Genomic DNA, 48,348 nt, shown 5'->3' with positions numbered 1-48,348 from the left:
CCCGCCCCCCCCCGTGCAGGAGGCACCGTTACGTTTCATCCTGCACGACCCCCATCCGACCCGTCGGCTGCGCCGCCGGGCCACCTTCCCCCAAGGGGGAAGGACAAGGGCGCATCGTCGAGAAAAGCGGCACCGGGGCGGCAAGAGCCCGGGGCCGCGAGGCCCGTCACTCGGCGGGTTGGGCCGCCGGGACGGGGCGGGCGGGGATGGAGCCCGCGCCCTTGGTGGCCGGCTGGCCGACTTGCGCGACGACCGGCTTCTTGGTGCGCACGATCTGGTAGCCGCGCCGACCGAGATACCAGACGGGGGCGGACCAGATGTGGACGAGACGGGTGAAGGGGAAGACGAGGAAGATCGTGAGCCCGAGGAACAGGTGCAGCTTGAAGATCGGGTGCACGTTGGCGACATAGGCCGAGGCGCCCGGCTGCAGCGTCAGGATGCCCTGCGCCCAGCTCATGAAGAGCACCATCTTCGAGCCGTCCATGTGCCCGAGCGAGAGCGGGATCGTGGCGAGCCCGAGCAGGAGCTGCACGAACAGGATCACGAGGATCGCGGTGTCGGCGAAGGACGAGGTCGCGCGGATGCGCGGGTCGTAGAGCCGCCGATGCAGCAGGAGCACCATGCCGACGAGCGTCACGAGGCCCGCGGTGCCGCCGACGACGATCGCCATGCCCTGCTTGAAGCCCTTCGAGATCCCCACCGCCTCGAAGAGGAAGGCGGGGGTGAGGAGACCGGCGACGTGGCCGAAGAAGATCACCAGGATGCCGACATGTAAGAGCACCGAGCCGAGCACCAATTGCTTGCGGCGCAGGAGCTGGCTCGAATTCGCCTTCCAGGTGTACTGCTCGCGATCGAAGCGCAGGAGGGAGCCCACCAGGAACACGGTGAGCGCGAAATAGGGGTACCATCCGAAGAGGATGTGGTTGAGCGTCGATTCCATGGCCTCGTCTCCTCAGGCCTCTTGCGCGGATGCGGAATGGGTGAAGACGGTGCGCGGGCGCGCGTTCGTCTGCGGCTCGAGGCCGGGCGCCGGGCGCTTGGCCTGGCGCAGCTTCGCGGCGAGCGCGTCGACGCCGCAATCGGCGGTCGCGGCACCCGCACCGAAGCGGATCTCCTCCTCCTCCCAGACGCGATCGAGCGCGGCGAGATCGTCGGGCGCGGCGTCGTCGACCTCGACGAGCGCCTCGAAGGCGGCGGCCTCGGGCTTCGTCGCGGCGAGCGCGACGAGCGCCTCGAACACGGCCGCATAGACGCTCTCGCGCCGGCGCAGCCGCTCGGCGAGCGCGGTGAAGACGTGGGCGGGCTCGGCGAGGAGAGCGCGCGCTTCGACTTCGGGCTGGAGCGAGCAATATTCGAGGAAGAGCGGGATGAAGTCCGGCAACTCGGTCGTGTCGAGCGCGAGGCCGCCCTCCTCGTAGAGCCGCTTCAATTCGACCATCGCCTGGCCGCGGTCGCGGCTCTCGCCGTGGACGTGCTCGAAGATGTTGAGCGAGAGCGAGCGCGAGCGATCGAACAGGAGAACGTAGGCCTCCTCGAGCTCGTAGAGATCGGTCGTCTCGAGCCGCATCAGCAGCGGCTCGAGATCGGCCCGCACGAGGCCGTCTTGCGCGACGATCGCGCGGATCGCGGGCACCGCCTCGACGAGGCCGCGGGTCGGGTAGGTGAGGAGCGCGGAGAGCGCCTTTAGAATCTGCATGATCGCGTCCTTCCTCAGGCGACTTCCATGGGGGTCTTGGCGCTCTTCGCCTTCTTGCCTCCGAACAGGCCCGTCCCGGTCGAGCCGCCGGAGCAGCCGTTGCCGAAGGAGAAGCCGCAGGAGCCGCGCAGGTCGTAGGCGTCTTCGAGGCCCATCTCGCGATGGGAGGTCGGGATGACGAAGCGATCCTCGTAATTGGCGATCGCCATGATCTTGTACATGTCCTCGATCTGCGCGCCCGAGAGGCCGACGCGCTTGGCGATGTTCTCGTCGATCACGCCGTCGATCGTCTTGGCGCGCATGTAGGCGCGCATGGCGAGCATCCGCTCGAGGCCGGTGACGACCGGCGCCTCGTTGCCGGCGGTGAGGAGGTTGGCGAGGTAACGCACCGGGATGCGCAGGCTCTTGACGTCGGGCATCTCGCCGTCGACGCCGATCTTGCCCGCTTCAGCGGCCGACTGGATCGGCGAGAGCGGCGGCACGTACCAGACCATCGGCATGGTGCGGTATTCGGGGTGGAGCGGGAAGGCGATCTTCCACTCCATGGCCATCTTGTAGACGGGCGACACCTTGGCGGCCTCGAGCCAGGCTTCCGGGATGCCCTCCTCGCGCGCCTTGGCGATCACGCGCGGATCGTTCGGATCGAGGAAGACGCGCAATTGCGCATCGTAGAGGTCGCGCTCGTCCTTGGTCGCCGCCGCCGCCTCGATGCGGTCGGCGTCGTAGAGGACGACACCGAGATAGCGGATGCGCCCGACGCAGGTCTCCGAGCACACGGTCGGCTGGCCGGCCTCGAGACGCGGATAGCAGAGCGTGCATTTCTCCGACTTGCCGCTCTCCCAATTGTAGTAGATCTTCTTGTAGGGGCAGCCCGAGACGCACATGCGCCAGCCGCGGCACTTGTCCTGATCGATCAGGACGACGCCGTCCTCGTCGCGCTTGTAGATCGCGCCCGACGGGCAGGCGGCGACGCAGGTCGGGTTGAGGCAGTGCTCGCACAGCCTCGGCAGATACATCATGAAGGTGTTCTCGAACTGGCCGTAGATCTCCTTCTCGACGCCCTCGAAATTGGCGTCCTTGGAGCGGCCGGCGAACTCGCCGCCGAGGATCTCCTCCCAGTTCGGACCCCACTCGATCTTCTCCATCCGCTCGCCGGTGATCTTGGAGCGCGGCCGGGCGGTGGGGAAGGCGCGGCTCTCGGGCGCGCGCTGCAGGTTCTCGTAGTCGAAATCGAACGGCTCGTAATAATCGTCGATCTCGGGCATGTTCGGATTGGCGAAGATATTCGCGAGCACGCGCCACTTGGCGCCGATCCGCGGCTCGATCTTGCCGTCCTCGCGGCGGCGCCAGCCGCCCTTCCACTTGGCCTGGTTCTCCCAGTCTTTCGGATAGCCGATGCCGGGCTTGCTCTCGACGTTGTTGAACCAGGCGTATTCCATGCCTTCCCGGTTCGTCCAGACGTTCTTGCACGTCACCGAGCAGGTGTGGCAGCCGATGCACTTGTCGAGGTTGAGAACCATCGCGATCTGGGCGCGGATCTTCATCGTCGTAATCCCCTCGCGCGACGGGCCGGATGCGGCTCGCGAAGCGCCTGTTCGTCGTTGAATGGGGTAGCCTGGAGCGGGTCCAGGGCATATTCAGATCATGCCCCTAAGGGCTGCCCCGGAGGACGCGCGAGGGCGCCCTCCGAGGGGTCGCGACGCCTTATTCCGCGGCCTGCGCGGGGGCTGCGAGCGGCTCCTCGAGCCAGTCGACCTTCGCCAGCTTGCGCACCACGACGAACTCGTCGCGATTGGCGCCGACGGTGCCGTAATAATTGAAGCCCCAGGACAATTGGGCGTAGCCGCCGATCATGTGGGTGGGCTTCAGGACGGCGCGGGTGACCGAGTTGTGGATGCCGCCGCGTTGGCCCGTGAGCGACGAGCCGGGCGTGTTCACGATCTTCTCCTGGGCATGGTACATCATGCACATGCCGTCCTTGACGCGCTGGGAGACGACCGCGCGCGCCGAGATCGCGCCGTTGACGTTGTAGACCTCGATCCAGTCGTTGTCGACGATGCCGGCCTTGGCCGCATCCGTCTCCGAGATCCAGACGACCGGTCCGCCTCTGTTGAGCGTGAGCATCATCAGATTGTCGGAATAGGTCGAGTGGATGCCCCATTTCTGGTGCGGGGTGATGAAGTTGAGCACCACTTCCGGAGCGCCGTCCGCCCCGCGACCCTGGACCTGCTTGATCGTCTTCATGTCGACGGGCGGCTTGTAGACGCAGAAGCCCTCGCCGAAGGCGCGCATCCACAGATGGTCCTGGTAGAGCTGCTGGCGGCCGGTCAGCGTGCGCCAGGGGATCAGCTCGTGGACGTTCGTGTAGCCGGCATTGTAGCAGACCTTCTCCGATTCCAGACCCGACCAGATCGGCGAAGAGATGATCTTGCGCGGCTGCGCGACGACGTCGCGGAAGCGGATCTTCTCGTCCTCCTTCGGCAGCGCGAGATGAGCGTGCTCGCGGCCGGTCGCCTTGGAGAGCGATTCCCAGGCCTTGACCGCGACCTCGCCGTTCGTCTCTGGCGCGAGCATGAGCAGCGTCTCGCAGGCGTCGATGGCGGTCTCGATCTTCGCGAGGCCTTCAGTCTGGCCCTTCTCGGTCACGGTGCCGTTGAGCGCCTTGAGGAGCTCGACCTCGTGCTTCGTGTCCCAGGCCATCCCCTTGCCGCCGTTGCCGAGCTTGTCCATGAGCGGACCGAGCGACGTGAAGCGCTTGTAGAGATTGGGGTAATCGCGCTCGACCACCGTCACCTGCGGCATCGTCTTGCCCGGGATCGGATCGATCTCGCCCGTCTTCCAGTCCTTCACGTCGAAGGGTTGCGCGAGCTCGGCCGGGGTGTCGTGCATGATCGGGGTGAGCACGACGTCCTTCTCGACGCCGAGCACTTCCGGCGCGACCTCGGAGAAGGCCTTGGCGATGCCCTTGTAGATGTTCCAATCGGTGCGCGATTCCCAGACCGGATCCACCGCCGCCGTCAGCGGATGGATGAAGGGATGCATGTCGGACGTATTGAGATCGTCTTTCTCGTACCAGGAGGCGGTCGGCAACACGATGTCCGAGTAGACGCAAGTCGTCGACATGCGGAAATCGAGCGTGACGAGCAGTTCGAGCTTGCCCTCAGGCGCCTCCTCGCGCCACACCACCTCCTTCGCGCGTCTTTTGCCCTCGGCGCCGAGATCCTTGCCGAGGAGGCCGTGCTTGGTGCCGAGCAGGTGCTTGAGGAAGTATTCGTGGCCCTTGCCGGACGAGCCGAGCAGGTTCGAGCGCCACACGAACATGTTGCGCGGCCAGTTCTTCGGATTGTCCGGGTCCTCGCAGGACATCTTCAGCGCGCCGGACTTGAGGCTCTGCGCCACGTAGTCCTTCGGCTCGAGCCCGGCTGCCTCCGCCTTCTTGGCGATGGTCAGCGGGTTGTCCTGGAGCTGCGGGGCGGAGGGCAGCCAGCCCATGCGCTCGGCGCGGATGTTGTAGTCGATGATGGCGCCGTCCCAGGGGCCGGCGGGCGCGGTCGGCGAGAGGATCTCGGACATCTCCAGCTGCTCGTAGCGCCACTGGTCGGTGTGCGCGTAGAAGCACGAGGTCGAGTTCTGCTGGCGCGCCGGGCGGCCCCAGTCGAGCGCGAAGGCGAGCGGCGCCCAGCCGCTCTGCGGCCTGAGCTTCTCCTGGCCCACGTAATGCGACCAGCCGCCCCCGGATTGGCCCACGCAACCGCACATGACCAGCATGTTGATCGCGGAGCGATAGTTCATGTCCATGTGGTACCAATGGTTCATCGCCGCGCCGATGATGATCATCGAGCGCCCATTGGTCTTCTCGGCGTTGCGGGCGAATTCGCGCGCGGTGGTGATGATCTGGTCGCGCGGCACGCCCGAGATCGCCTCGGCCCAGGCCGGCGAATAGGGCGTGTCGTCGTCGTGGGACTTCGCGACATTGGCGCCGCCGAAGCCGCGATCGATGCCGTAATTGGCGAGGAACAGGTCGTAGACGGTGGCGACGAGAACCTCGCCGTCCGTCGTCGCGAGCGTCTTCACCGGAATGCGGCGCTCGAGCACGCTCGCATGCGTGTCGCTCTTGAAGTGCTCGTGCTCGATATTGCCGAAATAGGGAAAGGCGACGTCCTCGAAGCGGTCTTCCGCGCCCGCGAGCGAGAGCCGCAGGTCGACCTCGGCGCCGTCGGAGCGCTTGGCCTCGAGGTTCCACTTGCCCTTCTCGCCCCAGCGGAAGCCGACCGAGCCGAGCGGCGCGACGAGCTCGCCGGTGGTCTCGTCGAAGGCGAGCGTCTTCCACTCGGGATTGTTGTCCTCACCCAGCGCCCCGTCGAGATCGGAGGCGCGCAGGAAGCGCTCCGGCACGAGCTTGCCGTCCTGACGAACCAGGCGAACGAGCATCGGCATGTCGGTGTAGCGCTTGGCGTAATCGACGAAATACGGCACCTGCCGGTCGACGTGGAATTCCTTCAGGATGACGTGGCCCATGGCCATGCCGAGCGCGGCGTCCGTGCCCTGCTTCACCGAGATCCAGAGATCGGCGAATTTCGAGGCCTCGGAATAATCGGGGCAGATCACCACCGACTTCGCGCCGCGATAGCGCACCTCGGTGTAGAAATGCGCGTCGGGCGTGCGGGTCTGGGGCACGTTCGAGCCCCACAGGATCAGGAAGCCGGCATTGTACCAGTCCGCGCTCTCGGGCACGTCCGTCTGCTCGCCCCAGGTCTGCGGCGAGGCGGGCGGCAGGTCGCAATACCAGTCGTAGAACGACATGGAGACGCCGCCCAAGAGCGACATGTAGCGCGAGCCGGCCGCGTAGCTCACCATCGACATCGCCGGGATCGGCGAGAAGCCGAGGATGCGATCGGGGCCCCAGGTCTTGACCGTGTAGGCGTTCGCCGCCGCGATCATCTCGTTGACCTCGTCCCAGGTCGCGCGCACGAAGCCGCCGTGACCGCGGATCGAGGTGTAGGAGCGCCGCTTGTTCGGGTCGTCCTGGATCGAGGCCCAGGCGGCGACCGGGGTGCGCGTCGCGCGCGCCTCGCGCCACAGCCGCAGGAGCCGCCCGCGCACGAGCGGATGCTTCACGCGGTTCGCCGAATAGAGATACCAGGAATAGGACGCGCCGCGGGCGCAGCCGCGGGGCTCGTGATTGGGGAGATCCGGGCGCGTGCGCGGGTAGTCCGTCTGCTGCGTCTCCCAGGTGACGATCCCGCCCTTCACGTAGACCTTCCACGAGCAGGAGCCGGTGCAGTTCACGCCATGCGTCGAGCGCACGACCTTGTCGTGCTGCCAGCGCTTGCGATAGCCGTCCTCCCAGGCGCGATCCTCGTTTGTGGTGATGCCGTGCCCGTCCGAGAACGAGCCGACCGTGCGGTTGAAGAAGGTCAGCCTGTCGAGGAAGTGGCTCATGGAAGTGTCCTCTGCGGTGATGTCGTGCGAGACATGGGCCGAGCATTCGGCGAGGCTCGTCTCGAATGGTTCTTGGGTAACCGGGCGGGGGGCAGCGAGAAATTCAGATCTCGCCCCTAAGGGGAGCCCCTGAGCGGGGTTCTGCGCCTCTCCTTCCCCTGAGGGAAAGGAAAGCGGCGGCGGGTCGGCCGCGATCGTCGCCCTTGGCGTCGTTCGCAGGCTGTCATCCCGGGCCGCGAAGCGGACCCGGGACCCATAGCCGCGACGCTGCAGTCGCAGCCTGTAGGCTGCGCGTCGCCGACCATCGATGCTGCTTGGTCGGCAGCGCGAGCGCGGCATGCGCGCTCGAACGATCGTCGGAGTGTATGGGTCCCGGGTCCGCTTCGCGGCCCGGGATGACACGCTCGAGGTGCGCGTCGCGGCCGGAGATCGCTCTCCGGCCGCACAATCTCGCTCTTGTCCTGCCCCCTTGGGGGAAGGTGGCCCGCCGGCGAAGCCGACGGGTCGGATGGGGGTCGTGCAGAAGGCACCGATACGCCAAATCCTGCACCACCCCCACCCCCGGCCCCTCCCCCAAGGGGGAGGGGAGACCCGCGAGCCCTTCGCAAACCCTGAGATCAGCAGGGGGTGGCGGCGCCCTTGCGGGCGTACATCCACCAGTTCAGGGCGACGTTGAAGGCGAAGAAGACCGCGAGCCCGTAGAACACCGCGTTCGGGTTCCCGAAGGCGCCGATCGCCGCGCCGAACAGCATGCCGAGGGCGAAGGGGCCGTAGGCGCCGATCGCCGCCGTGAAGCCGATCACGCCGCCCGCCTGGCGCGGCGGGAAGATCATCGGCATCTGCTTGAAGGTCGAGGCGTTGCCGATCCCTGCGAAGGCGAACAGACCGAGCATCGCCGCGACGAAATACGGGAACTGGTCGAGCGAGGTCGGGGTGGTGAAGAGCGTCACGAGGAGCGCGCAGGCGACCATGCCGATGCCGGCGACATGCGTGACGATCGCGCCGCCGAGCCTGTCGGTGACCGGCCCCGCGAGGACGCGGATCAGCGAGCCGACGAGCGGGCCGAGGAAGGCGTAGGTGAGCGGGTCGGGCGCGCCGTCGAAATGGCCGTAGGACGTCCGGATCAGGAGCGGGAAGGTCGCCGCGAGCCCGGAGAAGGCGCCGAAGGTCATGATGTAGAGGCTCGTCATCGACCAGGTGTGCTTCGAGCCGAAGATGTCGAGCTGCTCGCGGAAATTCGCCGTGACGGGCACGCTCTTGAGCATGAACCAGGCGGCGATGCCGAGCGCGGCGATCATCGGGATGTAGACGGCCGTCGCGTTCTGGAGCCACACCTCGCTCTCGACGCCGCCCTTCACCATCGTCTGCGGCTCGCCGACGAGCGCGGTCGAGCCGACGAGCGCGAAGCCGATGATCCAGGGCGTGACGAACTGGACGATCGAGACGCCGAAATTGCCGATGCCGGCCTGAATCGCGAGCGCGGTCCCCTGCAGGCGCTTGGGGAAGAACAGGCTCGTCGAGGGCATGAAGGACGAGAAATTGCCGCCGCCGAGCCCCGCGAGGAAGGCGAGCGTCAGGAGCGCCCAATAGGGCGTCGTCGGATCCTGCACCGCGAAGAACCAGCCGACCGCCGGGAGCAGCAGCGACAGGGTCGAGAGCGAGACCACGTGGCGCGTGCCGAACATCGGCGTGAAGAACATGTGCACGAGGCGAAGCGTGCCGCCGGCGAGGCCGGGCATGGCGGCGAGCCAGAAGAGCTGGCCGGTCGTGAGCTGGAAGCCGATCGCCGGCAGGCGCACGACGAGGGCCGAGACGAGGAACCACACCATGAACGCCATGGTGAGGTTCGCCGTCGTGATGGTGAGCGTGCGCCAGGCGAGGCGCGAGCCGGTCTCCTTCCAGAAGACCTCGTTCTCCGGCTCCCAGCGCTTGAGCCAGGTGCTCGATTGGTGCCGCTTGTCTGCGGCGGGCTTGTGTATCGCGGTCTTTGCAGAGGCGGACATGGGTCCGATCCTTCACGGTGCGAGGAAGAGGAGGATGAGGCGGCGGGCCGGGGCGGCGCCTCGAGGCGCGCCCCGGCCCGTCTCGGCGATCGTCTTGGCGATCACTCGGCCGGGGCCGGATTCGAGCGGGGCGGGGCGTCCGTGCCGGAGATCCGGGCGAGCGCGGCGCGCAGCTCGTCGAGGTTGGAGAAGCGGGCGGTGACGGTGAGGCTCTCGCCCTTCTCGACGAGGTCGACTTTTTGCGAGCCGGCGAAGACGCGGGCGAGCTCGGCCTGCGCCTCCTTCTTGCGGCGCGCCTCGAGCGCGATCGCCTCGTCGACGGAGGAGATGACGTATTCGTCGCCGAAGCCGCCCTCGGGCTCCTTGAGCCAGAGCAGGCAGACGACCCAGGACACGAAGGCGCCGGCGGCGATGATGAAGAAGAACTGGCTCGGCGTGACGAAGGTGAACACGAAGAGGTAGAACACCGCGCCGACATTGCCGTAGGCGCCGGCCATGCCCGAGATCTGCCCCGTCACGCGGCGCTTGATCGAGGGGATGATGCCGAAGGTCGCGCCCTCCGCGCCCTGCACGAAGAAGGAGCAGAAGATCGTGATGGCGATCGCGACGATGAGCGGCCAGGTCGAGTCCATCAGGCCCATCAGCGCGAAGCCGACTGCGATGCCGAGCATATAGGCGAGCATCACGAACTTGCGGTTCCCGAACCGGTCGGAGACGAGCCCGCCCATGGGCCGCGCGAACAGGTTCACGAAGGCGAAGGAGGCGGCGATGAGGCCGGCCATGGCGGCATTGAGCCCCCAGGTCTGCTCGAAGAACAGAGGCAGCATCGACACGACCGCGAGCTCGGCGCCGAAATTCGCGAAATAGGTCGTGTTGAGCGCGGCGACCGACTTGAAGGGATAGCGGTCGTCCGCCGGCACGCCCTTCTTGAGGATCGGCACGTTGACGCGCAGCACCTGGACGATCTGGTAGAGGATCACGACCACGATCGCGGCATAGACGAAAGCGGCGGTCATCCCATCGAGATAGCCCATGTTCTGCATGCGCCACACGAGGATGGACAGGATGCCGACCATCGGGATCGTGAAGAGGATCAGGAGCACGAGGTCGCGCCAGGAGCTCACCTCGAGGGCGGCCGCCTTGCGGGGCTTGCGGTGGCTGTCGGGGTTGGGGCCGTCGGTGATCGCGAACCAGTAGAAGATGCCGTAGGCGCCCATCACGAGGCCCGAGAGCGCGATCGCCCAGCGCCAGCCGTCGGGGCCGCCGTAGAGGGTGAGCGCGATCGTCGGCAGCGTCATCGCGGCCGCGGCCGAGCCGAAATTGCCCCAGCCGGCATAGAGGCCTTCCGCGAAGCCGATGTCGCGCGGCTTGAACCAGAGCGCCGTCATGTGGATGCCGACGACGAAGCTCGCGCCGATCGAGGAGAGCACGAGGCGGGCCATGAAGAGCTGCTCGCGCGTCTCGCCGAAGGCGAAGACGAGCGCGGGGATCGCCATCACGACCATCAGGATCGAGAAGACGCGGCGCGGGCCGAAGCGGTCGAGCGCCATGCCGACCAGGATGCGGGCGGGGATCGTCAGAGCCACGTTCGCGATGGCGAACAGGCGCAGATCGTCCGCGGTGAGCCAGTCCACCGAGCGCAGCATGCTCGACGCGAGCGGCGCCATGTTGAACCAGACATAGAAACAGATGAAGAAGGCGATCCAGGTGAGGTGGAGCGCCTTGATCTCGCGGTTCTTGAACCGGAAGACGTCGGAGACTTGCATCGGACTAGCCTCGGATAAGGCGGAGGGCGGCGCGGCATGCGCCGGGAGCGTCGGGCGGAAGACGGGAAGGTCAGGGCGCGGGGATGATCAGGAGCGGGCACTGCACGCGCCGGGCGAGGAAGGCGGACACCGACCCGAAGGTCATGTGGTCGAATTCCTCGACGAGGGCGTCGATCTTCGAGGCGAAGAAGCCGCTCTTGTCGGGCTTGTGGCTGTGGCGGGCCATCACGAGGAGATCGGGATGGCGCTCTTGCGTCGCGCGCAGGATCATCTTGCGGGCGTCGCCCTCGGCGAAGAGGACGCGCGTCGAGAAGCCCGCGGCGGTGAGCTCGGCGGCGGCCGCCTCGACGCCCGCGCGCTGCTCGCGATATTGCTCGGTGAACATGTCGTCGGTGGCGTCGGTGGCGGTGCCGACGTCTTCGATGACCGAGATGAGGGTGACTTCCGTCTTGGACTCGCTCGCGGCGGCGCCGAAGAGGGACTTGACCGCCTCGAGCGCGATGCGCGCATTGCGCGAGTGGTCGTAGGCGAGCATCAGGTGCATGGACGAAGACTCCGCAGCGGAACGGCGCAAGAGGGCCGTTCGGTCCGCGGACGCTGTCATGATGCCGGCTCGGAGAGGCTTGATCTGGATCAAGCGAGGGGGCCGCGAGGGGCCGGACCGCGTCAGTCCTAAGGGGAGCCCCTGAGGCGGATCTCCGGCATGAAACGGGATCGCGGCGCGTCGCTGCGCGCGCGGCCGTCTTCCCGTGGGGCACCGCCGCCGGGCCCGCGGGTCATCCGGGTGCGGCATGGCGGGCGCGCGCCGATACGCGCGCCCGGCGGATCAATCGCGCCGCTCGTGGGCGAGGAAGAAGCGCACCATCGCGCGGCTCGCGTCGGGGCCGGTCGGGTCCGTGTAGGATCCCTCGGCGCTGCCGCCGGACCAGGCGTGGCCGGCGCCGTGGAGCACCCATTGTTCGAGCATCACCCGATCGCGCGCGTCGGTGTGGAGCGTGCGCGTGAAGCGCCGCCCGGCCTGAGCCTGCCCGGTCTCGACCGTCACCTGTAGCCGCGCCGAAGCGCGCGCCGCGTCGGCGACCTGGTCGGCGTTGACGGGAGCGACGGTCTTGTCGCGATCGCCGTGGAAGACGATCGTCGGAATGCCGGCGCCGGCTCCCGCGCTCGCCGGAGCGCCGTTCTTCATCGATGAGAAGGCGGAGGCGACGTCGCGCGCCGCCCCGCAGGCGAGCCCGGAATGGACGCCGATCGCCGCGAAGAGATCGGGATAGGTCGCCCCCATGATCGCCGCCTTGGCGCCGCCGGCCGAGAGGCCCGCGACGTAGACGCGACCCGCGTCGGCGCCGCGCTCCGCGATCACGGCGCGCGTGATGCCGGCGATGAGCGAGGGCTCGCCGCGCCCGCGCTCCTGATCGGCGGGGTTGAACCAGTTCCAGCACAGAGACGCGTTGGCGCCGCGCGTCTGGCCGGGATAGACGACGAGAAAACCCTCCTCCTCGGCGACCGCGTTCATGCGCGTGCCGGCCGCGAAATCGTCGGGCGACTGCGTGCAGCCGTGGAGCATCACGACGACGGGAAGCGATTTCGCGCCCGCCGCGCTCGCCGGCACGTAGAGCTTGTAGGGACGCGAGCCGGCGGCGCTCGAGAAGACGCGCTCCTCGAAGGAAGCGCCCGCGGGGATCGGCAGCGGCGCACCGCGCCCGGCCTTGCCGCGCGTGCGGCGCGGCATCTGCGGCGCGCGGGCGCGCTGCGCCTCGCCTGGCCAAGTCCAGGCGCCGCCGGTCCCGGGGGCGGGCGGCGCGAGATCGAGGATCGACGACGGCGTCGCAGCCCCCTCCCCTCCCGTCTGCGGCGGGGTCGGCGCTCCGGAGCCGAGCGCCCCGCGCAGCACCGCCATCGCCTCGGCGAGCCGCCCCTCGCGGGTCAGCCGCGTCGCTTCGGCCATGTCGGCCTGTCGGAAATTGGTCATGGAATGAAATCCTTCGGGGGTGAGCACGCAATGTCGCGCGATTGTCTGGTCAACGAATGCGGTCGCGCAGGGCGGCCTTGACCGCCGGGGAGGCTTGCAGGGCGCCGAGCACGTGAATGGAGGCGATCGTGTCGAGCGCGAGCTCGGGCGTCACGTCGGGGTCGATCACGGCGAGGCCCAGCACCTGGATGCTGAGCTTGACGCCGGCCGCCCTGGCCTTCTCCAGATCCGCGCGAGACCAACGACGCAGACCGAGTTCGAGATCCCGACGCTCCACCGATCGCCGCACCGCCTCCTCGTGACGGTCGAGCTCCCGGCGGATCGCGGTGCGGATCAGATCCGTCCGCGTGCCGTAGAAGCCCTCCGCGACGAGGAGGTCGATCCGGCCGAGATCGACGTGGCCGAGATTGATCGTGATCTTCTCCGCCTCGCCCGCCTTGGGCCGGATCTCCCGCTCGCCCGTCATCCGCCATCTCCCTGCCATCCCGCTGGATGGTATCTGGAGGGTGGAGGCGCCCGGCGCAAGGGGCTGCGGGCGTTCATGCGCGTTTCATGCGGGCTTCACGCCCGTCACAGGCGCCGTTCATCCCCCCTCCCGATCTTCATCTTCGCCAAGCGACGCACGGACGCGTCGCGCGAACATGGGAGCCTGAACATGACCAAGAAGACCCTCGCCGGCGGCCTCGCCGCGCTCGCCGCCCTCGCGATGACCACCACCGCCGCGCTCGCGGTGGACGCGACGCGCATCGACACGCAGATCACCCAGGCCGAGGTCGAGGCCGCGCAGGCCGCCTGGGGCGAGGCGCTCGTCCAGATCTCGCGCGATTTCGAGGAGGGCGGTATCGAGGCCGCGCGCGCCACCGCCGAGGCGGTGATCGACAGCGCCTACGGCTTCGACATGGGCCCGGTCCTGTTCAAGCCGACGCTGACGACGGCGCCGGACACCTTCCGCACGACGCGCGAGGGCGCGCTCGCCTATTTCGTCGGCCACGACGAGAACTTCCCCGCCGACGACGGCTTCGCGCTCAAGGGCTGGACCGCCGTCGAGATCGAGAACGCGGCGATCTTCATCGCGGGCGACGTCGCGAAGACCATGGGCAACGTGCACCTCACGAACGCCGACGGCAGCGTCACCACGGTCGACAAGACCTGGGGCTTCAAGCGCGACGGCGAGGGCAATCTGCGCATCGTGCTCCACCATTCCTCGCTGCCCTTCGGCAGCTGAGGGGCGCTTCCGACGGACGCCCGAGGCTGTCATCCCGGACGCCGCAGGCGATCCGGGACCCATACACGCCGACGCATGGGTCGCAGCCTATAGGCTGCGTGTCTCTGCGGACCGAAGCTCCGGCATCGTGCAGCGAGCGCGGCATGCGCGCTCGATCATGCGTCGAGGATATGGGTCCCGGGTCCGCTTCGCGGCCCGGGATGACAGCCACCGGCAAGCGCGTGGTCCGTGGCCGCCTCGCCGTCCGCTCACGGCGCGCGCAGGCGATAGCCGAGCCGCCGGACCGTCTCGATGCGGGGCGCGTCCGGCGGGCCGGCGATCTTGCGCCGCAGCCGCGCGATGTAGACGTCGACGACGTTCGTCAGAGGGTCGCGGTCGACGCCCCAGACGTTCGCGAGGATGCGCTCGCGGCTGAACACCTTCTCGGGGCTCGACATCAAGAGCTCGAGGAGCGCGAGCTCGGTCGCCGTGAGATCGAGCTCGACGCCGTCGAGGCGCGCCTGCGGCAGGCTCGGATCGAAAGTCAGGCAACCGAGCCGGCGCAGGCGCGCAGCCGGACGCTCGCCGCGGCCGGCCCGGCGCGCGAGCGCCTCGATGCGCGCGAGCAGCTCCTCGAAGTCGAAGGGTTTGCCGAGATAATCGTCGGCGCCCATCCGCAGTCCCGCCACCCGATCGCGCGCGTCGCTCATGGCTGTCAGCATCAGGATCGGCAGGTCGACGCGCGTCGCGCGCAGGCATTGGCAGACCTCGAGCCCGCTCATTCCCGGCAGCATCAGATCGAGCACCACGATCGCGGTGGCGCCCGAGCCGTCGAGCTCCTGCGCGAGCGCGCGGGCCTGGCGCAGGCCCTCGTGGCCGTCCACCGCGCGGCGGACGCGATAGCCTTCCGCCCGCAGGCCGCGCTCCAGGAAATCCGCCACCCGCGGATCGTCCTCGACGACGAGAATGTCCATTCAGCTCGCCTCTTCCATGTCCCCGGCCGCACTCTCCTCGAGCGGCAGCTCGACCCTTGCCGTCGTGCCGAGCCCCGCGCCTTCGCTCTCGATGACGAGGCGCCCGCCATGGCGCTCGACGAGCATGCGCGCGATCGGCAGGCCGAGACCCGAGCCGTCCGCCCGCACCCGCCGCGCCTCGCTCCCGCGAAAGCCGCGCTCGAACACGCGCTCCAGATCCTTCGGCGCGATGCCGATGCCGCGATCGCGGATCTCGAGGCGCCAGACGCCGTCCGCGACATCCGCGCGGACGACCACCGGCGCGCTCTCGGGCGAATAACGCAGCGCGTTGTCGACGAGGATGCCGATCACCTGCCGCAGCCGCATCTCGTCCGCGACGATCCGCGCCTCGCCGGGCGCGATCTCCCGCTCGACCGGCGGACCGAGCGGGCCGGGCGGGGGCAGCATGCGCGCGAGGACGGCGTTGGCGTCGAGCGGGCGCGCGTCGATCCGCAGCGCGTCGGCGTCCTCGCGGGCGACGACGAGGAGATCGTCGATGACGCGCGAGAGCTGGCGGGCGCCGTCGACGATGCGCGCGAGCGCCTCGCGATAGGGACCGGCATCCGCAGTCTTGCCGCGCAAGGCGACCTCCGCCTCGCCGCGGATCACGGTCGCAGGGGTGCGCAATTCGTGGCCGATATCGGCGAAGAGCTGCTGGCGCCGTCGGTCCGCTTCCTCGAGATCCGCGATCGCCCGTTGCAGCCGCGCGGTGCGCTCGGCGACGCGGCGCTCGAGCGAACGGCGCAACGTCGCTTCTGCGGCGCGCGAGGTCGCCAGGCGCTCGGCCATGCGGTTGGCGCTCGCGGCGAGGAGGCCGAACTCGTCGCGGCGCCGCTCGGGAATGCGATGGTCGAGCCGCTCGCTCTCGAAGGCGCGCAGGCCCTCGGTCAGCTCCGCGAGCGGGCGGCGCATCAGCCGATAGAGAAACAGGGCGAGCGCCAGCGCGGTGGCGCAGAACCCCGCCATCGCCGCGAGCGCCACGACGCGCACCCGCGCCAAACCGTCGTCGGCGACGACGCGCTCGCGCTCGACGTCCTCGCGCTCGAAGGCGACCGCTGCCGCGACCGCGCGCGCGAGCGTCCCGTCGGGCCGCAGCCGCTGGTCGAGCCGCGCGAGGGGCGCCTCCTCGACGGCCACGACGCCGTTCGCCGCCGCCGCGAGCGCGTCGGCGAGGTCCTCGCCGAGCCGCGCGATCCCCGCGGCGACGTCGGCGAGCAGCCGATCGCGCACGGAATGCTCGTCGAGGGCCTTGCCGCGCTCCGCATCCATGCGCCGCGCGTCGCGGGCGAGCCGGAGGAGCGCGGCGTGCTTGTCGGCGAGCGAGGCGACGACGGGCCCGGGGTCGATCGCGACCTCGGGCTCGTCGGCGAGGCCGCTCGCGACGAGCCCGCGCAAAGCCGCGACCTCCACGTCGAGGATCGCCGCGCCGCGATAGAGATCGGCCGCGACGCGCCCGCGCATCACCCGGTGCTCCGCCTCCGCCGCGATCCACCAGGCCGACGCGCCGTAGACGGTCGCGAGGAGCGCGAGCAGCGCGAAGGCCGAGACGAGCTTGCGGGCGAACACGCGCCGTGCCTCCTGATGGTCGATGGGCGCGGGGGGCGCCTCGGGGCGACCATGCGGAAAGCGCCGGCCCTGGCGATGGGACGCGTCGTCGCAAAGCGGCGCTTGCCGGGGCGCGCGCGATCAAAGCTTCGCGATCAGACCCGCGCGAGCGCCCCGCCCTTGGCCTGCTTCTCGCCGCCGAGCACGTCGAGCACCGCCTTGCGCACGGCGCTCTGGCGGGCGGGCTGCGTGACCTTTCCGCCGGTGAGGTCGGTCACGTAGAAGACGTCGACCGCCTTCTCGCCGAAGGTCGCGATATGGGCGGAGGCGATGTTGAGGTTGAGCTTCCCCAACGCCGTCGTCAGGTCGTAGAGCAGCCCCGGCCGATCGAGCCCGCTCACCTCCAGCACCGTGTGGCGGGAGGACAAGGCGTTGTCGATGACGACCTCCGGCAGCACCACGAAGGGACGGGCGCGTTCCTTGGGGGCGCGGCGGCTCTCGACGAGATCGGCGATCTTGACCTCGCCCTTGAGCGCCCGCTCGATCGAGCGCGCGACGCGCTCGGCCCGGCGCAGCTCGTCCTCGTCGCGGTCGAACTCGCGGGAAATGAAGATCGTGTCGAGCGCGAGCCCATCGACGGTCGTGAAGATCTGCGCGTCCACGATGTTTCCTCCCGCCGCCGCGCAGGCGCCGGTGACGATCGCGAGGAGGCGCGGATGGTCGGGGGAGACGACCGAGAGCTCGGTCACTCCGCGGAACGCGTCCGTCTCGAAGCGCACGGCGACGTCGTCCCCCCGCTCCGCCGCCTCGCGGATGAAGCGCGCGTGCTTGACCCGCCAGCGCAAAGCGACGCGCAACCAGTAGGAGGGGTAATGGCGGGCCGCATAGGCCTCGAAATCGGGCGCCGACCAATCGTCGAGCTCGGCGCGCAGCTGCTCCTGCGCCATGCGGATGCGCTGCGGCCGGGCGATCTCGGCATCGCCGCCGAGCGCCATCTCGGTCTCGTAATAGAGCGTGCGCAGGAGCTCGCCTTTCCACCCCGTCCAGACGCCGGGTCCGACGGCGCCGATATCGGCGACGGTCAGCAGCAGGAGGAGCTTGAGGCGCTCCATCGTCTGCACGATGCCGGCGAAATCCTGGATCGTGCGCGGGTCGGAGAGGTCGCGGCTCTGCGCGATCGTCGACATGAGAAGATGATGCTCGACGAGCCAGACGACCGTGTCGACCTCCGCCGGCGTCAGCCCGAAGCGAGGCCCGAGCCGGCGGGCGATGCGCGCGCCGAGGACCGAATGGTCCTCCTCCCGCCCCTTGGCGATGTCGTGCAGGAACAAGGCCACATAGAGCGCGCGACGATGCTGGATCGTGTGGATGATCCGGTGGGAGAGCGGGTGGTCGGCATCGAGCCGCCCGGCCTCGAGATCGGCGAGGCGCCCGATCGAGCGGATCAGATGCTCGTCCACCGTGTAATGGTGGTACATGTTGAACTGCATCATCGCCACGATGCGCCCGAAATCGGGCACGAAGCGGCCGAGCACGCCCGCCTCGTTCATCCGGCGCAGCACGCTCTCGGGGGCGTTCTTCGAGGTGAGGATCTCGAGGAAGAGCCGGTTCGCCCGGGCGTCCTTGCGCACTTCCGGCGTGATCAGCCGCAGCGAGCGCGTGGCGAGCCGGCTCGCATCCGGATGGATCGCGACCGTGTGCCGGTCCGCGTGCCAATAGAGCGCGATCAGGTTGACCGGGTCGCGGACGAAGACGGTCGGGTCCTTGATCGTGATGCGCTCGTTCTCGATGACGAAATCGCCCGATTGCAGACGCACTTGCCGCCCGCGCTTGAAGGTGCCGATCACGCGGTCGAGCATCGGCTTGGGCTTGGCGTGGCGGGCCTCGAGCGCGGCGCAGACGATCGCGGTGAGATCGCCGACGTCCTTCGCGCGCAGGAAATAGCCCTTCATGAAGCGCTCGACGGAGGAGAGCCCGGCGCGCTCCGAATAGCCGATGCGGGCGGCGACCTTCGCCTGGAGGTCGAAGGTGAGGCGCTCCTCGGCGCGGCCGGTGACGAAGTGCATGTGGCATCGCACCCGCCAGAGGAACTCCTCGCAGCGCTGGAACAGCCGGAATTCGTCCGCCGTGAACAGCCCGGCGGCCACGAGCTCCTTCGGGTCGCGCACGCGGTAGACGTATTTGCCGATCCAGAAAAGCGTGTTGAGGTCGCGCAGCCCGCCCTTGCCGTCCTTGACGTTGGGCTCGACGAGATAGCGCGAGGCGCCCGCGCGCCCGACGCGCCGATCGCGCTCCTTGAGCTTCGCCTCGACGAAATCCGCCGCCGAGCCCTCGATCACCTCCGCGTCGAAGCGGCGGACGAGCTCGGCCGCGAGCGCGGCGTCGCCGAGGAGGTAGCGCGTCTCGAGAAGCGCCGTGCGGATCGTCATGTCCCCGCGCGCCTCGCGCAGGCACTCGTCGATCGAGCGGGTGGCGTGGCCGACCTTCAGCTTGAGGTCCCAGAGCACGTAGAGCATCGCCTCGACGATGCTCTCGCCCCACGCGGTCTGCTTGTAGGGCAGGAGGAACAGGAGATCGACGTCCGAGCCCGGCGCGAGCGTGCCGCGCCCGTATCCGCCGGTGGCGAGCACCGCGAGGCGCTCGCCGGTCGAGGGATTGTCGAGGGGGTAGGAATAGGTCGTCACGGCGCGGAAGATCGCGCGCACGATCTCGTCCATCACGGACGAGAGGCGCTCGGCGGTCGCGAGCCCGTTGCGCTCGGCGACGAGCCGCCCCTCCTCGCGGCCGTGCGCCTCCTCGAGCGCCGCGCGCAGAGGCGGCACGAGCGCCGCGCGCAGAGCCGCGGCCCCCCGCGGCGGCGCCAGCGCGAGCGCGGCATCGATGTCGGCGAGGCGCTCCATCAGGAGGGGATCGGGTCCGGCCATGCGCACGGGTCTAGCATGGGGGGCGGGCGGCGTGGAAGTGGCCGCAGCCGAAGGGGGAAGCGTGGCCATGACAAGGTAGCATGGCCGTATTGCGTTCGGCGACATGGCCAGCGCCCGGATCGCTGATATTGTATTTTTTCCGCTTTACATCCAGGAATAGTTCATGCTCGAGATCGTCGCTTCCGTCTTCGCCGTCATCGCCGCGGGATACCTCTTCGCGCTCTGGCGCGGGGTGGACAAGGCCGGCACGAAGCTCCTCAATGATTACGTGCTCTTCGGCGCTCTGCCGGCGCTGCTCTTCGTCGCCGTCGCGCGCGCCGACGTGTCGGAGTTGCAGCAATGGGGTTTCATGGGGGCGACGCTCGCGGGCATCGCTTTCGCCTTCCTCGCGGGCCTCGTCGTCGCGCGCGCGGGCGGGGTGCGGCTGCCGCAGGCGGCGATCCCGGCCATGGCTGCCTCCTATGGGACGACGGGGTACATGGGCGTCCCGATCCTCGTCGCCGCGCTCGGCCCCGAGGCCGCCGTGCCCGCCGCGATCGCGACGATCCTGCACAACATCCCGGTCATCATGACGGTGATCATCCTCCACGACGTGATGACGCGCACCGCGAGTGCGGAGGGCGGCGGGATCGGGCAGGCGATCGGCGGCGCGCTCAAGGCGACGCTGACGAACCCGCTGACCGTCGCGGTCGCGGCGGGCGTCGTGGTTTCGGCGAGCGGGCTGCCCCTGCCGGACCCTCTCGAGCGTTTCGCCGTCTTCCTCGGCGCCGCCGCGGGCCCGACCGCGCTGTTCGCGCTCGGACTGGGCCTCGCCCAGCTCGATGCCGGCGCGCTGCGCGAGGGGAGGCGCATCTTCGCGATCCTGCCGCTCATCGTGATCAAGGTCGTGCTGCAGCCGGCGGTCACGCTCGCCGTGGCGCTGCTCGTGTTCGGCATGAACGCGAGCGATCCGTGGCTCGTCGCGGCTCTGATCATGGCCGCCCAGCCCATCGGCGCTGGCGTGTTCGTGTTCGCGTCCAAGTATCAGTATTTCGAGGATGAGACCTCGGTGGCGATCATCGCATCCCTGATCGTCGCGCTGGCGACCTTGACAATTCTGCTGACAATCTACGCGGGCTGACATGTAGATTACTCAAGGATTACCCACGGGAAAGCCAACTCCCGAATCCGGGCCAAGCAAAACTCGCGCCGGTTCGCCGCGGCGATCGGCGCACCCGCGCCTGCGGATGGCGTGCGTGGAAGCGGGCGGGGGCGCACCCTACCTTCGAGCGACACCGGCCGCTGTCGGCCCCGCTCGGGAGATCCCTCGCCATGGACGCCGCCGCCCTGCGCAACCTGCAGAAGCCGATCAAGGACAAGTACCGCGCCGATCCGGCGGCCGCGAAGGTGACGCTCAGCGCCCGCGGCACGCTCGACGCGGAGGGCGTCGCCTGCAAGGTGGAGACCGCGCGCGCGGTCGCGGTGGCGGGGCTGCACAAGGCCTCGGGCGGCACCGGGGCGGATCTGTGCTCGGGCGACATGCTGCTCGAGGCGCTCGTCGCCTGCGCCGGCGTGACGCTCAACGCGGTGGCGACCGCGCTCGAGATCCCGATCCGCTCGGGCGCCGTGCGCGCGGAGGGGGATCTCGATTTCCGCGGCACGCTCGGGGTCGACCGCGAGGCGCCGGTGGGGTTCACGGCGATCCGGCTGACATTCGAGGTCGATTCCGACGCTCCCCAGGAGAGCCTCGACCGCTTGCTCGACCTCACCGAGCGCTATTGCGTCGTCCTCCAGACGCTCAAGGCCACCCCCGCGATCGAGGCGCGTCTCACGCGCGCGTGAGAGTTCGTAGATCGATCCTCGCCCGTCATTCCGGGGCGCGAAGCGAGCCCGGAACCCAGATTCCCGACCTCGGATGAGCAGCCTGTAGGCTGCGTCCTTCGACGGGTCGATCATCTCGGACTCTCGGAACGAGCGCGCATGCGCGCTCGAACAAGCGTCGTGGATCTGGGTTCCGGGCTCGCTTCGCGCCCCGGAATGACGGCGTCGAGGCATTAGGAGGCAGGATTCAAACGCGCGTGAGGAACCCCGCGTCTCGCCGCCCGAGCCTTGCGTGCAGCGCAAAAACGAAGGACGATGCGTCGCTGGAGAGAACCCCCGCAACCCACGGGAGGCGGCATGGCGATGGGCGGTTTGGCGATGGGCGGCATGGCGGCAGGCGACGACGCGACCGACGCGGACGCGCCCGTCCCCGGCTTCGCCATCGGCGCGGGCGAGCGCGTCGCGGAGAAGGACAGGCCGCTCTTCGAGGACATCCGGCTCCTCGGCCGCATCCTCGGCGACACCGTGCGGGCGCAGGAGGGCGTGGCGGTGTTCGAGCTCGTCGAGCGCATCCGCCAGACCGCCCTGCGCTTCCACCGCGACGACGACGACGGCGCGCGCCGCGAGCTGCAGACGACGCTCGACGCGATCTCCCGCGAGAAGACGCTGCCCGTCGTGCGCGCCTTCTCCCACTTCTCGCATCTCGCCAATCTCGCCGAGGACCAGCACCGCATCCGCCGCGCCCGCGCCCATGCCCGCGCCCGCTCGGCGCCGCGCGAGGGCACCCTCGAGGCGACGATCCGCGCGCTCGCGGATGCCGGCGTGAGCCGCGCCGCGCTCTCGGCGACGCTCGAGCGGGCGGCGATCTCCCCCGTCCTGACCGCCCACCCGACCGAGGTGCGCCGCAAGTCGACGATCGATCGCGAGATGGAGGTCGCGCGCCTCCTCACCGCCCGCGACACCGGGCTCCTCACCCCCGACGAGGAGGCGGAGAACGACGAGGCGCTGCGGCGCGCGATCCTCACCCTCTGGCAGACCTCGATCCTGCGCACGACGAAGCTGCGGGTCGTCGACGAGGTGGTCAACGCGCTCTCCTTCTACGACGACACGCTGCTCGCCGAGCTGCCGCGGCTCTATGCCGGCTTCGAGGACGCGCTCGCGGCCGCGGGCCTTCGCGACCGGCACGCGGAGCTGCCGCCCTTCCTGCGCATGGGCAGCTGGATCGGCGGGGACCGCGACGGCAACCCCTTCGTCACCGCCGACGTCCTGCGCACCGCCTTCGCGCTCCAGAGCCGCACCGCGCTGCGGCACATCCTCGCCGAGCTGAAGGCGCTCGGGGCGGAGCTGTCGCTCGACGGGCGCCTCGTGGGCGCCTCCGAGGAGGTGCGCGCGCTCGCCGAGATCTCGCCGGACCGCTCGGCCTTCCGCGCCAACGAGCCCTATCGCCGCGCCATCGCGACGATCGCGACGCGGCTCGCGGCGACCGCGCGGGCGCTCGGCCATGCGGAACTCGCCGAGGCGCTGCCGGAGAGCGCCGAGGCGCAACCCTATCCGAGCGCGGCCGCGCTCTCCGCCCATCTCGATGCGATCGACCGCTCGCTTTCGGCGAACGGCCTCTCGGCGCTGGCGCGCGGGCGGCTGCGCGGTCTGCGCCGGGCCGTGAGCGTCTTCGGCTTCCATCTCGCCACGATCGATCTGCGCCAGAATTCCGACGTCCACGAGGCGACGATCGCCGAGCTCGTCGCGCTCGCCCGCCCCGGCATCGATTACCGCGCGCTCGAGGAGGCGGAGCGGGTGGCGCTCCTCGTCGAGGAGATGGCGACGCCGCGTCCCCTCGCCTCCCCCCACGTGGCCTATTCGGAGAAGACCACCTCCGAGCTCGCGATCCTTCGCGAGGCGGCGGCGGCGCGCGCCCGCTACGGGCCGGACGCGATCCGCCATTGCGTGATCTCGAAGGCGGATTCGGTCTCCGACGTGCTCGAGGTCGCCGTCCTCCTCGCCGAGGCCGGGCTGATGCGCCCGCACGAGGGCGCGCTCGATCTCGACATCGTGCCGCTCTTCGAGACGATCGCCGATCTGCGCGCCGCCCCGCGCATCATGGCCGACCTCTTCGCGGTGCCCGCCTATCGCGCCCTCGTCGCCGCACGCGGGAACGAGCAGGAGGTGATGCTCGGCTATTCGGATTCGAACAAGGACGGCGGCTTCCTCACCTCGAGCTGGGAGCTCTACAAGGCCGAGATCGCCCTCGTGCGGGTGTTCCGCGAGGCGGGCGTGCGGCTGCGGCTCTTCCACGGCCGCGGCGGCACCGTCGGCCGCGGCGGCGGCCCGAGCTATCAGGCGATCCTCGCCCAGCCGGGCGGCGCGGTGCAGGGCGCGATCCGCATCACCGAGCAGGGCGAGGTGATCGCGGCGAAATACGCGACCCCCGCGCTCGGCCGGCGCAATCTCGAGATCCTCGCCGCCGCCACCCTGGAGGCGAGCCTCCTGCACGGCGACGACCCCGCCCCCGACGAGGCCCGTCTCGCCGTGATGGAGGACCTCTCCGCGCGCGCCTTCTCGGCCTATCGCGCGCTCGTCTACGAGACGCCCGGTTTCGAGGATTATTTCTGGGAGACGACCGTCATCGGCGAGATCGCCAAGCTCAACATCGGCTCGCGCCCCGCCTCGCGGACGAATTCGCGCCGCATCGAGGACCTGCGCGCGATCCCCTGGGTGTTCGGCTGGGCGCAATGCCGGCTGATGCTGCCGGGCTGGTTCGGCTTCGGCACCGCCGTCACGAGCTATCTCGCGGAGGACCCCGCGCGCATCGAGACGCTGCGCGCCATGCACCGCGACTGGCCCTTCTTCCAGGCGCTATTGTCGAACATGGACATGGTGCTGGCGAAATCGAACATCGCCATCGCCTCGCGCTATTCCGCCCTCGTCTCCGACCGCGCGCTCGCCCAGGCGATCTTCCCGCGGCTGCGGGCGGAGTGGGAGGCGTCGATCGCGATGCTGCTCGAGATCACGCAGCAGAAGGCGCTCCTCGAGCGCAACCCGCTCCTCGCCCGCTCGATCCGCAACCGCTTTCCCTATCTCGACCCCCTTAACCACCTCCAGATCGAGCTCCTGCGCCGCCACCGCGCCGGCGACACCGACGCCCTCGTCGAGAGCGGGCTGCACATGACGATCAACGGCGTCGCGGCGGGGCTGCGCAATTCGGGGTGAGACGGGCGGGCACGCACGGAAGTGCGCTCCAGCGTCCGGGAGGAGCGAGCGACACTCCCGTGTCATCCCCGGCCGGAGCACGCGAGCGTGCGCAGGGAAAGGGGACCCAGCATTCGACTGAGCGCCGAAGGCGCTCCCGACGCCGCCGACCAGGTGGCGCGTCGCCGCCGCGATGGTGTGCTCCGCACGGGTCTTTGCGCTGGGTCCCCTTTCCCTGCGCGCCTTCGGCGCTCCGGCCGGGGATGACACCGGTGGGCGCGAACCCCCTCCTCGACGAGGGCGACGCGCCCCACACCCCGCCCTTCGCGCTTGATTCCCCGCGCCATCCGCCTGATATGAGGCGCGACCGTCCCGCAACCTCATGAAGGGCCATCGCCGCGACATGACCAGCACCGAGCATCAGCGCAACGAGACCCGTCCGACCGAGGACGCGCGCGAGGAAGGCGCCGCTGCCGAGCGGCACGAGGCGGCCGGCGAGAGCGCGGAGGCCGCGACCGGCGCCGACGCGTACGAGGAGGCGCTCGCCGCCCTCGCGGCGGACCGCGATTCCCTGAAGGACAAGCTCCTGCGCACCCTCGCCGACATGGAGAACATGCGCCGGCGCACCGAGCGCGAAGTGGCCGACGCGCGCACCTATGCGACCACCGCCTTCGCCCGCGACATGCTCTCGGTGGCCGACAACGTCCGCCGTGCGCTCGAGAGCCTCGGCGGCGCCCGCGAGGGCCTCGAGGGTCCCGCCAAGGCCCTCGTCGAGGGCATCGAGCTGACCGAGCGCGACCTCCTGCACACGCTCGAGCGCCACGGCGTCAAGCCGGTCGATCCGCAGGGGCACAAGTTCGACCCGAACCTCCACCAGGCGATGTTCGAGGTTCCCGATCCGAGCGTCCCGAACGGCACCGTCGTGCAGGTCGTGCAGACGGGCTACGTCATCGGCGAGCGCGTGCTGCGCCCGGCGCTCGTCGGCGTCTCGAAGGGCGGCCCCAAGGCCGAACCCAAGGCGGAACCCAAGGCGGACCCGAAGCCCGACGCGGCGTCCTCGCAGGGCGACGGCGAGGCGGGCGCCTCGTGAGCGGCGCGGGCGACATGCGGCTCGCGATCGTCGGCGCCTCGGGGCGGATGGGGCGCACGCTCGTGCGCGCCGTCGCCGAGACGCCGGGCGTCGCGCTCGCCGCCGCCCTCGAGCGCGAAGGCTCGCCCCATCTCGGCGCCGATGCCGGCCCCCTCGCCGGCCTGCCCGAGACCGGCGTGCGGATCGGCGCCGCCGCCCGCGCGGGCGTCGCCGCGGCGGACGCCGTGATCGACTTCTCGACGCCTGCCGCCACCCGCGCCTTCGCCGATCTGTGCGCGGAAGCCGGCGTCGCCCACATCGTCGGGACGACCGGGCTTACGGCGGAGGATCTCGACCATCTGCGCGCGGCGGCGGCGGGCTGCGTCGTCGTCCAGTCCGGCAACATGTCGGTGGGCGTGAACCTTCTCGCGGCGCTCGTGCGCCGCGCCGCGGCGACGCTCGGGCCGGAATTCGACGTCGAGATCGTCGAGATGCACCATCGCCACAAGGTCGACGCGCCCTCCGGCACCGCGCTCCTCCTCGGGGAGGCGGCCGCGCGCGGGCGCGGGATCGCGCTCTCCGAGAACAGCGTGAGGAGCCGCGACGGCCACACCGGCGCGCGCCCCGAAGGCGCGATCGGCTTCGCCACTCTGCGCGGCGGCAGCGTCGTCGGCGAGCACCAGGTGATCCTCGCCGGCCCGAGCGAGCGGATCGTCCTCGGGCATGTCGCGGAGGATCGCGCGCTGTTCGCCAAGGGCGCCTTGCGGGCCGCGCTCTGGGCGCGCGGGCGGGCGCCGGGCTTCCATTCCATGGCCGACGTGCTGGGCCTCGATTGACCACGCTAGGGAAGAAGGAACGCAGCGAGATGGAGCGTCTGTTGGTGCTCGCCCGTCACGGGCAGAGCGATTGGAACGCCAAGAACCTCTTCACCGGCTGGCGCGACCCCGATCTGACCGAGCTCGGCGTCGAGGAGGCGCGGATCGCGGGGAGGCGCCTGCGCGCGCGCGGCCTCACCTTCGACGTCGCCTTCACCTCGGCGCTCACCCGCGCCCAGCGCACCTGCGACCTGATCCTCGAGGAGCTCGGCCAGACCGGCCTGCCGATCGTCCGCGACGCGGCGATCAACGAGCGCGATTACGGCGATCTCGCGGGGCTGAACAAGGACGACGCCCGCGCGAAATGGGGCGAGCACCAGGTCCACCTGTGGCGGCGCTCCTACGACGTGAACCCGCCCGGCGGCGAGAGCCTGCGCGACACGGTCGCGCGCGTGCTGCCCTACTACATCCGCGAAATCCTGCCGCGGGTCATGCGCGGCGAGCGCGTCCTCGTGGCCGCGCACGGCAACTCGCTGCGCGCGCTCATGATGGTGCTCGACGGCATGACGACCGAGGCGGTCGCCGGGCTCGAGCTCGCGACCGGCATCCCCTTCGTCTACCGGCTCGCGGCCGATACCAGCGTCGCCTCGAAGGAGGTCCTCGACACGTGAGCGGGCCGGCGCCGCGCCTGACCCTCGCGCCCGGTCTCGTCCACGTGCCGGGCCATCTCGACCGCGCGGCGCAGGAGCGGCTGCGCGACGCGATCCGCGAGGTGGTGCGCGCGGCGCCGCTCTTCGTGCCGCGCATGCCCCGCACGGGAACGCCGTTCTCGGTGAGGATGACGAATTGCGGGCCGCTCGGCTGGGTCTCGGACGAGACGGGCTACCGCTACCAGGCGACGCATCCGGAGACGCACGCGCCCTGGCCGGAGATCCCCGAACTCGCCCGCGCCGCCTGGGACGCGCTTGCCGATCACCCCGATCCCCCGCAAGCCTGCCTCGTCAATTGGTACGAGCCCGGCGCGCGCATGGGGCTGCACCAGGATCGCGACGAGGCCGATCTGAGCGCGCCGGTCGTGTCGCTCTCGCTCGGCGACACGGCCGTCTTCCGCTACGGCGGCACCACGCGCAAGGCGCCCACGCGCTCGATCCGGCTCGAGAGCGGCGACGCGCTCGTCATCGGCGGCCCCTCCCGCCTCGCCTTCCACGGCATCGACCGGATCCTGCCCGGCACCTCGACGCTCCTGACGGCGCCCGGCCGCATCAACCTGACCCTGCGCCGCGTCGGCGAGCCGGGAGGCTAGGCGCAGCGCGGTTCGCACGATACGAGAGAGAGAGAGAGGGAGAGAGAGAGCGTCCTCTTCCCCCTCCGTCATTCCGGGGCGCGAAGCGAGCCCGGAACCCAGAATCCCCACGCAAGATTAGCAGCCTGTAGGCTGCGTCCTTCCACGCGTGTGAATTTCACACTCGAGAAACGAGCGCGCATGCGCGCTCGGACTTCGGTCGGGAGTCTGGGTTCCGGGCTCGCTTCGCGCCCCGGAATGACAGCGTCGAGCAGGAGTTTGGTCTCCGCGATCGTCGGGGTACATGGTTCGGAAGGTGCGTTCGCGCGCGGATAGGCACGGGATGGCCCGCGCGCACAAGCCCTCGTGCCGCACCCGATGCCGTCCCGCCCTTGCAAGCGCCGCCGCCGCGGCGTAATCCCGCAGGCGACGTTCGAGCCGCGCGCCCCGCGCGCGTCCCCACAGAACCGGAGTGTGATCTGATGACCGCCATCGTCGACATCGTCGCCCGCGAAATTCTCGACAGCCGGGGCAACCCCACCGTCGAGGTCGACGTGCATCTCGAGGACGGGGCGATGGGCCGCGCCGCGGTGCCGTCGGGCGCCTCGACCGGCGCGCACGAGGCGGTCGAGCTGCGCGACGGTGACAAGGAGCGCTATCTCGGCAAGGGCGTGCTCAAGGCGATCGCCGCCGTCGAGACGGACATCGTCGAGGCGCTCGTCGGCATGGATGCCGAGGAGCAGGTCGCGATCGACGAGACGATGATCGGTCTCGACGGCACCGACAACAAGGGGCGGCTCGGCGCCAACGCCATCCTCGGCGTCTCGCTCGCGGTGGCGAAGGCGGCGGCGACCTCCTGCGGCCTGCCGCTCTACCGTTACGTCGGCGGGTCGAGCGCCCGCGTCCTGCCGGTGCCGATGATGAACATCGTCAATGGCGGCGCGCACGCGGACAACCCGATCGACTTCCAGGAATTCATGATCATGCCGGTGGGCGCCGCGAGCTTCGCGGAGGCGCTGCGGATGGGCTCGGAGATCTTCCATACGCTCAAGAAGGGCCTCAAGGACGCGGGCCACAACACCAATGTCGGCGACGAGGGCGGCTTCGCCCCCGATCTCCCGACCGCCGAGGCCGCGCTCGACTTCGTCATGAAGGCGATCGAGAAGGCGGGCTACAAGCCGGGCGACGACGTCATGCTCGCCCTCGATTGCGCCGCGACCGAGTTCTTCCGCGACGGCTCCTACGTCTACGAGGGCGAGGGCGGCAAGAAGCGCTCGCCGCAGGAGCAGGCGGACTACCTCGCCAAGCTCGTCTCCGCCTACCCCATCGCCTCGATCGAGGACGGCATGGCGGAGGACGATTGGGAGGGCTGGGCCGCGGTCACCGCGGCGATCGGCGACCGCTGCCAGCTCGTCGGCGACGACCTGTTCGTGACGAACACCGCCCGCCTCGCGCAGGGCATCGACAAGCGCGTCGGCAATTCGATCCTCGTCAAGGTCAACCAGATCGGCACGCTGACCGAGACGCTCGCCGCCGTCGACATGGCCCACCGCGCCCGCTACACCGTCGTGATGTCCCACCGCTCGGGCGAGACCGAGGATGCGACGATCGCCGATCTCGCGGTCGCCACGAATTGCGGGCAGATCAAGACGGGCTCGCTCGCCCGCTCCGACCGCACGGCGAAGTACAACCAGCTCCTGCGCATCGAAGGCGAGCTCGGCGCCCAGGCCCTCTATGCCGGCCGCGGGGCGCTGCGCCGCTGACGGAGGGTTCGGGCGGGGGGCAAAGCGCCCCCCCCAATGCCCACAGTGCATTTTGGTGTCATCCCCGGCCGGAGGTCGCGCAGCGGCCGGAGGAAAAGGGGACCCAGCACAGAAAGATGCTTGCGCAGCAAGCACTTGCGCCGCCGACCAGGCGGCTGGTCGCCGCGAGCAAGAGCGTGCTGCGCACGCGCATTCACTCCTGGGTCCCCTTCCCCTTCGCACGCTTTGCGTGCTTCGGCCGGGGATGACACGATCCACGTGCCCGCGCCCGCGACGCCCCTCAACGCCCCGTGAAGCGCGGGGGGCGCTTGGCGAGGAAGGCTTCCATGCCCTCCTTGAAGTCGGCGCTCGTGTAGCAGGCCACGACGAGGTCCTCGTCGGCGCCGTGGGGCACGCTCGCGCGCAGGCGGGCGAGCGCCTCCTTCGTCGCCGCGAGCGTGAGCGGCGCGTGGCCGGCGATGGTGCGCGCGAGCGCCGCGACATGCGCCTCGAGCGCGGCCGCGTCCGGCAGGACCTCGCCGAGAAAGCCCACCCGCTGCGCCTCGTGCGCGTCGAGAAGGCGGGCGGTGAAGACCATGTCCTTCACGCGCGCCTCGCCCACCAGGCGAACGAGCCGCGACAAGTTTCTCATCGACAGACAATTTCCGAGCGTCCGCGCGATCGGGAAGCCGATCCGCGCCCCCGCTTCCGCGATGCGCAGATCGCAGGAGGCGGCGATCGCCGCGCCGCCGCCGGTGCAGGCGCCCGCGATCATCGCGATGGTGGGCACGCGCACGCGCTCGAGCGCGGAGAGCACCCGGTCGATCCGCGCCTCGTAGTCGATCACGTCCTGCGGCGTCGCGAGCGCGCGGAACTCGGCGATGTCGGTGCCCGCCGCGAAGGCCTTGCCGCCGGCACCCGAGAGGACGAGAACGCGCACGCTCGCGTCGGCGTCGATCTGCGCGCAGATCTCGGCGAGGCGCTCGTACATGGCGAAGGTGAAGGCGTTGCGCGCCTGCGGGCGATCGATCACCGCGCGCGCCACGCCGTCCGCGTCGATCTCGAGCCCGATCGTCCCCGCCTCGCTCATCCCCACAACTCCCGCGCGGGCGGATGGACGAGCGACCCCTCGTAGCGCAGGGCGCTCTCCCGGTCGCGCGCGAGGAGGAGCGGCCCGTCGAGATCGACGAAGCGCGCCCCGGCGGCGACGAGCGTCGCGGGCGCCATCGCGAGCGAGGTGCCGAGCATGCACCCGACGAACAGGCCGAAACCCCGCTCCTGCGCCGCCCGCGCGAGCGCCAGCGCCTCGGTGAGGCCGCCGGTCTTGTCGAGCTTGATGTTGACGAGGTCGTAGAGCCCCGCGAGCCGATCGAGGCTCGTGCGGTCGTGCGCGCTCTCGTCGGCGCAGAGCGGCAACGGGCGATCGATCCCCCGCAAGGCCTCGTCGTGGTCCGCATGGAGCGGCTGCTCGACGAGGGAGAAGCCAGCCTCCGCGCAGGCGCGCATGTGGGCGGCGACGTTGTCGGGCGTCCAGCCCTCGTTGGCGTCGGCGATGAGCGTCGCGTCGGGCGCGCCGCGGCGCACGGCCGCGATCCGCTCGAGGTCGCCCTCGGGCGCGCCGAGCTTGATCTTCAGGATCGGCCGCGCCGCCGCCTTCTCGGCCGCCTCCCGCATCGCGTCGGGCGCGTCGAGCGAGATCGTGTAGGCGGTCGTGAGCGGGCGCAGCCGGTCGATCCCCGCGGCGACGTGGGCGGGCACGCCGGTGCGCTTCGCCTCGAGATCCCACAACGCGCAATCGATCGCGTTGCGCGCGGCGCCGGGCCCGATCGCCTCCTGCAGCCGATGCCGATCGAGCCCCGCCTCGAGCGCCCCGCGCAGGCGCTCGATCTCGGCGAGAACGCCCTCCACGCTCTCGCCGTAGCGCTTGTAGGGCACGCATTCGCCGCGGCCGGTCGCGCCGCCCTCGACGAGCGTCACGGTGACGACCACGGCCTCGGTTCGCGAGCCGCGGGAGATGGTGAACTTGCCCGCGATCGGGAACGATTCGGCGGCGAGAGTGAGGATTCGAGCGCTCATGACGCGGGGATGCTAGCCGAGAAAGCCTCGACTCGGGAAGGCCCGGCGGGGTATCAGAACGATGCGGCAACGCGCGCGAATCGAGAAAGCCGAGTAGAGCCTTTGCACACGAGCGGTGCCCCGTCGGCGCTCCAGGAGACGAGACCCGCGCCGCAGGCGCAGGCGGGGGAGCGGGCGCTCGCCCTCTCGGGCGACTGGACGGCGGGCTTCGGCCGGGCGCTCGAGGCCTGCGGCGGCGCCATTCGCGAGGCCGGCCGCGGTCGCGAGCGGCTCGTCCTCGACCTCTCCGGGATCGAGCGGCTCGACACGGCGGGCGCGCTCGTCGTCGAGCGGGCCCGCCGCGGGCTCGCAGCCGAGGGCGTCGGCGTCGAGATCGCGACCGAGAGCGCCGCCCACCGCATCCTGCTCGGCGAAGTGGCGCGCGCCGAACTCGATTTCGAGCGTCCGCCGCGCCTCTCGCCCTTCGTCGACTTCCTCGTGACGGTCGGTCGCGCGATGGTGGGGGCCGGGCACGACCTCCTGCGCGGCATCGCCTTCCTCGGCGAGCTGATGGCGGCGATCGCCCGCGTGATCGCGCAACCGCGGCACTTCCGCGGCACGTCGCTCGTCAACCAACTCGACCAGATCGCCTGGCGCGGGCTGCCGATCATCCTGCTGATCTCCTTCGTGGTCGGCGCGATCATCGCCCAGCAGGGCATCTTCCAGCTCCAGCAATTCGGCGCGGCGACCTTCGCGGTCGACCTGATCGGGATCCTCGTCCTGCGCGAATTGGGCGTGCTCCTCGCCGCGATCATGGTCGCGGGCCGCTCGGGCTCGGCCTTCACCGCCGAGATCGGGTCGATGAAGATGCGCGAGGAGATCGACGCGCTTCGCGTGATGGGGCTCGATCCGATCGAGGTGCTCGTCGTCCCGCGCATCCTCGCCCTCGTCATCGCGCTGCCGCTGCTCGCCTTCTGCGCCTCGATGGCGGCGATGGTCGGGGGCGGCATCGTCGCGTGGATCTACGGCGACATCGGCCCGGACATCTTCCTCGCGCGGCTGCGCGAGGCGATCGCGCTCAACACCTTCCTCGTCGGCATCATCAAGGCGCCCTTCATGGCGCTGGTGATCGGCGTGATCGCCACGATCGAGGGGATCGCGGTGCAGGGCTCCGCCGAATCGCTCGGCCGGCACGTCACCGCCTCCGTGGTGAAGGGGATCTTCATGGTCATCGTTCTCGACGGCCTGTTCGCCATGTTCTTCGCCGCGTTGAACTTCTGAGCGCCGCCATGGTCGACGCCCTCGCCCCCTCCCCCGCCCGAGAGGCCGCTCCCCCCGAGCGCGAGATCGCGATCCGCGTGCGCGGGGTCGAGGTCGGCTTCGGCCCGAAGACGATCATGAAGAACCTCGATCTCGACGTGTATCGCGGCGAGATCCTGGGCTTCGTCGGCGGCTCGGGACAGGGCAAGTCCGTCCTCACCCGCGCCATCCTCGGCCTCGTGCCGACGCGCGCGGGCACGATCGAGGTGCTCGGCCGCGACGTCGCGCGCCTGTCGCCGCAGGAGCGCAAGGCTCTGGAGACGCGCTGGGGCGTGCTCTTCCAGCAGGGCGCGCTGTTCTCCGCCTTGACCGTCAAGCAGAACGTCCAGGTGCCGATGCGCGAGCACCGCCGGCTCTCCCAAGCCATGATGGACGATCTCGCGATGCTCAAGATCGAGATGGTCGGCCTGCCGCCGGACGCCGCCGAAAAGCTGCCCTCCGAGCTCTCGGGGGGCATGATCAAGCGCGCCGCGCTCGCCCGCGCCCTCGCCCTCGATCCCGACATCGTCTTCCTCGACGAGCCGACCTCGGGCCTCGATCCGATCGGCGCGGCCGATTTCGACGATCTGATCGCCACCCTGCAGAAGACGCTCGGGCTCACCGTCTACATGGTCACCCACGATCTCGACAGCCTCTACTCGGTCTGCGACCGCATCGCGGCGCTCGCGGAGGGCCGCGTGATCGCGCAGGGACCGCTCGAGACCATGCTCGCGAGCGACCATCCGTGGGTGCGCTCCTATTTTCACGGCAAGCGCGCGCGCGCCCTCGCGCGCGACGGCGCTTGAGGGACGGACATGGAAACACGTGCCAATTACGCGCTCATCGGCCTCTTCACCCTGGTGATCGTCGCCGGAGCGTTCTTCTTCGTCTATTGGTTCGCCGCGACCGACACGGGCCGCCAGCGGACGATGGTGGAGATCGTCTTCACGGGCTCGGTCTCGGGCCTCTCGCGCGGGGCGGCCGTGACCTTCAACGGCATCCGCGTCGGCGAGGTGACCTCGCTCGCGATCGATCCCGACAATCCGGCGAACGTGCTCGGCCGCGTCGCCGTCGATCTCGAGACGCCGCTGCGCGCCGACACCAGCGCGCGCCTCGAATTCGCGGGGCTGACCGGCATCGCCAACGTGGCGCTGATCGGCGGGGACCCCGCCGCGCCGCCGCTGGTGCCCGCCCCGAACGCGGTGATCCCCCGCATCCGAGCGGAGCCCTCCGAGTTCCAGGACCTGATCGAGAGCGCGCGCAACATCGCCCAGCGCGCCTCCGACGTGTTCGACCGCTTCGATACCCTCGTCGCCCAGAACGACCAGGCCGTCGCGGAGACGGTGCAGAACGTGCGCGTCTTCTCCCAGGCGCTCGCCGACAACGCGCCGGCGATCGACCGCTTCCTCGAACAGGTCGGCGCCGCGGCCGAGCGCGTCGGCCCGCTCGCCGAATCGCTCGACGCGCTCGCCGTCAACGTCAACCAGGTGATCGCCGCCGTCGATGCCGAGAGCGTGGCGCGATCGGTCTCGAACGTCGAGAGCTTCACCGAGGCGCTCGCCGGCAGCCGCGAGCGTATCGACGCCGTCTTCGCGGACGCCTCCCAGATCGCCGAGCGCCTCAACGCCGCCGCCGGGGGCGTCGAGGAGACCGTCGAGAGCGCGCGCGCCGTCGTCGCCGCGATCGATGCCGGCGCGATCGAGGTGGTCGTCGCCAATGTCCGCGACTTCTCGCAGACCCTCGCCGACAGCCGCGGCGAGGTCGCGCGCATCACGGAGAACGCGGCGAGCCTCACCGAGGCGCTGACCCGCTCGGCCGGGCGCCTCGACGCGACCCTCGCCAATGTCGAGGGCGTCTCGCAGACCTTCGCGGACAATCGCGAGGCGATCGCGCGCATCCTCGCGCAGGCCGCAGACCTGACCGAGCGCCTCAACGAGACGAGCCTCGCCCTGCAGACGACGATCGAGGACGTCGGCGCCGTCGTCGCGGCCGTCGATCCCGCCCGGGTGGCGGCAACGGTCGGCGACGTCGAGGCCTTCGCGCGCACGCTCGCGGAGAACCGCGAATCCGTCTCGCGGATCGTCGCCAATGCCGAGACGCTGACGCGCTCGCTCACGGACACCGCCGGGCGCGTCGACGAGACGCTCGGACGCGTCGACGGGCTCGTCGCCGCGGTCGATCCGCAGGCGATCGGCGAGACCGTCGAGAACGCGCGCGCCTTCTCGCAGACGCTCGCCGACAACCGGGAGGGGCTCGCGCGCGCGATCGACGAGGTGGTGCGCATCGCCGGCGCCATCGACGCCGACCGAATCAACCGCGTCGTCGAGAACGCCGAGCGCTTCACGGCCGCGCTCGGCGACCAGAGCGAGTCGATCGAGGTGATCGTCGCCAACGCGACCGAGATCTCGCAGAAGCTCAACGCCTCCGCCGACCGCGTCGACCGCGTGCTGGCGGCGGCCGAGAGCTTTCTCGGCTCGGCCGAGGACGAGACGCAGAACGGCCTCTTCGACGACATCCGCGGGGCGGCGGCGGCGATCCGCGATCTTGCCACCAATCTCGACACGCGCACGGCCGAGATCACCGGCAACCTCGCCCGCTTCACCGGGCCGGGGCTGCAGGAATACCGGGCGCTCGCGGAGGAGGGCCGGCGCACGCTCTCCGACATCTCCCGCGCGGTGCGCGCGCTCGAGCGCGACCCCTCGCAGCTGATCTTCGGCGGCGACGCGCCCGTACAGGAATTCCGCGGGCGGCGTTGACGGCGCGGACGGGTTGCGGTTTGGATGGCGCCGGGGGATTCGGGGGGCTGATGGGCAAGACCATGGCAAGAGTTCGGCGGGTTGCGTCGCTCGCGATCGCGGGCGCGCTCGCGGCGGCGATGGCCGGCTGCGCGACCGCGCCGGCACTCACGACCTTCACGCTCGCCGCGCCGGACGTGACGGTGACGGCACCGATGCGCCTGCCCGGCCTCATCCTCGTCGTCGCGCCGAGCGCGCTCGAGATCCTCTCGACCGATCGGGTCGTCGTCCGCGAGCCCGGCGGCGTCCTCACGGTGCTGCCGGGCGTCCGGTACGCCGACACGCTGCCGGCCGTCGTCCAGGAGCGGATGATCGAGACCTTCGAGAACGCCAATCGCCTCGGCGGCGTCGCCCGCCCCGGCGATCGCGTGACGCCCGATTACCAGCTCAATTCCTCGATCCGCACCTTCGAGATCGACGCGGGCGCGGGCGAGGCGGTGGTCTCGATCACGGTGCGGGCGGTGTCGGAAGCGACCGGGCGGATCGCGGCGGCGCGGGTCTTCACGGCGCGCGTGCCGGTGGAGGTGGTCGACGCGCGGGCGATGGCGGCGCTGGAGGCGGCGCTCGGCGAGGTGCTCCTCGACATCGTGCGCTGGGCCGGGACCGGGCGGGGAGCGACCTCGTGAGCGGAGCGATCCCGCGCGGACCGGCGATCGTCCTCGTCGAGCCGCAGCTCGGCGAGAATATCGGCATGTGCGCGCGGGCGATGGGCAATTTCGCGCTCGACGACCTGCGCCTCGTCGCCCCCCGCGACGGCTGGCCGAATCCCGCCGCGGAGGCGACGGCGGCGGGCGCCGTCCACGTGCTCGAGCGCGCGCGCGTGTTCGAGCGGGTCGAGGACGCGATCGCCGATTGTCGCCTCGTCTACGCCACGACTGCCCGCGAGCGCGGGCAGATGAAGCGCGTGCTCTCGCCGGAAGAGGCCGCCGGCGAGGCGCTGCCGCACCTCGTCGCGGACACGCCGGTGGGCATTCTCTTCGGACGCGAGCGCTGGGGGCTCGAGAACGACGAGGTGGCGCTCGCCGACGCGATCGTGACCTTTCCCGTCGACCCGACCTGCCCGTCGCTGAACATCGCCCAGGCGGTGCTGCTCGTCGGCTACGATTGGTACAAGGCCCGTCTGCCGGGCGCCCTCCCCTTCCGGGAAAGCGAGCGCATCCCCGCCCCGCGCGAGATGACCGTGTCGTTCCTCGAGAATCTCGAGGCGGAGCTCGATGCCGTCGGCTTCTTCGTGCCCGAGAAGCGCGCGCTGATGGTGCGGAACCTGCGCGACATGCTCCTGCGGCGCGAGCTCACCGAGCAGGAGGTGCGCACGCTGCGCGGCGCGGTCTCGGCTCTGGTGAAGGGGCGGCGCAGGGGACCCGCGGCCTGAGCCGCATTGCGAATCTTCCGTTTGGATAGGCGAACGCCCCGCCCGGCGAGCGGGCGAGGCGTCCTTGTCGGTCGCGGCGAGGCGATCGCGCCTCGCGGTGCGGTCAGCCGCGGGCGGCGAGACGGGCGGCCGCCTCGATATCGGCGCGGGAGAGCCCGACATCGGCGAGCTCCCGATCCGACAGGCGGGAGAGCTCGCGCACGGTGTCGCGGTAGCGGGCATAGGCGCGAAGGCGCTCGAGAATCCAGGTGACGATCATGGTCTTGGCTCCGAAGGAAATCTGGGCGGCGCGGCGCGAGCCGTCTCGGCTGTCGCGTCCACGCCGTCGTTGTGCAATGCAATATGCAGCGGCCGCGCTGCGGACCAGATCGGATTTTGGCGCGTCAGCCATGCACAGAGTGCATGCGTTAGGGGCGACATCGTCAATAATCCGTCAACCTTCCCGCTGAGCGGGCAGCTCGAGGGCTTCGCCGGACGCTTGCGGAGGCCGAGCCCGCGGGAGCGATCGGCTCGCGCACGCGGCACCCGGACGGCGTCGGCGCTGGCGCGGTGCGGCGGCCCGCGGGGCGCCCGTCGAGGCCAGCGGCGCGTGTATCGGGGCGAGCGAGCGCTCGGCCGGGCGGCTCTCGCGACGGGAAATTCCGGATGCGGCCGGCAGGCCGCCGTCCGCATCGTCGCATGCGGGCGCGATCGGCGCGCAGGCAAGGGGAAGGGTCGGCGGAAATCCCGGCGCGGGTGATTCGGGGGCGACTGGCCGGAGGCCTCAGAGGGGCGAGCGCGGGCCTCGCGGATCCGCAGGCCGGATCCCCGTCATTCGGGCACCCGCGCCTTCCAGATCCGAGAAATGCGCTCCCATGACCGCGGACGCCGCGGATCGGGAACTTGCCTGCCGGGCGCGCGCGATCGCGCCGCCGGGCGTCGCCGGGATGCGGCTCGCATCCGCCTCGGCGCGAGAGCGGTCGCGGGACGCCGTCGGGCGGGGGCTGAAGGTCTCGAGGAGGAAGGGGCGGAAGGCGTCCATGCGGGGGATCGCCGAATCGCCCGCCGCGGGGGCCGGCGGCAGCGCGACGCCGGGTGCGAAACCGAGCGTGGCGAAGGGGGCGAGGAGGTCGGGATCGCCGGAGAAGACGTGGACGGGCACCGCCCGCGAGGCGTCGGGCCCGGTGATCAGGGTCGCCGGCTGGTGGTCGCCGAGGACGATCACGAGAGTGCTCGGGTCGACGCGATCGCGCAGGAAGACGGCGACCGCGTCGAGGGAATGGGCGACCGAGCGGCGGTAATAATCGCGCACGAGCGGAGGGTGACGCCAGACGTCGCGGGCGAGCGGCGCGTCCCGCGTCCAGGTCTCGAAGACCGAGCCGTCGCCGAGCGCCTCCCAGGGCACCACTTCCGGCACCGGCAGCCAGGGCGCGTGGCTCGAGATGAGCGCGATCATGGCAAACAGCGGCGGTCGCGGCGAGCGCTCGATCTCCATGCCCGCGAGATGGTCGAGGGCGAACTGGTCGGGCACGGTGCCCCAATAGAAGTCGGGCCCCTCGTAGCCCATGTCGGCGACGACATGGGTCTCGTCGAAACCGAGCTGCAGGCCCTCGGGCCAAGGCAACGTGATCGCCGGCTTCGACTGGACGGTGCGATAGCCCGCGCGCGCGAAATCGTGGACGAGGGTGCGCGGCTGCTCGGACAGATAGAGCGCGTAGAGGGTCTGATCATCGATGAAGCGGCCCGACATCAGGCTCGCATGGTTGAGCCAGGACTGGCCCCCGACGCTCGCGGCGATCATCCGGCCGGTCGCGGCGGAGAACCCGGCCTGCGCCGCGGCGCGTCCGAGCGCCTCGAGGCTCGGCGCGACGATCTCGGCATAGGAGGGCTCGTCCAGCGCGGTGACGCCGTAGCTCTCCACGAACACGACGAGGACGTCGCGACCGTCGAGAGCGGCGAGGAGCGCGTCGTCGGGGATCGCGTCCGCCACATCGGTGCCGATCGCCGCGCGGAAGGCGGCGCGGCGGGCGAAGACGTCGCGCGTGCGCTCCGCCTGCTGGGCGACGACGAGGCTCGCCGACGCGCCGACCGGCCGCCAGCCGGGGATCTCGGCGAGGAGCGTGCGCTGGCCGACGAAGACGACGAGCGCGAGGCCGAGGAGCACCGCGAGCGCGCCGCGATGGGCACGGTCGTCGAAGCGCGGGCCGAGCCAGCGGAAAAGCCGCGCGAGGCCGACATGGACGAGGACGAGGCCGATCGCGAGCCCCGCGAAGGCCGAGACGGCGAGCGCCGGCCCGGCAAGCGTCCGCGCCACGTCCCAGACCGCCGGCAGAAGGGCGACGTCGAGATAGAGGTTGAGCGGGCGGTCGACGATGGTGCGCGCGACGAGATCCGCCACGCGCAGGAAGATCATCAGGGTGAGCGCGAAGGCCACGAGATGCACGAGCGCCCGCGGCGTGGTGCCCCGCGCCGCGCGCACCAGGGCGAACAATCCGAGCGCCACGCCGACCTCGAGCGCGAGCGCGAGATGGAACACGCCGAACAAGGCCGAGGCGAAGGGCGGCAGATTGACGAGGAGGCTCAGAGCGGCCCAGATCGCGAGCAGGCCGAGCGCGGCGACGAAAACGTTTCTCGCGCGTGCGCTCAAGTCCGATCCTCCAGGCGATTGGTCACCGGGCGCCACCGAGCGCGACCGTGCTCCCGATCCCGACACCGTAGCGGAGCCGCACCGAGAGCGCGAGCCCCGCCGCCCATCCTCGCGCCGGCCACCACACGAAGCCGGCTTCACACCTTACGGGCGGAAAGCGCCCCCGGATCGCGGAGGGGCGCTCTCACGGCTCCCCTTCGTCGAGATCGTCCGCCGTCGGATCCGCCTGATCCAGGATGCGGTCGGCCAGCACGCCGGAATTCTGGCGGATGGAATTCTCGATCTTGTTGGCGACGTCCGGATTCTCGCGCAGGAAGGTCTTGGCGTTCTCGCGCCCCTGGCCGAGCCTCTGACTGTCGTAGGAGAACCAGGCGCCCGACTTCTCGACGATGCCGCCCTTGACGCCGAGGTCGAGAACCTCGCCGACCTTGGAGATGCCCTCGCCGTACATGATGTCGAACTCGACCTGCTTGAAGGGCGGGGCGACCTTGTTCTTGACGACCTTGACGCGCACCTGGTTGCCGATCGCCTCGTCGCGGTCCTTGAGCGTCGAGACGCGGCGGATGTCGAGGCGCACGGAGGCGTAGAACTTGAGCGCGTTGCCGCCGGTCGTCGTCTCCGGCGAGCCGTACATGACGCCGATCTTCATGCGGATCTGGTTGATGAAGATCACCATCGTGCGCGAGCGCGAGATCGAGCCGGTGAGCTTGCGCAGGGCCTGGGACATGAGGCGCGCCTGGAGACCCGGCTGCACCTCGCCCATCTCGCCCTCGATCTCGGCGCGCGGCGTCAGCGCGGCGACCGAATCGACGACGAGCACGTCGACCGCTCCCGAGCGCACCAACGTGTCCGTGATCTCGAGCGCCTGCTCGCCCGTGTCGGGCTGGGAGATCAGGAGGTCGTCGAGATTGACGCCGAGCTTGCGGGCATAGACCGGATCGAGCGCGTGTTCGGCGTCGACGAAGGCGCAGACGCCGCCCTTCTTCTGCGCCTCCGCGATCGTGTGCAGCGCGAGCGTCGTCTTGCCGGAGCTCTCCGGCCCGTAGATCTCGATGATTCGCCCGCGCGGCAGGCCGCCGACGCCGAGCGCGATGTCGAGCCCGAGCGAGCCCGTCGAGACCGTCTCGATCTCGACGAGCGGCTGGCCCTTGCCGAGCCTCATGATCGAGCCTTTGCCGAACGAGCGCTCGATCTGGGAGAGCGCCGCGTCGAGCGCCTTCGCCTTGTCCTTGTCCATCGGGGAGCCTTCCACCAGCCTCAGCGAGGTCTGTGCCATCGTCGTCATCCCTTATTGCACGGGGCGAAGCCGAAACTCAAACGCGTTCCCGGGTGAATGTACGCAATTCGTTCTCATGAACAAGCGCAAAAACGAAGCAGGAACATTTTTTCTCGTGATGGGCGTTCTTGCATGGAGCCGTCGCGCGGCGGCGGCCTTGCGGATCGTAGCGGCAGGGCCGGTCAACGCATTGGCGTGGCGGAATGTTTCGGGCCCCACCCGACCCCTGTCGCTGCGCTCCAGGGGCCACCCTCCCCTACGGGGAGGGATGTTGGCGCGCCCCTCTCGTCTGCGTGCGCGCAAGCTTTCCGGAGGGAGATCGGCGCCACTCGAAGCACCCCGCTCGCGCGCGCGGCATCCACAGGAAAGCGGCGGGCCGCGCGCCGGGCGCCTCAGCCCGGCATCACGCCCTTCACCGTCTCGATCAGCTGCTTGAGCGAGAAGGGTTTGGGCAGGAAGGCGAAGTCCTCGCCGTCGGGCAGGTTCTTCTTGAAGGCGTCCTCGGCATAGCCCGAGACGAAGATCACCTTGAGGTCCGGATGGCTCTTGCGCAGCTCGCGCAGGAGCGTGGGGCCGTCCATCTCCGGCATCACGACGTCGGAGACGACGAGATCGACGGGATTGGCCGCCCCCGCCATCACCTCGAGCGCCTCGATCCCGGAGGCCGCCTCCAGCACCGTGTAGCCACGCGCGGCGAGCGCCCGCGCGTTGACCGCCCGCACCGGATCCTCGTCCTCGACGAGGAGGATGGTGCCCTGCCCCGTGAGGTCGGTCGCGGGGCGCTTCAAGGTCTCGAGCCGGCTCGCGGCGACCTCGGCACTCGATTGGACGTGCCGCGGCAGGAAGACCCGGAAGGTCGTGCCCTCTCCGACGGTCGAATCGACGTAGACGAAGCCGTTCGACTGCTTGACGATGCCGAACACCGTCGAGAGCCCGAGCCCGGTGCCTTTGCCGATCTCCTTCGTGGTGAAGAACGGCTCGAAGATCTTGTCGATCACCTCCGGCGGGATGCCGGTGCCGGTGTCGGAGACCTCGATGAGGACGTGGTCTGCGCCGGGCAGGCCGGGCAGTTCGAGACCGCGCGCCTCCTCGGCGGCGACGTTGGCGGTGCGAATCGTCAGCCGCCCGCCGTCGGGCATGGCGTCGCGCGCGTTCACCGCGAGGTTGATCACCACCTGCTCGAGCTGATGCACGTCCGCGCGCACAGGCCAAAGGTCGCGGCCGTGGCGCAGGTCGAGCTCGACGCGCTCGCCGAGGAGCCGCTTGAGGAGCATCGTGAGGTCGGACATCACCTCGCCGAGATCGAGCACCTCCGGGCGCAGCGTCTGGCGCCGCGAGAAGGCGAGCAGCTGCCGAACGAGGCTCGCGGCCCGGTTCGCGTTCTGCTTGATCTGCATGATGTCCTGGAAGGCGGGGTCCGTCGGCCGGTGATTGGCGAGGAGGAGATCGGAATAGCCGATGATCGCCTGAAGCACGTTATTGAAGTCGTGCGCGACGCCGCCCGCGAGCTGGCCCACCGCCTGCATCTTCTGCGCCTGCGCGAACTGCGTCTCGAGATGGCGCTGCTCGGTCGTCTCGAGGGCGTAGACGACGACCGTGTCGCCGTCCGCGTCCGCCTCGCCGACGGGGCTCGACCAGAGGCGCGCCGAGCGGTCGCCCGCGCCCGCGAGCGCGACCTCGACGGGCCCCGGCGCGCGCGCCTCCTCCGCCTCGGCGAGCGCATGGGCGAGGCTCTCGCGGTCGCGCTCGGCGACGAGATCGACGAGCCGCCCGCCCGCGCCCTCGCCCTCCCCGCGCGGCAGAGCGCCGAACAGGCGCACGAAGGCGGCGTTGGCGCGCAGGATCCGCCCGTCCCGCGCGAGAGTCGCGATGGCGATCGGCGTGTTGTTGAAGAAGCGCGCGAACCGCACCTCTGCGGCGCGCTGGCTCTCGGCCGCTCCCTCCTCGCCCGCCGAGCGGTTGAGGACGAGGGTGCGCGAGGCGCCGCGCTCGCCGCTCTGGCCGAAGGCGAGGCGGTGGTAGAGCCGCACCGGCAGCGCCTGCCCGCCGCGCCGACGCATGTCGACGTCGAAGACCTCGGTGCGGACCTCTCCCGGCGCGCCGTCGACATGGGCGAGCATGTCGGCGATGTCGCGGGGCAGGATCTCGTCGAGGGTGAGCCCGCCCGAGCCCACCTGGGCGAGATCGTGGTCGAGCCAAGCGGCGAGCGTGGCGTTCATGTAGGCGACCGAGCCGTCCGGCTCGACCGAGAAGAAGCCCGCCGGCGCGTGATCGAGATAGTCGATCGCGTGCTGCAGCTCCTGGAAGACGTTCTCGTGGCGCTCGCGCTCGTGGGTGACGTCGGCGATGCTCCACAGGGCGGCCGAGCGCCCGCCCGGGCGCGGCAGCGGGCGCACGCGCACGCGGTACCAGCCGAAATCGGCGCGCCCGCCGAGCGCCGGCGAGAGGCGGATCTCCTCGGCGAGCGCGCGCTCCTCCCGCGCCGCCTGGGCGAGGCGGTAGATCGCCTCGGAGACCTCCGGCGCCCCCACGAACAGCCGCTCGACCGGCTTCACGTCGACGAGCTCGGTCGCGCCTCCGGCGAACGAGAGATAGGCCTCGTTGGCATAGGCGACGCGCCCGTCGCCCTCGACCACGACGAGCCCCTCCGAGGCCGAATCGGCCATCGCCTTCGTCAGGTCGTTGCCGGCCGCGCGCCCGGCGAAATGCAGCGCGCCGATGCCGTAGGCGGTGATGAAGAACACGCCCGCCATCGCGAGCAGCGCGAGCAGCGCCGTGATCAGCGGCTGGGCCTCGTCGGTCGTCACAAAGCTGAGGCCGAAGAAGGTCGCCGGCAGCACGAGCGCGAGCGCGACGAGGAGTCCGATGCGACCCGGGCGGTCGGACCGCTCGACGCTCCCCCGTTCGATCCTGCCCGAAGGCTTGCCCGCCGCCCGTGCCATGGCCATCCGCCTGCCTCTTCCCGTTCTGGTTAAGCGCGACGGCGCCTGAGCCGCAAGACGTAGCCGATCACTTCCGCCACCGCGGCGTAATGATCCACCGGGATCTGCGCGTCGAGCTCGACGCTCGCGTGCAGCGCGCGGGCGAGCGGGGGGTTCTCGACGATCGGCACGTCGTGCTCGCGGGCGCGCTCGCGGATGCGCAGGGCGAGCGCGTCGACGCCCTTGGCGACGCAGACCGGCGCCGCCATGCCCGGCTCGTACTTGAGCGCGACGGCGTAGTGGGTCGGGTTCGTGATCACCACGGTGGCGGTCGGCACCGCCTCCATCATGCGCCGACGCGCGCGCTCCATGCGGATCTGGCGCTGCTTGGCGCGGATCTCGGGGCTGCCTTCGCTCTGCTTGAACTCTTCCTTGATCTCGCGGCGGCTCATGCGCTGGCGCTTGAGCCAGGCGAATCGCTGATAGATCGCGTCCGCCACCGCCACGAAGAAGAACAGGGCGATGATCGCCGCGAGAAGCTTGAGCGCGATCGCCGAGATCACCGGCGCCATCAGACGCGGGTCGAGGGTGACGAGTTCCTCCATGCGCGCGCGCTCGCCCCAGAGCACGATGGCGGCGAGCGTGCCGACGATCGCGATCTTGAACAGGCCCTTGAGGAAGTTGACGAGGGCCTCGGCGCCGAAGATGCGCTTGAAGCCGGAGAGCGGCGAGATCCGCTCGAGCTTGGGCAGGAGCATCTCGGTCGCCCAGAGCGGCCGATGCTGGAGGCCCGCTCCCATGAGCCCGGCGAGGATGAAGACGACGAACGGCACCGCGAGCGCGGCGATCATCACGAGGCCCGCCTGGCGCGCCGCCGCGAGGATGCCAGCGCCGTCGCCGGGGACCTGATGGGCGTTGCGCAGGAAAGCCGTGAGGCCCTCCACCAGGATGCCGGCGGAGGACGGGGCCGCGAGCATGGTCGCGAGCGCGAAGCCGCCGAGCACGAAGAGCGTCGAGATCTCCTGGCTCTTGGCGACGTTGCCCTTGTTGATCGCCTCCTCGAGCTTTCGCTGGGTCGGCTCCTCCGTGCGATCGTCCTGATCCTGTTGCTCGGCCAAGCCCGCCTCCCCCGTCCCCGCGCGCGGGGCCCCTCGTTCACGCCGCCGTCAGAGCCCCGACACCATCGCAAGGAAGGCGCGCAGGTCCTCGAGAAAGACGCTCATCATCAGGGTAATGACGACGAGCAGCACGAGCGCGCCACCGAGGATCGTCGCCGGCAGCGCGATGAAGAACACCGGCAATTGCGGCATCAGGCGCGAGAGCACGCCGAGCCCGAGATTGAACAGGATGCCGAACACGATGAAGGGCGCCGAGATCTGCACCGCGAGCGAGAACCCGCGCGCCGCCGCCGCGATGCCGAGCCGCGCCACGTCCCCCGCCTCCGGCAGGCCGCCCGGCGGCAGCATGTCGTAGCTCGCGCGGATCGCGGCGATGGCGAGGTGGTGCAGGTCGGTGGCGAAGATCAGGACGATGGCGAGGAGCGTGATCAGGTTGCCCACCGCCGCCTGCTGGCCGCCCATCGTGGGGTCGACCGACATCGCGAAGCCGAGCCCCATCTGCTGCGCGACGATCGTGCCCGCGGTCTGGAGCGCGCCGACGATCATGCGCACCGAGAGCCCGATCACGAGACCGACCAGGATCTCGCCGAGGAGGAGCGAGAGCGTCGCATCCGGCGACAGGCCCGATTCCACGAGCGGGCGCACGGCGGGGAAGACCACGATCGTCAAGAGGATCGCGAAGGCGAGGCGCACGCGGGGCGAGAGGAGCTGCTCGCCGATCCCCGGCAACAGCATCACGAGCGTCCCCACCCGCGCGAAGGCGAGCATGAAGGCGGCAGCCGTTTCGGGAATCAGGAGGACCATGCCGCACGATAGCCGATCGCGCGGGGTTTTTCGCGCCCGCGCGGGGTGCTGCGCGCACGAGAGCGGGGGCGGCGCTCATCCGCCTGCGACGATGCGCTCGGCGATGCGCGTCATGTAGCCGCCGAGCGCATGGCTCATCATCGGCAGGAGCAGGAGCAGCGCCGCGAACACCGCGATGATCTTCGGCACGAAGACGAGCGTCTGCTCCTGGATCTGCGTGAGCGCCTGGACGAGCGAGATGCCGACGCCGACCGCGAGCGCCACGAGCATCACCGGCGCGCCGACGACGAAGAAGGTGAGGATGCCCTCGCGGGCGACGTCGAGCATGGTGGCGGCGGTCATGACGGGATCTCGGATGCGAACGGGGCGCGTGGACGAAGGCGGGCGCGGCAGCCCGCCTCAGATCTGCATGCGCATGATCTCTTCGTAGGCCTGGATGACGCGGTCGCGCACGGCCACCAGCGTCTCGAGCGCGGCCTCGCTCTCGGCGACCGCGGTGACCACGTCGACGATGTCGGCGCGGCCCATGGCGGCGGCGGCGGCCTGGCTCTCGGCGTTGCGGCCGGATTCGGCGACGTGGCCGACGGCGCCGCGCACGAGCTCGGCGAAATCGGGCCCATTCGAGGGGGTCGCCTGGGGACGCGCCCCGGCGCTCTGGCCGAGGCCCTGGATCGCGGAATAGGCGTTTGCTGCGAAGGCGTTCGTCGCCATGGCTCGTCCTCCGGTCAGGCGCGCAGGATGTCGATCGTGCGGGTGATCATGCGCCGGGTGGCCGCGACGAGGTTCAGGTTCGCCTCGTAGCTGCGCTGGGCCTCGCGCATGTCCATCGCCTCGACGAGCGAGTTGACGTTGGGCAGCTTGACCTCGCCGTTCTCGTCGGCGGCGGGGTGGCCGGGGTCGAAGCGGGTGCGGAACTCGCTCTGGTCGGTCTGGATGCGGCCGAGCCGCACGACATGGGCGCCGAGCTCGCGATCGAGCCTGTTCTGGAAGGTGGGGACCTTGCGCCGGTAGGGATCGCCGCCGGGCGTGGTCGCCGTGGAATCGGCGTTGGCGAGGTTCTCGGCGATGATCCGCATGCGGCCGGCCTGGGCCTTGAGGCCCGAGGCGGCGAGCGAGATGGTCTTGAGGAAATCCATGGCGCGCGTCTCTCCTCGGTTCAGCGACGGCCGACGGCCGTGCGCAGCATCTGCAGGCTCTTCTGGTAGAGCGAGGCGGCGAGCTGGTAGTCGGACTGATTCTGGCCGACCTTCAGCATCTCCTCCTCGAGGTTCACCGCGTTTCCGCTCGGGCGCGTCTCGAACCGCGCGGCGTTCGTCTCGCCCGGTCCGCGCCCATTGCTCCCGCCGGCGAGGTGGAGCGGGCTCGTCCGGATCGGTGCGAGCCGCGCCTCCAGCACCCGCCCTCCGGGGCCGAGGCGGGGCTCGGCGACGTCGCGCGGCACGAATCCGGGCGTGTCGGCGTTCGCGACGTTCTCCGCGAGGACCTTCTGGCGCGCCTGGTGGAAGTGCAGACGCGCCTTCAGCTTCTCGATCAGGGGCAGGCCGACGACGCTCACGGGCTCGCGCTCTCCGCTCGGATCGGCCGCGCCGCTGCGCCGCCTCGGCAAAAACTGCCCATCGCATGGTTAACGTTGCGTTAAAGAGGCCTCGCGCTTCGGTGTTTTCATGTTAACCGCTTGGTGTCATGGTGCATCCGCCGAGCGCGGGGGACAGACCGCCCCCGCGCCCGGTGGCCTGTCCGGACCGATGGGGTCCGGCGGGGCCCGACGTCTGCGGATCCCCGCCCGGGGGCCGCACCAGGAGAGCGCGACGATCTGCCATGCTGGGCTTCGAAAACACTTCCATCGTCCAATACCTGATCGCGTTCGCGATCGTGATGGGGCTGCTCGCTCTGTTCGCGTGGCTCGCGCCGAAGGTCATGGGCCGGCGCTTCGGCGGCCAGGGGCTCGTCGGCGGCAAGGCGCGGCAGCCGCGCCTGGGCATCGTCGACGTCTACGACCTCGACCGGCAGCGGCAGCTCGTGCTCCTGCGCCGCGACGGGGTCGAGCATCTCCTCCTGATCGGCGGGCCCAACGACGTCGTCGTCGAGAGCGGCATCGCCCCGCGGCCCGCGCGCGCCCCCGCCCCCGGCGAGGCGCCCGCCCGCGCCGCCCCGCCCGCGCCGATGCCCGAGCCCGTCGCCCCGCATGCGCCGGATGCGAGGCCGGAGCCTCGACCCGAGCCTCGACCCGAGCCTCGCATTGAGCCTCGGCCCGAGCCCGCGGCGCCGCCGGCTCGGCGTCCGGAAGCGCCCGCGCCGGTCGCGGTTTCAGAGGCCGCCCTCGTCGCCGGGGCGCCGCTGCGCGCCGCGCCGGAGGCCGTCGCCCGCGCCGCGCTCGAGCAGGCCTTGTCCCCCGCCGCGCTCTCGCCCGAGGCGCTCGCCGCGCCGCCGCGGCCGACGCCGCCTTCCGCGCAGCCCTCTCCAGTCTCGCCGTCGGAGCCTTCGGTCCCGCAGCCCGTCCCGTCCGAGCCGGTGCCGCCGCCGCCGGTCCTGCCTCCGCTGCAGCCGCCGCTCGCCGAGACGCGGCCCGCGCCGCGACCGGTCGACCCGCCGCTCGCCCCGCGCATGCCGGAGCCGGAGCCGGGCC

General features: G+C 70.5%; 38 protein-coding genes and 1 pseudogene. 15 read left to right on the top strand and 24 right to left on the bottom strand.

Going from position 1 to position 48,348, the window contains the following annotated elements; translation table 11 throughout:
- Nucleotides 1–166: 166 nt before the first annotated feature.
- From narI to ACK4UM_RS14925, 9 genes are all read right to left on the bottom strand, one after another.
- Nucleotides 167–940: a respiratory nitrate reductase subunit gamma gene (gene narI, locus ACK4UM_RS14965; RefSeq protein ID WP_409800579.1), complete on the bottom strand. Its 774-nt coding sequence runs from the start codon at nucleotides 938–940 to the stop codon at nucleotides 167–169.
- 12 nt (nucleotides 941–952) lie between these two features.
- Nucleotides 953–1,696, bottom strand: coding sequence for a nitrate reductase molybdenum cofactor assembly chaperone (gene narJ, locus ACK4UM_RS14960; RefSeq protein WP_409800577.1), 744 nt, complete (start codon nucleotides 1,694–1,696; stop codon nucleotides 953–955).
- Nucleotides 1,697–1,710: 14 nt separating this feature from the next.
- On the bottom strand, nucleotides 1,711–3,240 hold the full coding sequence (gene narH / locus ACK4UM_RS14955; protein ID WP_409800575.1) for a nitrate reductase subunit beta: 1,530 nt from the start codon (nucleotides 3,238–3,240) through the stop codon (nucleotides 1,711–1,713).
- A 160-nt stretch (nucleotides 3,241–3,400) separates the two neighbouring features.
- Nucleotides 3,401–7,138, bottom strand: a complete 3,738-nt coding sequence (locus ACK4UM_RS14950; RefSeq protein ID WP_409800573.1) for a nitrate reductase subunit alpha — start codon at nucleotides 7,136–7,138, stop codon at nucleotides 3,401–3,403.
- A gap of 617 nt (nucleotides 7,139–7,755) precedes the next feature.
- Nucleotides 7,756–9,141 carry an MFS transporter gene (locus ACK4UM_RS14945; RefSeq protein WP_409800571.1) on the bottom strand — a complete coding sequence of 462 codons (1,386 nt, stop codon included), beginning with the start codon at nucleotides 9,139–9,141 and terminating at the stop codon, nucleotides 7,756–7,758.
- Nucleotides 9,142–9,242: 101 nt separating this feature from the next.
- Entirely contained in the window at nucleotides 9,243–10,907 is a 1,665-nt protein-coding gene (locus ACK4UM_RS14940; protein WP_409800569.1) for an MFS transporter, read from the bottom strand.
- Between the two features lie 70 nt (nucleotides 10,908–10,977).
- Nucleotides 10,978–11,451: a universal stress protein gene (locus ACK4UM_RS14935; protein ID WP_409800567.1), complete on the bottom strand. Its 474-nt coding sequence runs from the start codon at nucleotides 11,449–11,451 to the stop codon at nucleotides 10,978–10,980.
- A 282-nt stretch (nucleotides 11,452–11,733) separates the two neighbouring features.
- Nucleotides 11,734–12,876: a PHB depolymerase family esterase gene (locus ACK4UM_RS14930; RefSeq protein ID WP_409800565.1), complete on the bottom strand. Its 1,143-nt coding sequence runs from the start codon at nucleotides 12,874–12,876 to the stop codon at nucleotides 11,734–11,736.
- Nucleotides 12,877–12,925: 49 nt separating this feature from the next.
- On the bottom strand, nucleotides 12,926–13,342 hold the full coding sequence (locus ACK4UM_RS14925) for a CopG family transcriptional regulator (protein WP_409800563.1): 417 nt from the start codon (nucleotides 13,340–13,342) through the stop codon (nucleotides 12,926–12,928).
- 189 nt (nucleotides 13,343–13,531) lie between these two features.
- On the opposite strand from ACK4UM_RS14925, the gene ACK4UM_RS14920 reads away from it, so the two are divergent.
- On the top strand, nucleotides 13,532–14,101 hold the full coding sequence (locus ACK4UM_RS14920) for a hypothetical protein (RefSeq protein ID WP_409800561.1): 570 nt from the start codon (nucleotides 13,532–13,534) through the stop codon (nucleotides 14,099–14,101).
- 248 nt (nucleotides 14,102–14,349) lie between these two features.
- Here the strand turns inward: ACK4UM_RS14920 and ACK4UM_RS14915 are convergent, their stop codons facing one another.
- The 3 genes from ACK4UM_RS14915 to ACK4UM_RS14905 form a co-directional block, all read right to left on the bottom strand.
- Complete coding sequence (locus ACK4UM_RS14915) at nucleotides 14,350–15,054, bottom strand: response regulator transcription factor (RefSeq protein ID WP_409800559.1); 705 nt, start codon at nucleotides 15,052–15,054, stop codon at nucleotides 14,350–14,352.
- Nucleotides 15,055–16,659, bottom strand: coding sequence for a sensor histidine kinase (locus tag ACK4UM_RS14910; protein ID WP_409800557.1), 1,605 nt, complete (start codon nucleotides 16,657–16,659; stop codon nucleotides 15,055–15,057). It lies immediately after the preceding gene.
- A 134-nt stretch (nucleotides 16,660–16,793) separates the two neighbouring features.
- Entirely contained in the window at nucleotides 16,794–19,562 is a 2,769-nt protein-coding gene (locus tag ACK4UM_RS14905) for a [protein-PII] uridylyltransferase (RefSeq protein ID WP_409800556.1), read from the bottom strand.
- Between the two features lie 163 nt (nucleotides 19,563–19,725).
- On the opposite strand from ACK4UM_RS14905, the gene ACK4UM_RS14900 reads away from it, so the two are divergent.
- From ACK4UM_RS14900 to eno, 8 genes are all read left to right on the top strand, one after another.
- Entirely contained in the window at nucleotides 19,726–20,682 is a 957-nt protein-coding gene (locus tag ACK4UM_RS14900) for an AEC family transporter (RefSeq protein WP_409800554.1), read from the top strand.
- Between the two features lie 191 nt (nucleotides 20,683–20,873).
- Nucleotides 20,874–21,383 carry an OsmC family protein gene (locus ACK4UM_RS14895; protein ID WP_409800552.1) on the top strand — a complete coding sequence of 170 codons (510 nt, stop codon included), beginning with the start codon at nucleotides 20,874–20,876 and terminating at the stop codon, nucleotides 21,381–21,383.
- Nucleotides 21,384–21,719: 336 nt separating this feature from the next.
- Nucleotides 21,720–24,569, top strand: a complete 2,850-nt coding sequence (gene ppc, locus ACK4UM_RS14890; protein ID WP_409800550.1) for a phosphoenolpyruvate carboxylase — start codon at nucleotides 21,720–21,722, stop codon at nucleotides 24,567–24,569.
- A gap of 382 nt (nucleotides 24,570–24,951) precedes the next feature.
- The gene (grpE, locus tag ACK4UM_RS14885; protein WP_409800548.1) at nucleotides 24,952–25,638 is read left to right on the top strand and encodes a nucleotide exchange factor GrpE; all 687 of its coding nucleotides are present in this window, start codon (nucleotides 24,952–24,954) and stop codon (nucleotides 25,636–25,638) included.
- Nucleotides 25,639–25,652: 14 nt separating this feature from the next.
- A complete protein-coding gene (dapB, locus tag ACK4UM_RS14880) occupies nucleotides 25,653–26,453 on the top strand; it encodes a 4-hydroxy-tetrahydrodipicolinate reductase (protein ID WP_409800581.1) in 801 nt (266 codons plus the stop codon).
- A gap of 29 nt (nucleotides 26,454–26,482) precedes the next feature.
- Nucleotides 26,483–27,103, top strand: coding sequence for a 2,3-bisphosphoglycerate-dependent phosphoglycerate mutase (locus tag ACK4UM_RS14875; RefSeq protein WP_409800546.1), 621 nt, complete (start codon nucleotides 26,483–26,485; stop codon nucleotides 27,101–27,103).
- The gene (locus ACK4UM_RS14870) at nucleotides 27,100–27,735 is read left to right on the top strand and encodes an alpha-ketoglutarate-dependent dioxygenase AlkB family protein (RefSeq protein ID WP_409800544.1); all 636 of its coding nucleotides are present in this window, start codon (nucleotides 27,100–27,102) and stop codon (nucleotides 27,733–27,735) included. Before ACK4UM_RS14875 ends, ACK4UM_RS14870 begins: the two co-directional genes overlap by 4 nt.
- Nucleotides 27,736–28,196: 461 nt before the next feature.
- Nucleotides 28,197–29,477, top strand: a complete 1,281-nt coding sequence (gene eno / locus ACK4UM_RS14865) for a phosphopyruvate hydratase (RefSeq protein WP_409800543.1) — start codon at nucleotides 28,197–28,199, stop codon at nucleotides 29,475–29,477.
- A 280-nt stretch (nucleotides 29,478–29,757) separates the two neighbouring features.
- Here the strand turns inward: eno and ACK4UM_RS14860 are convergent, their stop codons facing one another.
- The gene (locus ACK4UM_RS14860) at nucleotides 29,758–30,546 is read right to left on the bottom strand and encodes an enoyl-CoA hydratase (protein ID WP_409800541.1); all 789 of its coding nucleotides are present in this window, start codon (nucleotides 30,544–30,546) and stop codon (nucleotides 29,758–29,760) included.
- Nucleotides 30,543–31,532 (bottom strand): N-acetyl-D-Glu racemase DgcA, encoded by a 990-nt coding sequence (gene dgcA, locus ACK4UM_RS14855; RefSeq protein ID WP_409800539.1) that lies wholly within the window; start codon nucleotides 31,530–31,532, stop codon nucleotides 30,543–30,545. The genes ACK4UM_RS14860 and dgcA overlap by 4 nt, the downstream gene beginning before the upstream one ends.
- A gap of 102 nt (nucleotides 31,533–31,634) precedes the next feature.
- Between dgcA and ACK4UM_RS14850 the strand changes: the two genes are divergently transcribed.
- Genes ACK4UM_RS14850 through ACK4UM_RS14830 form a run of 5 tightly spaced genes read left to right on the top strand, consistent with a single transcriptional unit; the run spans nucleotide 31,635 to nucleotide 36,977 of the window.
- Entirely contained in the window at nucleotides 31,635–32,792 is a 1,158-nt protein-coding gene (locus tag ACK4UM_RS14850; protein WP_409800537.1) for an ABC transporter permease, read from the top strand.
- Between the two features lie 8 nt (nucleotides 32,793–32,800).
- The gene (locus ACK4UM_RS14845; protein ID WP_409800535.1) at nucleotides 32,801–33,616 is read left to right on the top strand and encodes an ABC transporter ATP-binding protein; all 816 of its coding nucleotides are present in this window, start codon (nucleotides 32,801–32,803) and stop codon (nucleotides 33,614–33,616) included.
- A 9-nt stretch (nucleotides 33,617–33,625) separates the two neighbouring features.
- Entirely contained in the window at nucleotides 33,626–35,566 is a 1,941-nt protein-coding gene (locus ACK4UM_RS14840; protein WP_409800533.1) for an MlaD family protein, read from the top strand.
- Nucleotides 35,567–35,616: 50 nt separating this feature from the next.
- Complete coding sequence (locus ACK4UM_RS14835) at nucleotides 35,617–36,231, top strand: ABC-type transport auxiliary lipoprotein family protein (RefSeq protein WP_409800531.1); 615 nt, start codon at nucleotides 35,617–35,619, stop codon at nucleotides 36,229–36,231.
- A complete protein-coding gene (locus ACK4UM_RS14830) occupies nucleotides 36,228–36,977 on the top strand; it encodes an RNA methyltransferase (RefSeq protein ID WP_409800529.1) in 750 nt (249 codons plus the stop codon). The genes ACK4UM_RS14835 and ACK4UM_RS14830 overlap by 4 nt, the downstream gene beginning before the upstream one ends.
- A gap of 103 nt (nucleotides 36,978–37,080) precedes the next feature.
- On the opposite strand, the gene ACK4UM_RS14825 is transcribed toward ACK4UM_RS14830, so the two are convergent.
- The 10 genes from ACK4UM_RS14825 to flgB form a co-directional block, all read right to left on the bottom strand.
- Nucleotides 37,081–37,236: a DUF1127 domain-containing protein gene (locus tag ACK4UM_RS14825; protein WP_409800527.1), complete on the bottom strand. Its 156-nt coding sequence runs from the start codon at nucleotides 37,234–37,236 to the stop codon at nucleotides 37,081–37,083.
- A 504-nt stretch (nucleotides 37,237–37,740) separates the two neighbouring features.
- Nucleotides 37,741–39,603 carry a hypothetical protein gene (locus tag ACK4UM_RS14820; protein WP_409800525.1) on the bottom strand — a complete coding sequence of 621 codons (1,863 nt, stop codon included), beginning with the start codon at nucleotides 39,601–39,603 and terminating at the stop codon, nucleotides 37,741–37,743.
- A gap of 184 nt (nucleotides 39,604–39,787) precedes the next feature.
- Nucleotides 39,788–40,879: a recombinase RecA gene (gene recA, locus ACK4UM_RS14815; RefSeq protein WP_409800524.1), complete on the bottom strand. Its 1,092-nt coding sequence runs from the start codon at nucleotides 40,877–40,879 to the stop codon at nucleotides 39,788–39,790.
- A gap of 392 nt (nucleotides 40,880–41,271) precedes the next feature.
- Complete coding sequence (gene cckA, locus ACK4UM_RS14810; protein ID WP_409800522.1) at nucleotides 41,272–43,827, bottom strand: cell cycle histidine kinase CckA; 2,556 nt, start codon at nucleotides 43,825–43,827, stop codon at nucleotides 41,272–41,274.
- Nucleotides 43,828–43,850: 23 nt separating this feature from the next.
- Nucleotides 43,851–44,918 carry a flagellar biosynthesis protein FlhB gene (flhB, locus tag ACK4UM_RS14805; protein WP_409800520.1) on the bottom strand — a complete coding sequence of 356 codons (1,068 nt, stop codon included), beginning with the start codon at nucleotides 44,916–44,918 and terminating at the stop codon, nucleotides 43,851–43,853.
- Between the two features lie 48 nt (nucleotides 44,919–44,966).
- Entirely contained in the window at nucleotides 44,967–45,722 is a 756-nt protein-coding gene (gene fliR / locus ACK4UM_RS14800; RefSeq protein ID WP_409800518.1) for a flagellar biosynthetic protein FliR, read from the bottom strand.
- A gap of 75 nt (nucleotides 45,723–45,797) precedes the next feature.
- Complete coding sequence (fliQ, locus tag ACK4UM_RS14795; RefSeq protein ID WP_409800516.1) at nucleotides 45,798–46,064, bottom strand: flagellar biosynthesis protein FliQ; 267 nt, start codon at nucleotides 46,062–46,064, stop codon at nucleotides 45,798–45,800.
- A gap of 57 nt (nucleotides 46,065–46,121) precedes the next feature.
- Entirely contained in the window at nucleotides 46,122–46,433 is a 312-nt protein-coding gene (gene fliE, locus ACK4UM_RS14790) for a flagellar hook-basal body complex protein FliE (RefSeq protein ID WP_409800513.1), read from the bottom strand.
- A 14-nt stretch (nucleotides 46,434–46,447) separates the two neighbouring features.
- Entirely contained in the window at nucleotides 46,448–46,858 is a 411-nt protein-coding gene (gene flgC / locus ACK4UM_RS14785) for a flagellar basal body rod protein FlgC (RefSeq protein WP_409800511.1), read from the bottom strand.
- A gap of 20 nt (nucleotides 46,859–46,878) precedes the next feature.
- Nucleotides 46,879–47,277, bottom strand: a complete 399-nt coding sequence (gene flgB, locus ACK4UM_RS14780) for a flagellar basal body rod protein FlgB (protein WP_409800509.1) — start codon at nucleotides 47,275–47,277, stop codon at nucleotides 46,879–46,881.
- Between the two features lie 263 nt (nucleotides 47,278–47,540).
- Here flgB and ACK4UM_RS14775 point away from each other — a divergent pair.
- Nucleotides 47,541–48,348 (top strand): annotated as a pseudogene (locus ACK4UM_RS14775) (hypothetical protein); the annotation flags it as partial.

Origin of the sequence: Salinarimonas sp., from assembly GCF_046292825.1 — a bacterium.
In the GTDB taxonomy this organism is placed as follows: domain Bacteria; phylum Pseudomonadota; class Alphaproteobacteria; order Rhizobiales; family Beijerinckiaceae; genus Salinarimonas.
Note: the sequence above shows the minus strand (reverse complement) of the source record. Positions and strands in the feature narration are given on the sequence as shown.

Coding starts and splice junctions, on each gene's coding strand:
- narI (WP_409800579.1), bottom strand. CDS start 940: ATGGAATCGACGCTCAACCACATCCTCTTCGGATGGTACCCCTATTTC.
- narJ (WP_409800577.1), bottom strand. CDS start 1,696: ATGCAGATTCTAAAGGCGCTCTCCGCGCTCCTCACCTACCCGACCCGC.
- narH (WP_409800575.1), bottom strand. CDS start 3,240: ATGAAGATCCGCGCCCAGATCGCGATGGTTCTCAACCTCGACAAGTGC.
- ACK4UM_RS14950 (WP_409800573.1), bottom strand. CDS start 7,138: ATGAGCCACTTCCTCGACAGGCTGACCTTCTTCAACCGCACGGTCGGC.
- ACK4UM_RS14945 (WP_409800571.1), bottom strand. CDS start 9,141: ATGTCCGCCTCTGCAAAGACCGCGATACACAAGCCCGCCGCAGACAAG.
- ACK4UM_RS14940 (WP_409800569.1), bottom strand. CDS start 10,907: ATGCAAGTCTCCGACGTCTTCCGGTTCAAGAACCGCGAGATCAAGGCG.
- ACK4UM_RS14935 (WP_409800567.1), bottom strand. CDS start 11,451: ATGCACCTGATGCTCGCCTACGACCACTCGCGCAATGCGCGCATCGCG.
- ACK4UM_RS14930 (WP_409800565.1), bottom strand. CDS start 12,876: ATGACCAATTTCCGACAGGCCGACATGGCCGAAGCGACGCGGCTGACC.
- ACK4UM_RS14925 (WP_409800563.1), bottom strand. CDS start 13,342: ATGACGGGCGAGCGGGAGATCCGGCCCAAGGCGGGCGAGGCGGAGAAG.
- ACK4UM_RS14920 (WP_409800561.1), top strand. CDS start 13,532: ATGACCAAGAAGACCCTCGCCGGCGGCCTCGCCGCGCTCGCCGCCCTC.
- ACK4UM_RS14915 (WP_409800559.1), bottom strand. CDS start 15,054: ATGGACATTCTCGTCGTCGAGGACGATCCGCGGGTGGCGGATTTCCTG.
- ACK4UM_RS14905 (WP_409800556.1), bottom strand. CDS start 19,562: ATGGCCGGACCCGATCCCCTCCTGATGGAGCGCCTCGCCGACATCGAT.
- ACK4UM_RS14900 (WP_409800554.1), top strand. CDS start 19,726: ATGCTCGAGATCGTCGCTTCCGTCTTCGCCGTCATCGCCGCGGGATAC.
- ACK4UM_RS14895 (WP_409800552.1), top strand. CDS start 20,874: ATGGACGCCGCCGCCCTGCGCAACCTGCAGAAGCCGATCAAGGACAAG.
- ppc (WP_409800550.1), top strand. CDS start 21,720: ATGGCGATGGGCGGTTTGGCGATGGGCGGCATGGCGGCAGGCGACGAC.
- grpE (WP_409800548.1), top strand. CDS start 24,952: ATGACCAGCACCGAGCATCAGCGCAACGAGACCCGTCCGACCGAGGAC.
- dapB (WP_409800581.1), top strand. CDS start 25,653: ATGCGGCTCGCGATCGTCGGCGCCTCGGGGCGGATGGGGCGCACGCTC.
- ACK4UM_RS14875 (WP_409800546.1), top strand. CDS start 26,483: ATGGAGCGTCTGTTGGTGCTCGCCCGTCACGGGCAGAGCGATTGGAAC.
- eno (WP_409800543.1), top strand. CDS start 28,197: ATGACCGCCATCGTCGACATCGTCGCCCGCGAAATTCTCGACAGCCGG.
- ACK4UM_RS14860 (WP_409800541.1), bottom strand. CDS start 30,546: ATGAGCGAGGCGGGGACGATCGGGCTCGAGATCGACGCGGACGGCGTG.
- dgcA (WP_409800539.1), bottom strand. CDS start 31,532: ATGAGCGCTCGAATCCTCACTCTCGCCGCCGAATCGTTCCCGATCGCG.
- ACK4UM_RS14845 (WP_409800535.1), top strand. CDS start 32,801: ATGGTCGACGCCCTCGCCCCCTCCCCCGCCCGAGAGGCCGCTCCCCCC.
- ACK4UM_RS14840 (WP_409800533.1), top strand. CDS start 33,626: ATGGAAACACGTGCCAATTACGCGCTCATCGGCCTCTTCACCCTGGTG.
- ACK4UM_RS14835 (WP_409800531.1), top strand. CDS start 35,617: ATGGGCAAGACCATGGCAAGAGTTCGGCGGGTTGCGTCGCTCGCGATC.
- ACK4UM_RS14825 (WP_409800527.1), bottom strand. CDS start 37,236: ATGATCGTCACCTGGATTCTCGAGCGCCTTCGCGCCTATGCCCGCTAC.
- recA (WP_409800524.1), bottom strand. CDS start 40,879: ATGGCACAGACCTCGCTGAGGCTGGTGGAAGGCTCCCCGATGGACAAG.
- cckA (WP_409800522.1), bottom strand. CDS start 43,827: ATGGCCATGGCACGGGCGGCGGGCAAGCCTTCGGGCAGGATCGAACGG.
- fliR (WP_409800518.1), bottom strand. CDS start 45,722: ATGGTCCTCCTGATTCCCGAAACGGCTGCCGCCTTCATGCTCGCCTTC.
- fliQ (WP_409800516.1), bottom strand. CDS start 46,064: ATGACCGCCGCCACCATGCTCGACGTCGCCCGCGAGGGCATCCTCACC.
- fliE (WP_409800513.1), bottom strand. CDS start 46,433: ATGGCGACGAACGCCTTCGCAGCAAACGCCTATTCCGCGATCCAGGGC.
- flgC (WP_409800511.1), bottom strand. CDS start 46,858: ATGGATTTCCTCAAGACCATCTCGCTCGCCGCCTCGGGCCTCAAGGCC.